The organism is Peptacetobacter hominis, assembly GCF_006861675.1.
GTDB lineage: Bacteria > Bacillota > Clostridia > Peptostreptococcales > Peptostreptococcaceae > Peptacetobacter > Peptacetobacter hominis.
The window spans coordinates 57,672-100,885 of sequence record NZ_SGJB01000009.1 but is presented as its reverse complement, the minus strand read 5'-3'; the positions used below and the strand labels follow the sequence as shown (position 1 = coordinate 100,885).

47 protein-coding genes, 6 tRNA genes and 1 rRNA gene (1 of these 54 only partly in view) are annotated in these 43,214 nt (G+C 33.7%); 31 read left to right on the top strand and 23 right to left on the bottom strand.

Going from position 1 to position 43,214, the window contains the following annotated elements; translation table 11 throughout:
• Positions 1 to 88: 88 nt before the first annotated feature.
• The 12 genes from EXD82_RS06320 to EXD82_RS06265 form a co-directional block, all read right to left on the bottom strand.
• Positions 89 to 165, bottom strand: a tRNA-Ile gene (locus EXD82_RS06320).
• 7 nt (positions 166 to 172) lie between these two features.
• Positions 173 to 262, bottom strand: a tRNA-Leu gene (locus tag EXD82_RS06315).
• A 5-nt stretch (positions 263 to 267) separates the two neighbouring features.
• Positions 268 to 384, bottom strand: a 5S ribosomal RNA gene (gene rrf / locus EXD82_RS06310).
• A gap of 166 nt (positions 385 to 550) precedes the next feature.
• On the bottom strand, positions 551 to 901 hold the full coding sequence (locus EXD82_RS06305) for a carboxymuconolactone decarboxylase family protein (RefSeq protein WP_246082018.1): 351 nt from the start codon (positions 899 to 901) through the stop codon (positions 551 to 553).
• Positions 902 to 1,126: 225 nt separating this feature from the next.
• A complete protein-coding gene (locus tag EXD82_RS06300; protein ID WP_142536072.1) occupies positions 1,127 to 1,900 on the bottom strand; it encodes a SigB/SigF/SigG family RNA polymerase sigma factor in 774 nt (257 codons plus the stop codon).
• On the bottom strand, positions 1,900 to 2,307 hold the full coding sequence (locus EXD82_RS06295; protein ID WP_142536071.1) for an ATP-binding protein: 408 nt from the start codon (positions 2,305 to 2,307) through the stop codon (positions 1,900 to 1,902). The genes EXD82_RS06300 and EXD82_RS06295 overlap by 1 nt, the downstream gene beginning before the upstream one ends.
• Positions 2,308 to 2,310: 3 nt before the next feature.
• A complete protein-coding gene (locus EXD82_RS06290; RefSeq protein WP_142536070.1) occupies positions 2,311 to 2,628 on the bottom strand; it encodes an STAS domain-containing protein in 318 nt (105 codons plus the stop codon).
• 15 nt (positions 2,629 to 2,643) lie between these two features.
• Entirely contained in the window at positions 2,644 to 2,943 is a 300-nt protein-coding gene (locus EXD82_RS06285; protein WP_142536069.1) for a DUF948 domain-containing protein, read from the bottom strand.
• Positions 2,943 to 3,215 carry a YtxH domain-containing protein gene (locus EXD82_RS06280; RefSeq protein WP_142536068.1) on the bottom strand — a complete coding sequence of 91 codons (273 nt, stop codon included), beginning with the start codon at positions 3,213 to 3,215 and terminating at the stop codon, positions 2,943 to 2,945. Before EXD82_RS06280 ends, EXD82_RS06285 begins: the two co-directional genes overlap by 1 nt.
• A 134-nt stretch (positions 3,216 to 3,349) precedes the next feature.
• Positions 3,350 to 3,610, bottom strand: coding sequence for a DUF3343 domain-containing protein (locus EXD82_RS06275; RefSeq protein WP_142536067.1), 261 nt, complete (start codon positions 3,608 to 3,610; stop codon positions 3,350 to 3,352).
• Between the two features lie 23 nt (positions 3,611 to 3,633).
• Complete coding sequence (locus tag EXD82_RS06270) at positions 3,634 to 4,911, bottom strand: double-cubane-cluster-containing anaerobic reductase (RefSeq protein ID WP_142536066.1); 1,278 nt, start codon at positions 4,909 to 4,911, stop codon at positions 3,634 to 3,636.
• Positions 4,912 to 5,133: 222 nt separating this feature from the next.
• Positions 5,134 to 6,279 carry an aminotransferase class V-fold PLP-dependent enzyme gene (locus tag EXD82_RS06265; RefSeq protein WP_142536065.1) on the bottom strand — a complete coding sequence of 382 codons (1,146 nt, stop codon included), beginning with the start codon at positions 6,277 to 6,279 and terminating at the stop codon, positions 5,134 to 5,136.
• Between the two features lie 342 nt (positions 6,280 to 6,621).
• Here EXD82_RS06265 and EXD82_RS06260 point away from each other — a divergent pair, with 342 nt between their 5' ends.
• On the top strand, positions 6,622 to 8,742 hold the full coding sequence (locus EXD82_RS06260; RefSeq protein WP_142536064.1) for a CocE/NonD family hydrolase: 2,121 nt from the start codon (positions 6,622 to 6,624) through the stop codon (positions 8,740 to 8,742).
• Positions 8,743 to 8,827: 85 nt separating this feature from the next.
• Here EXD82_RS06260 and EXD82_RS06255 read toward each other — a convergent pair whose 3' ends face one another.
• From EXD82_RS06255 to dnaA, 8 genes are all read right to left on the bottom strand, one after another.
• On the bottom strand, positions 8,828 to 9,028 hold the full coding sequence (locus tag EXD82_RS06255; protein WP_142536063.1) for a hypothetical protein: 201 nt from the start codon (positions 9,026 to 9,028) through the stop codon (positions 8,828 to 8,830).
• 97 nt (positions 9,029 to 9,125) lie between these two features.
• Entirely contained in the window at positions 9,126 to 9,323 is a 198-nt protein-coding gene (locus EXD82_RS06250; protein ID WP_142536062.1) for a hypothetical protein, read from the bottom strand.
• A 332-nt stretch (positions 9,324 to 9,655) separates the two neighbouring features.
• Positions 9,656 to 12,106: a DNA gyrase subunit A gene (gene gyrA, locus EXD82_RS06245; RefSeq protein ID WP_142536061.1), complete on the bottom strand. Its 2,451-nt coding sequence runs from the start codon at positions 12,104 to 12,106 to the stop codon at positions 9,656 to 9,658.
• Between the two features lie 15 nt (positions 12,107 to 12,121).
• On the bottom strand, positions 12,122 to 14,023 hold the full coding sequence (gyrB, locus tag EXD82_RS06240) for a DNA topoisomerase (ATP-hydrolyzing) subunit B (RefSeq protein ID WP_142536060.1): 1,902 nt from the start codon (positions 14,021 to 14,023) through the stop codon (positions 12,122 to 12,124).
• Positions 14,024 to 15,139, bottom strand: coding sequence for a DNA replication/repair protein RecF (gene recF / locus EXD82_RS06235; RefSeq protein WP_142536059.1), 1,116 nt, complete (start codon positions 15,137 to 15,139; stop codon positions 14,024 to 14,026). It abuts the gene before it with no gap.
• 20 nt (positions 15,140 to 15,159) lie between these two features.
• Positions 15,160 to 15,363 carry a S4 domain-containing protein YaaA gene (yaaA, locus tag EXD82_RS06230; RefSeq protein WP_142536058.1) on the bottom strand — a complete coding sequence of 68 codons (204 nt, stop codon included), beginning with the start codon at positions 15,361 to 15,363 and terminating at the stop codon, positions 15,160 to 15,162.
• Positions 15,364 to 15,517: 154 nt separating this feature from the next.
• Positions 15,518 to 16,624 carry a DNA polymerase III subunit beta gene (dnaN, locus tag EXD82_RS06225; RefSeq protein WP_142536057.1) on the bottom strand — a complete coding sequence of 369 codons (1,107 nt, stop codon included), beginning with the start codon at positions 16,622 to 16,624 and terminating at the stop codon, positions 15,518 to 15,520.
• Positions 16,625 to 16,894: 270 nt separating this feature from the next.
• Positions 16,895 to 18,220 (bottom strand): chromosomal replication initiator protein DnaA, encoded by a 1,326-nt coding sequence (gene dnaA / locus EXD82_RS06220; protein WP_213084656.1) that lies wholly within the window; start codon positions 18,218 to 18,220, stop codon positions 16,895 to 16,897.
• A gap of 485 nt (positions 18,221 to 18,705) precedes the next feature.
• Between dnaA and EXD82_RS06215 the strand changes: the two genes are divergently transcribed.
• The 11 genes from EXD82_RS06215 to EXD82_RS06165 all read left to right on the top strand — a co-directional run bounded on the left by EXD82_RS06215 (position 18,706) and on the right by EXD82_RS06165 (position 27,236).
• The gene (locus EXD82_RS06215) at positions 18,706 to 19,065 is read left to right on the top strand and encodes a CoA-binding protein (RefSeq protein WP_142536055.1); all 360 of its coding nucleotides are present in this window, start codon (positions 18,706 to 18,708) and stop codon (positions 19,063 to 19,065) included.
• Between the two features lie 181 nt (positions 19,066 to 19,246).
• Positions 19,247 to 19,381, top strand: coding sequence for a 50S ribosomal protein L34 (rpmH, locus tag EXD82_RS06210; protein WP_142536054.1), 135 nt, complete (start codon positions 19,247 to 19,249; stop codon positions 19,379 to 19,381).
• Positions 19,382 to 19,456: 75 nt separating this feature from the next.
• Entirely contained in the window at positions 19,457 to 19,801 is a 345-nt protein-coding gene (gene rnpA, locus EXD82_RS06205; protein WP_142536053.1) for a ribonuclease P protein component, read from the top strand.
• Between the two features lie 31 nt (positions 19,802 to 19,832).
• Positions 19,833 to 20,084, top strand: coding sequence for a membrane protein insertion efficiency factor YidD (gene yidD / locus EXD82_RS06200; RefSeq protein WP_142536052.1), 252 nt, complete (start codon positions 19,833 to 19,835; stop codon positions 20,082 to 20,084).
• Positions 20,085 to 20,106: 22 nt separating this feature from the next.
• The gene (locus tag EXD82_RS06195; RefSeq protein ID WP_142536051.1) at positions 20,107 to 20,814 is read left to right on the top strand and encodes a YidC/Oxa1 family membrane protein insertase; all 708 of its coding nucleotides are present in this window, start codon (positions 20,107 to 20,109) and stop codon (positions 20,812 to 20,814) included.
• Positions 20,786 to 21,412: an RNA-binding cell elongation regulator Jag/EloR gene (gene jag / locus EXD82_RS06190; RefSeq protein WP_142536050.1), complete on the top strand. Its 627-nt coding sequence runs from the start codon at positions 20,786 to 20,788 to the stop codon at positions 21,410 to 21,412. The genes EXD82_RS06195 and jag overlap by 29 nt, the downstream gene beginning before the upstream one ends.
• A 104-nt stretch (positions 21,413 to 21,516) precedes the next feature.
• Entirely contained in the window at positions 21,517 to 22,896 is a 1,380-nt protein-coding gene (gene mnmE, locus EXD82_RS06185) for a tRNA uridine-5-carboxymethylaminomethyl(34) synthesis GTPase MnmE (RefSeq protein ID WP_142536049.1), read from the top strand.
• Between the two features lie 57 nt (positions 22,897 to 22,953).
• On the top strand, positions 22,954 to 24,843 hold the full coding sequence (gene mnmG / locus EXD82_RS06180; RefSeq protein WP_142536048.1) for a tRNA uridine-5-carboxymethylaminomethyl(34) synthesis enzyme MnmG: 1,890 nt from the start codon (positions 22,954 to 22,956) through the stop codon (positions 24,841 to 24,843).
• Positions 24,836 to 25,555 carry a 16S rRNA (guanine(527)-N(7))-methyltransferase RsmG gene (rsmG, locus tag EXD82_RS06175; protein ID WP_142536047.1) on the top strand — a complete coding sequence of 240 codons (720 nt, stop codon included), beginning with the start codon at positions 24,836 to 24,838 and terminating at the stop codon, positions 25,553 to 25,555. Before mnmG ends, rsmG begins: the two co-directional genes overlap by 8 nt.
• Before the next feature lie 33 nt (positions 25,556 to 25,588).
• Positions 25,589 to 26,380, top strand: coding sequence for a nucleoid occlusion protein (gene noc, locus EXD82_RS06170; RefSeq protein WP_142536046.1), 792 nt, complete (start codon positions 25,589 to 25,591; stop codon positions 26,378 to 26,380).
• A 55-nt stretch (positions 26,381 to 26,435) separates the two neighbouring features.
• Positions 26,436 to 27,236 (top strand): ParB/RepB/Spo0J family partition protein, encoded by an 801-nt coding sequence (locus tag EXD82_RS06165; protein ID WP_142536045.1) that lies wholly within the window; start codon positions 26,436 to 26,438, stop codon positions 27,234 to 27,236.
• A 55-nt stretch (positions 27,237 to 27,291) separates the two neighbouring features.
• On the opposite strand, the gene EXD82_RS06160 is transcribed toward EXD82_RS06165, so the two are convergent.
• The gene (locus EXD82_RS06160) at positions 27,292 to 27,933 is read right to left on the bottom strand and encodes a GerMN domain-containing protein (RefSeq protein ID WP_174919177.1); all 642 of its coding nucleotides are present in this window, start codon (positions 27,931 to 27,933) and stop codon (positions 27,292 to 27,294) included.
• A 225-nt stretch (positions 27,934 to 28,158) separates the two neighbouring features.
• On the opposite strand from EXD82_RS06160, the gene yedF reads away from it, so the two are divergent.
• From yedF to rpsD, 19 genes are all read left to right on the top strand, one after another.
• Positions 28,159 to 28,752, top strand: a complete 594-nt coding sequence (yedF, locus tag EXD82_RS06155; RefSeq protein WP_142536043.1) for a sulfurtransferase-like selenium metabolism protein YedF — start codon at positions 28,159 to 28,161, stop codon at positions 28,750 to 28,752.
• 241 nt (positions 28,753 to 28,993) lie between these two features.
• Positions 28,994 to 29,248 carry a DUF3343 domain-containing protein gene (locus EXD82_RS06150; protein ID WP_246082019.1) on the top strand — a complete coding sequence of 85 codons (255 nt, stop codon included), beginning with the start codon at positions 28,994 to 28,996 and terminating at the stop codon, positions 29,246 to 29,248.
• Between the two features lie 12 nt (positions 29,249 to 29,260).
• Positions 29,261 to 29,449: a DUF951 domain-containing protein gene (locus tag EXD82_RS06145; protein WP_142536041.1), complete on the top strand. Its 189-nt coding sequence runs from the start codon at positions 29,261 to 29,263 to the stop codon at positions 29,447 to 29,449.
• Positions 29,450 to 29,591: 142 nt separating this feature from the next.
• Positions 29,592 to 30,782, top strand: coding sequence for an aminotransferase-like domain-containing protein (locus EXD82_RS06140; RefSeq protein ID WP_142536040.1), 1,191 nt, complete (start codon positions 29,592 to 29,594; stop codon positions 30,780 to 30,782).
• A gap of 194 nt (positions 30,783 to 30,976) precedes the next feature.
• Positions 30,977 to 31,261 (top strand): 30S ribosomal protein S6, encoded by a 285-nt coding sequence (gene rpsF / locus EXD82_RS06135; protein ID WP_142536039.1) that lies wholly within the window; start codon positions 30,977 to 30,979, stop codon positions 31,259 to 31,261.
• A 30-nt stretch (positions 31,262 to 31,291) separates the two neighbouring features.
• Positions 31,292 to 31,768, top strand: a complete 477-nt coding sequence (locus EXD82_RS06130) for a single-stranded DNA-binding protein (RefSeq protein WP_142536038.1) — start codon at positions 31,292 to 31,294, stop codon at positions 31,766 to 31,768.
• Positions 31,769 to 31,789: 21 nt separating this feature from the next.
• Positions 31,790 to 32,017, top strand: a complete 228-nt coding sequence (gene rpsR / locus EXD82_RS06125; RefSeq protein ID WP_040410706.1) for a 30S ribosomal protein S18 — start codon at positions 31,790 to 31,792, stop codon at positions 32,015 to 32,017.
• A 193-nt stretch (positions 32,018 to 32,210) separates the two neighbouring features.
• Positions 32,211 to 33,194: a DUF2232 domain-containing protein gene (locus tag EXD82_RS06120; RefSeq protein WP_142536037.1), complete on the top strand. Its 984-nt coding sequence runs from the start codon at positions 32,211 to 32,213 to the stop codon at positions 33,192 to 33,194.
• 10 nt (positions 33,195 to 33,204) lie between these two features.
• Positions 33,205 to 35,214, top strand: coding sequence for a DHH family phosphoesterase (locus tag EXD82_RS06115; protein ID WP_142536036.1), 2,010 nt, complete (start codon positions 33,205 to 33,207; stop codon positions 35,212 to 35,214).
• Entirely contained in the window at positions 35,215 to 35,667 is a 453-nt protein-coding gene (gene rplI / locus EXD82_RS06110) for a 50S ribosomal protein L9 (protein WP_142536035.1), read from the top strand.
• A 14-nt stretch (positions 35,668 to 35,681) separates the two neighbouring features.
• Positions 35,682 to 37,010, top strand: a complete 1,329-nt coding sequence (dnaB, locus tag EXD82_RS06105; RefSeq protein WP_142536034.1) for a replicative DNA helicase — start codon at positions 35,682 to 35,684, stop codon at positions 37,008 to 37,010.
• Positions 37,011 to 37,246: 236 nt separating this feature from the next.
• A tRNA-Lys gene (locus EXD82_RS06100) sits at positions 37,247 to 37,322 on the top strand.
• Between the two features lie 5 nt (positions 37,323 to 37,327).
• Positions 37,328 to 37,402: transfer RNA gene (locus EXD82_RS06095), tRNA-Glu, on the top strand.
• An 8-nt stretch (positions 37,403 to 37,410) separates the two neighbouring features.
• Positions 37,411 to 37,486 (top strand) — tRNA-Val (locus EXD82_RS06090).
• Between the two features lie 13 nt (positions 37,487 to 37,499).
• Positions 37,500 to 37,575: transfer RNA gene (locus tag EXD82_RS06085), tRNA-Thr, on the top strand.
• 171 nt (positions 37,576 to 37,746) lie between these two features.
• Entirely contained in the window at positions 37,747 to 39,900 is a 2,154-nt protein-coding gene (locus EXD82_RS06080) for an ABC transporter permease family protein (RefSeq protein WP_142536033.1), read from the top strand.
• 163 nt (positions 39,901 to 40,063) lie between these two features.
• Positions 40,064 to 40,555: an RNA polymerase sigma factor gene (locus EXD82_RS06075; RefSeq protein ID WP_142536032.1), complete on the top strand. Its 492-nt coding sequence runs from the start codon at positions 40,064 to 40,066 to the stop codon at positions 40,553 to 40,555.
• Positions 40,548 to 41,291: a hypothetical protein gene (locus EXD82_RS06070; protein ID WP_142536031.1), complete on the top strand. Its 744-nt coding sequence runs from the start codon at positions 40,548 to 40,550 to the stop codon at positions 41,289 to 41,291. The genes EXD82_RS06075 and EXD82_RS06070 overlap by 8 nt, the downstream gene beginning before the upstream one ends.
• A gap of 337 nt (positions 41,292 to 41,628) precedes the next feature.
• A complete protein-coding gene (rpsD, locus tag EXD82_RS06065; protein ID WP_142536030.1) occupies positions 41,629 to 42,225 on the top strand; it encodes a 30S ribosomal protein S4 in 597 nt (198 codons plus the stop codon).
• Between the two features lie 85 nt (positions 42,226 to 42,310).
• Here the strand turns inward: rpsD and lepB are convergent, their stop codons facing one another.
• Complete coding sequence (gene lepB / locus EXD82_RS06060) at positions 42,311 to 42,796, bottom strand: signal peptidase I (protein WP_142536029.1); 486 nt, start codon at positions 42,794 to 42,796, stop codon at positions 42,311 to 42,313.
• Positions 42,797 to 42,841: 45 nt separating this feature from the next.
• A protein-coding gene (locus tag EXD82_RS06055; RefSeq protein ID WP_142536028.1) for an ABC transporter ATP-binding protein crosses the window boundary here: on the bottom strand, positions 42,842 to 43,214 show its 3' portion. 311 nt of this gene lie beyond the right edge of the window; only the last 373 of its 684 coding nucleotides appear in the window; its start codon lies off the right edge, out of view; it ends in the stop codon at positions 42,842 to 42,844.

Here is a 43,214-nt window from a genome sequence, read left to right as displayed (position 1 = left end):
ATATCTGGCTTAATTATGGTTTGTAAGAGTCCGAACAAATCGTTCGAACAAATTTATCTGCTGTTCAGTTTTCAAAGTTCATTAAAAGTGGTGGACCATCAGGGACTCGAACCCCAGACCTACCGGTTATGAGCCGGGCGCTCTAACCAACTGAGCTAATGGTCCACTTTTGTGGTGCCGAAGACCGGAATCGAACCGGTACGGGAGGATAAGTCCCGCAGGATTTTAAGTCCTGTGCGTCTGCCAGTTCCGCCACTTCGGCACATCACCTGGCTACGACCTACTCTCCCGGGGGCCTTCGCCCCAAGTACCATCAGCGCTAGAGAGCTTAACTTCTGTGTTCGGAATGGGAACAGGTGTATCCTCTCTGCTATAGTAACCAGATTAGTTATTTATTTGTTTCACTCGCTAATGCAAGTATAATAATATCATCATTTTTTATATGAGTCAACACTTTTTTACAAAAAAAAAATAAAAAAATTTAAAAACCGCCTGAATTAGTTCTATCAGACGGTATATATTGGTGAAAATATAGCTCAAAAATATATTATTATTTGTAATCTTTTTCAAATTCATTTACAGCATCCATAAGAGTTGTTGCTATATATGCAGACGCTGGTCCACCGCCAAATGCTATTGCAACAGATGCCGCATCTAGTATTTCCTCTTTTGTACAACCAGCCTTGAATGCATTGTTTACATGTCCAACTATACAATATTCACATCTACTGTATGCTGCTATAGCAACACTTATAAGTTCTTTTGTTTTTAGGTCTATTGCTCCATCTGATAACACTGCTCCTGCAAAATTTCCAAATGCAGCTGCAACCTCTGGTTTTACTGAAGCAAAATCTGCCATCCCCTGACTACAATCTTTAGCCATCTGTCTTACATCTTTCACAACTATCTCTCCTAAATAACGTTTTCTATATTTAGATTAATACTATGATTATATTTTTTCAATATATACACTTAAGTATAGTTTTTTACAATAATCAATTTACTTATTATAGTTATCTATAGATTTATATTTTATAATTATAAATAAAAAAGCCTACAGTACAGAATAATCCGTCCCCGTAGACTTTTGTCAAAATATCTTGCTTAATATAAAGCATTAAAATATTTATATATTCTTTTCGTATTCTTTTCTCAACTTCTCCACTACCTTTTTTTCAAGTCTGGATACAGTCATCTGAGAAATATCAAGTTCAGCTGCTATTGCAGACTGCGTTTTATTAAGGAAAAACCTGTCTTTCAGAATTTTAACTTCAAGTTCGTTCAATTTTTCCATAAATTTTTCAATGAAATCTCTTTGTTCTATATTTCTGAAGTTATCTTCTTCAACTCCGACTCTATCAGACAGAGAAAGATCCTTATCATCAGAATCATCCCCTCCAGAAGCATCAAGCGAAACCGGCTGATAACTGTAGGAAGCCTCCATTGCCTCTAAAACATCTTCTTCTCTGCAGCCAAGATATTCAGCAATATCCTTTGCAGTAGGATTTGATTTTTTCTCCTGTTCAAGTATAACCCTGGCATTGCTTATTTTCTTGCTTAGTTCCTGTATTCTTCTTGGAACTCTCATAGTCCATACTTTATCTCTGAAATATCTTTTTATTTCACCTATTATAGTTGGAGTTGCAAAACTCGAAAACTCAAATCCCTTTCCCGGATCATATCTGTCTATTGCATAAATAAGCGCAAGTGATGCCACCTGATATATATCTTCATAGTCGACACCCTTGTTTATATATTTCTTTGCAAGTATCCTGGCAAGGTATAAATGTCTTTCGATAAGTATATTCCTTATATCTACATCCCTGGTGTCACTGTACAGTCTGAAAAGTTCCTTTGTATCCATATCCAGGTATTCTGAAGAACCTGCCATATTCATCATTAATAATCAGCTCCTAAATATTTAGTCATTTTTATAACTGTACCTTTATTCTCTGTCGATTCTATACATACATCATCCATAAGGGTTTTCATTATAAAAATCCCTAGACCACTTTCCTTTGGATTTTCTAAATCAGGTATTTTTATAGCTGAAACATCACAGCCTTTTCCCTTATCGTGAACTTCTATCTCAATTCCGTTGTCCATTATATTAAAAACTATATTAAATTTATCTTCATCACTATGCTTTATCGCATTTGTGCACGCTTCAGAGATAGCTACTTTTATATCTTCTATTTCATCAATGGTAAAACCTATCTTATTTGCTATGCCTGATGTTGTAAGTCTTATTATTCCTACATATTCAGGATTAGCACTTATCTCCATTTTTATCGTATCACAAGCCAATTCCTATCCCTCCAGATTAAATATTTTATCAAGCCCTGTTATCTCGAATATCTTTTTAACATTGCTTTTAGGGTTATTAAGGTATATACCCTTGTTATTGACTTTTAATCTTTTTAAAACTCCTACCATTACTCCAAGTCCTGTTGAATCTATATAGTCAAGCCCAGAAAGATTAATTCTCATATCAGCCTGTTTTTCTTCTTCCAGTCTATAAAGCTCTGCCTTGAATTTTTCAGCAGTAGATACATCAAGCTCTCCTTCAACTTCTATCATCCATGAATCATTCCGGGAGTCAAATACAGAGTTTAACTTTATTGACATAATATACCTCCTATATTATTTACTTTTTCTTTTCTTCTTTCTTTTAACAAATCCGAAAACATTTACTATACTTCCAATTTTTGTAACTGCTTCTATTATTGTATCAACATTTCCTGTTATAGATGCCGCATTTGATATTATATCCTCTATATCTCTTTCTTTTCTATCAAGTATACGATATGCTTTTTCGACAACTTTATTAGCCTGTTCTATAGTCTGACTTGCACTTGAAAGAAGTTTTGCAATGTATATAGCTGTTATCAGAGCTGATATACCTATAAGGCATGCTCCAATCTGCCAACCTATAGCGTTCATTAAAACTCCTCTCCTTCGTCGTCAAATGTTCTGCTTATGACTATATCATCATCAGAGACTTCAATATCTTCATCATCCTCAGAAAGCTCATTTATTTTATCTTTTACAGTTTCTATTGCACTGTTAAGAACCTCCTGTGGATTTTCTTTTATATCGTCAAACTTTTCTTTTGTTTCCTTTCTAAGTTCAGAACCTTTTTTAGGTGCAAGAAATATTCCTAGAAGGAATCCTATTATCGCACCAAAAATCATAAAACCGCCTTTTTTTGACATATAAATCTCTCCTTCCGATTTGAAATCATATATAGAATTATTATAGCACATTTTCATATTGAGAACTGAGAATTTTAATCTACTGTTAGTTCATATATTAAAAAAACCGTACAAAAACGTACGGTTCTTTTATATTAACAATATCTATCTCTATTTGGATTTCTTTCTATTTCTATCTGCTGTATTTTCAGTATTTCGATTTTTTTATCCTCGATGATACTGTTCACTGCATCTATATCCTTTTCATCTATTATAAGCGATATTCCACAGCATTTGCTGGCCTGTCTCGGAGTAGGAGATATTGTAGATTTTATTCCCGCATCCGATAACTCTTTTTTCAGTTTCATACCACTTTCATGGTTGTTGAAAAGTATATAAGTCTGTATTTCCTTCATAACTATCTCTTTTCCGACAGCTTCTATCTTTCTTCAAGCATTTCTATAAATGCACTTATTCTTGTTCTCATCTGCTGAGCATCGCTGTCTGTATAATCAGTTTCTATTCCTAAAACAGGTATACCTGCTTCCTTAAGGGCTTTTTCAACAAGATATCCCTCTACTGCATAAGTGCTGCAGAATTTTAGGTTTACATCTATTACACCATCTACATTGTACTCTTTTGCGTATTTTATTATATCATCTATTCTTCCTGTATTAGGTGTAAAGCATGCACATTTTATTCCCATATATCTTTCAGCTATGGCTTTTATCTGTGAATCCAGATCTGTCTGAGTTTCGTCTACAAGATTTTCAAAGTATCTTGTACCTGTACACATCTCTTCACATACAACTGCTCCACCGCTAGTTTCTATTATATTGTGTATCTTCCAGTTTGGTATTGCAAGAGGAGTTCCTGTAAGAAGTATTCTCTTAGTTCCTTTTTCAAATACGCTTACTCCTTCTTCAACTCTCTTATCAAGCTCATCACAAAGTTTATTTGTCATTTCAGTAAAACGAGCAGGATCATCATAGAATGCTATCTGAGATATTAATAATACGTCTTTTCCGCTTATTGGAAGATTTTCATTTTTTCTAAGCTCATATAATCTTTTTAATGCTTTTCTCTTTCCATTTATAAGTTTTATGCTTTCAGCAAGTTTTTCAGAAGTAACCTCATTTCCAGTGAAATCTTCCACAACTTTTTTGAAATCCTTTATTTCCTCTTCCCATGCGCGTACATCTTTTTCTCTCTTCATCTGAGGTAAATCCATTACATGTACAGGAACATCTTCAGCAAGTATTTCCCATGCTTTTTTCTTTCCATCACATGTAGTTTCACCTACATACATATCAGCTATACGGAAGAATGGACATGTTCTGTCAAGTCTTGCACCTACTGATGCTTTTATTAGAGGACATGTATCAGATGGAAGTACTTTTTCTCCACCAGGAACCCAGAACTGAGATCCTCCACAAAGTCCTGTAGCTATAGCATCTGCTGCAAATACTATTTCATCTGGAACATACACACAGAATGTACCGAATACTTTCCCACCTTTTTTCTGATGCTCTATAAGTTCTGCCGGTCTTACACCGTGTATTTCAGATACAACAAAGTTGTAGTAATCCATTCCTTCAGGTCTGTTTTCCTGAGATAAATATACATCTCCAAAAGCCTGTGGAAGAACTTCACAAAGCTGATCATGTGTGTCTACGTCCATGCCTAAGTCTTCCCACATTTTACGATAATCTGCCATTTATAAATCCCCCTTTGATAAAAAACATTAAACACATATATTTTTACAATTAAATCCTTTAATTTCACTGTAGCACAGTGAAAAACTGTTTTCAATTAGGTGGGACTCTTTTGAGTTATAGTAAAATAATATATTTGTTATACAGTATATAGATTAAATCTATACATTATATTTATTGAAACAAAAAAACTATACATCGTACTGATGTATAGTTTTTTATTCTTATACTCCTATTTCTTCAAGAGCTTTTATACATTCATCAACTTCTTCTTTTGTATTTGATGCACTGAATGCAAATCTAACTGTTCCCTGAGGGAATGTATGAAGTGACTGATGAGCAAGAGGTGCACAATGCATTCCTACTCTGGTCATTATATGATGTTTATTTTCAAGTTCAAATGCAACCATAGCATTGTCACTTTCTTCAAAATCTACTGAAACAACAGCAACTCTGTTTTCCATAGTTTTTGGTCCTGCTATTCTTGCGTGTTCAAATTTTTCAAGCTGTTTCATAAAATACTCAGCTATTTCCATTTTCTTTTTATGTATATTTTCTATTCCTGTCTCTTCAAGATATACAAGTGCAGCTCTAAGTCCTATGATTCCAGGAAGGTTCATAGTTCCACTTTCATATCTGTCAGGAAGAGTTGTAGGCATTTCAAGGCTGTCTGACTTACTTCCAGTTCCCCCTGTTATTACAGGCTCTATTCTATCTTCCATTCCAGGAGCTATTACAAATCCTCCTATTCCCTGAGGTCCAAGAAGTCCTTTGTGAGCTGTAAAGGCAAGGAAATCTATATTACACTTTTTCATATCTATTGGAAGTGTTCCAGCTGTCTGAGCTGTATCCACTGCAAATACAAGTCCTTTTTCTTTACATATTGCTCCTATTTCTTCTATTGGAAGAACTGTTCCACTTACGTTTGATGCATGAAGCATTACAACAGCTTTTGTTTTTTCATTTATAAGTTCATAAAGGTCATCAGGATTTACCATTCCCTCTACATCTGCCTGAAGCATACTGTAACTGCATCCTATCTCTTCAAGCTGTTTTGCAGTTCTTGATACAGCATTGTGTTCCATTGAAGTTATTATAAAGTGATCTCCCGGTTTTAGAAATCCCTTCATAAAGAAGTTTATTGAATATGTTATTCCCGGTGTAAATATAACGTATTTTGAGTCCTCTCCGTTGAACATTCTGCAAAGTCTTTCTCTACAGTCAAGTACAGAGTATGCAACATCATATGCTCCCCGGTAGTTTCCTCTGTTTATATTGAATGCTCCATTTTCTATAAGAGTAGCTATAGCTTCTCCAACACCAGGTGCTTTTGGAAAAGATGTACTTCCGTTATCAAAATATATTCCCATTAAATTCCCTCCTTTATTTTTTATATAAATACTGCATATTATTCATTATATTTCATATGATATAACACATATAAACATTTGTCCATTTTTCCTGTTTTTCTAATACATCGCAAGGTTTATCTATTTTCTGCAATTAAATATTTTATTAAATTTATACTTTGTAAATTAGCATTATATTTATTTTGAACTTTTTATAAAATATAAACTATAAAATTTTATTATAATTCATATTTTTCAAACATTGACTATTCTTTTCGTAAAATCTATACTATTCTTGTAAACGATTTACAAAACTAAATTAATATTAATATAGCTATAGTTTTATAGCCTGGGAGGTATGTTATGACTAATTATAGTAAAGTTCCAGTATTTGAAAACGGAATTGCACAGCCGGTTTTCCCATTCACTGACGGAAAAACTGGTGAAAATTACGATCCTTCTACATCTGACATAGTAAGATACTGTGTGTATGTAGAATCTGATTACGATATGGACGGAGACGGAAAAAGAGACCTTATAAAAGTTCTTGTTCAGGTTCCAAGAAGTGCAGTTGAAGGAAATTACAAAGCTGCATCTTTATTTGAAGCTCGCCCATACTGTGCAGGTGTAAATGAAGACGGATATCCTCACATGAAGGAAGTTGCTGAAAAAGAATATAGAAAGTTCGATTTTGAAGATCTTAAAAAAGAAGCTGCTCCTAGAGTTCCTTCTGGTTCTATAAGTCCTATGGAGCTTGCTCTTAAATCAAAAGCTTCTGACTGGTACTACAAAGATAAAGGAAACAACGACAGCATGGTTTATGAAAACCTTGAAAACTTCAACTACTACCTTGTTCGTGGTTTCGCTGTAATAATAAGTGCAGGATTTGGTGCTCTTGGTTCTGATGGATTCAACTTTGTCGGTTCTGAATACGAAAGAGATGCATTCAAATTCGTAGTTGAATGGCTTCACGGAGACAGAGTTGCATATGCAGACCGCGAAGGCACAATAGAGACAAAAGCAGAATGGTCAAACGGTAATGTAGCCATGACTGGTAGATCTTATGCTGGTACTATGCCTTTTGCTGTTGCTACAACTGGTGTTGAAGGTCTTAAAACAATAGTTCCTGTAGCCGGTATATCTGACTGGTACAGCCAGCAGAATATGCAGGGTTCTCAGCGTTACTGGCCAAAAGAGGTGCTAAATAGCTTCCTTGCATACTTCTGTTCAAGTAGATACAATGATGAAACTCTATCAGAAAAAGAGTTAGACGATATAGCTGCATTCCACCATGAGCTTAGCCTTCAGCAGTTAAAATGCGGTTCTGACTACAATGAAGAGTTCTGGGGAGCAGGAAACTACAGACTTAACTACGACAAAATAAAATGCAGTGCACTTATAGTTCAGGGACTTAACGATGAGAACGTATCTACAAAACAGTTTGAAATGATGTACAAGGCATACAAAAAATCTGGTCAGACTGTTAAAACAATACTTCATCAGGGACCACATATAACTCCTACTATGCCTAATAAAAACTACGGTATACTTATAGATGGAAAATTCTATGACGATATAGTTAACGAATGGATATCTCACTATCTATATGATGTTGACAATACTGCAGAGAAAATGCCTGAGGTTCTTGTTCAGACTAACTACGATCAGAACAAATGGGAAACTTGTGATTCTTGGGAAACTGCATACTCAATGAAACTTGAAAGCTCAGAAGCTGATACATCAGTTATAGATACTGATTGGGAAGCAGCTGGTGTATGTGCTGAGAATTTCGACGAGGCTATGAGTCTTAAATCTTCAAATATGAATAAGCGTTTTGTAACTGCTCCATTCGATAAAGCTGTTACAATACAGGGAACAGTTCATTTAAATCTTAAGGCTGCATTAAAAGACGGAGATATAGAAAACGACTTCAATCCTGAAAACCCAAATGACGCGGATTCTCTAACTATGAAACTTGGAGATTCTAAGGTTACTGGAAGAATGGACGACGTTAAACTTGTAGCTATGTTATACGATATATGCGATGAAAAATTCGATAATATACAGACTGTAGATCCTGAGAGAAATGTAATACCTGTTGTTACTGTAAAAGAAAACGGAGTAATAAACGGTGGAGATTTACCGGCGTTCAATCTTTGTGAATTTGAAACGGTTCACAAAAATTACCGTCCAATAACTCGTGCATATGCTGACCTTTGCAACCCAGAGGCTGGATATGAACCTGAAACTGCTGCAAACAGCATAGAACTTAAAAAAGGTGAATACCACGAGTACAACATATACCTAAATGCGACAAGATATACTGTTGAACCTGGACACAGCCTTGCTCTTGTAATAACTACAGAAGACCCTGTAAACTGTCTAATACACAAAACTTATTCAGTTGAAATAGACAACGCTTCTATAAATGCGACAGTTCCTGTAACTGAAGAAACAGAAAATCTTGAAATGACTATAAAATAATGTGCTATAATAAAAATTAAATTGTTAAAAGGATTGATTCCTATATCAAATTGGAGTCAATCCTTTTAATTTTACTATGTTTATATTAATTTCCTGTATACCGATTAGTTGCAATATTATATGCAAATAAGCAAAATATGCATATACTCCAAAATATGTTTTGTTTAGTGTCAAAAGCTAAAAGGAATGTATCTTTTTCTAACAACATGTCAAGCACTGCAATAGTACAATATAATTTTGTCGCTTCAATTATAATACCTATTACCTTTATTATTTTTTCTTTCATATACAATCTTCCTTTCATATATAATTTTCACATTTGTTAAAAGGATTGATTCCTATATCAAATTGGAGTCAATCCTTTTAATTTTACTATATTTATATTAATCTTTTATATACAGAGCATATGCAACATATGCACAGAAGCAAAATGCGAATACACTCCAAATTATATGTTGTGTAGTATCAAAAGCTAAAAGGGATTTATCATTTTCTAAAAACATATCAAACACTGCAATAGTACAATATATTTTTATCACTTCAATTATAAGACTTATTACTTTTAATATTTTTTCTTTCATATACAATCTTCCTTTCATGTATATTTTATTTTCCAAAATTATTTATTATACATTTTGCAATACCTTTTTTCAATTTATTCATCCTAATAATCATCTATCTCCATTTAACGTATTTTTTACATTCGAATGTTTGTCTATATAATACAGTATTTCTTCAAATAAGAAAATATAATTTGTTAAATACGACAATACTGTAATTCTTCTTAATCAATTCTTAATATTATTAAAAAAAATTAAGAATTGATTTTTATTTTCAGAATATAACTTAAAATTATAAATATAGGGGATATCGCATTAACAAACTTGTTAGTGCAATATCCCCTTTAAATTTTTTATTCTTCAGTTTCCTCGTCTTCTTCAAGATTCGCTTTTGCTATTGAAACTATAGTTACATCATCGTCCAGATTCATAAGTTTCACACCGCTTGTAACTCTCTTGAATATAGATATATCAGACACTTTTATTCTTATAAGAACTCCATCAGAGTTTATTATCATAAGCTCGTCGTCCTCATTTACCATTTCAGCACCTGCAAGACAACCAGTTTTTTCAGATATATTATAAGTTTTTAGACCTTTTCCGCCTCTTATCTGAGTTCTGTACTCTTCTATATCAGTTCTCTTTCCGTATCCGTTTTCACTTACTACAAGAACGTCCTGTCCTTCACTGCAAAGTCCCATAGAAACAACTATATCATCATCAGAAAGAGTTATTCCCTTGACTCCCATAGCAGTTCTTCCCATAGCACGGACATCTTTTTCAGCAAATCTTACAGACATACCATTTTTCGTTACAAGAAGTACATCTTCATTGCCGTCAGTAAGTTTTACACCTATTACCTCATCGCCTTCTCTAAGTCCGATAGATATAAGTCCTGATTTATTTATGTTCTTGAACTCCTCTACAGCAGTCTTTTTAACTATACCTTTCTTAGTTGCTATCATAAGGTATCCCTGTTTCTCTGATGAGTCCACAGCTATAAGTGTTGCTATCTTCTCACCAGGTCCAAGCTGAAGAAGGTTTACTATTGCAGTACCTTTTGCCTGTCTCTTTCCTTCAGGAATATCGTATGCATTAAGTCTGAATACTCTTCCTCTGTTTGTGAAGAACAGTAGTCTGCTGTGAGTTGTTGTCGTTACTATATGTTTTACGAAATCCTCTTCTCTTGTTGTAAGAGCAGATATTCCTCTTCCACCTCTCTTCTGACTTCTGTATGTATCAGCTGGAAGTCTTTTTATGTATCCGAAGTGAGTAAGAGTAAGTACTATCTCTTCTTCATCTATAAGATCTCTCATGTCTATTTCTCCATCAGCATGAGTTATCTCAGTTCTTCTAGGATCTGCGTATTTATCTTTTATTTCAGTTATTTCATCTTTTATAACTTCAAGAAGTACTGCCTCGCTTGCAAGGATTTCTTTTAGATATGCTATTTTCTTCATAAGTTCAGAGTACTCTTCTTCTATCTTGTCTCTCTCAAGACCTGTAAGTCTCTGAAGTCTCATATCAAGTATAGCCTGAGCCTGAAGTTCAGAAAGTGCAAATCCTTCCATAAGTCTTTCTTTTGCTTCAGCACCTGTTTTTGAAGATCTTATTATTTTTATTACTTCATCTATGTTGTCAAGTGCTATTCTAAGTCCTTCAAGTATATGAGCTCTTGCCTCGGCTTTTTTAAGCTCAAATTTTGTTCTTCTTGTAACTACATCCTTCTGATGTTCTATATAGTGGTGAAGTATTTCCTTTAGATTCAGACATTTAGGCTGTCCATTTACAAGGGCAATCATTATTATACTGAATGTATCTTCAAGCTGAGAATGTTTGTAAAGGTTGTTAAGTATGATGTTTGCATTTACATCTCTCTTAAGCTCTATTACTATTCTCATACCTTTTCTGTTACTCTCATCTCTAAGGTCTGATATTCCCTCTATTTTCTTTTCTTTTACAAGTTCTGCTATTCTTTCTACAAGTCTCGCCTTGTTTACCTGGAAAGGTATCTCTGTAACTACTATCTGCTGTTTTCCTTTTGGAAGTTCCTCTATTTCAGCTCTTGCTCTTACTTTAACCTTTCCTCTTCCTGTTCTGTATGCTTCTTTTATACTTTCAGTTCCCATTATTATTGCACTTGTAGGGAAGTCTGGCCCTTTTACATAGTGCATTAATTCTTCTACATCACATTCTGGATTATCTATAAGGTGAACTGTGGCATCTATTACCTCTCCAAGGTTGTGAGGAGGTATTGATGTCGCCATACCAACAGCTATACCGTTTGATCCATTTACAAGAAGGTTTGGAAATCTTGATGGAAGAACTGCTGGCTCTTTTAATGTTTCGTCGAAGTTAGGTACAAAATCGACTGTTTCCTTTTCTATATCTCTTAAAAGTTCAAGAGAAAGTCTACTCATTCTGGCCTCTGTATAACGCATTGCGGCAGGAGAGTCACCGTCTATTGAACCGAAGTTACCATGTCCATCTACAAGCGGAACTCTTGTAGAGAAATCCTGTGCCATTTTTACCATCGCAAGGTATACTGAACTATCACCGTGTGGATGGTATTTACCAAGAACATCCCCGACTATACGGGCAGATTTTCTGTACTGTTTATCCGGCATAAGATTAAGTTCGTTCATAGAATAAAGTATTCTTCTGTGAACAGGTTTTAATCCGTCCCTTACATCAGGAAGCGCACGTCCTACTATAACACTCATTGAGTATTCTATATATGACTGTTTCATTTCCTTTGCTATTTCTATTGGGAGTATTCTGCTTGTATTTTTTTCGTCCTGCATTTTCTATCTCCTCTCCTATACATCCAGATTTCTTACGTATTTCGCATTTTCCTGGATAAATTCTCTTCTTGGAGCAACCTTGTCTCCCATAAGCATAGAGAATACTTCATCTGCTATTGCAGCATCATCTATTGTAACCTGAAGAAGTGTTCTTGTATCAGGGTTCATAGTAGTATCCCAAAGCTGCTCTGGGTTCATCTCTCCAAGACCTTTGTATCTCTGTATTTCGTATTTATCTCTTCCTATCTCATTAAGAAGTGCATCAAGCTCTCTATCTGAATACACATAATATTCCTTTTTCTGTTTTGTTACCTTGTATAGAGGTGGCTGTGCAGCATATACGTATCCTTCCTCTATAAGTGGTCTCATATATCTGAAGAAGAATGTAAGAAGAAGTGTTCTTATGTGAGCACCGTCGACATCGGCATCGGTCATTATTATTATTTTGTGATATCTAAGTTTTGACATATCAAAATCGTTTCCTATACCACATCCGTATGCTGTTATCATATTCTTTATCTCATCAGAAGAAAGTATCTTATCAAGTCTTGATTTTTCAACGTTAAGTATTTTACCTCTAAGCGGAAGTATCGCCTGTGTATTTCTGTCTCTTCCCTGTTTAGCTGAACCACCGGCTGAATCCCCTTCGACAAGGAATATTTCACTTTTTGCTGGATCCTTTTCAGAGCAGTCTGCAAGTTTTCCTGGAAGAGATGTACTTTCAAGCACACTTTTTCTTCTTGTAAGCTCTCTTGCTCTTTTTGCAGCTTCTCTGGCTCTCTGAGCTCTAAGCGCCTTGTCTACTATAACTTTTGCAGTACTTGGGTTCTCTTCAAGGAATGATCCTAATTCTTCAACTGTTACAGAATCAACTATACCTCTCATGAAAGTATTACCAAGTTTTGTCTTTGTCTGACCTTCAAACTGAGGCTCAGGAAGTTTTACAGAAACAACAGCAGTAAGACCTTCTCTTATATCTTCTCCTGTAAGGTTTCCATCCTTTTCTTTTATTGCTCCATTTCTCTTTGCATAGTCATTTACAGTCTTTGTTATAGCTGACTTAAATCCTGCAAGGTGAGATCCACCCTCATGTGTATTTATATTATTTGCAAATGAATATATATTTTCTGTATATCCATCTGTATACTGCATTGCTATTTCTACTATGCAATCATCAACTTTTTTGTCTATGTATACTATATCCTCATGTATACCTGTTCTTGATTTATTCAGGAATTTAACATATTCAACAAGACCTCCTGTATAGTGGAAATCTCTTTTCTTTTCCTGTCCTTCTCTCTTATCTTCAAACACTATTTTTATTCCCTTGTTAAGGAATGAAAGCTCTCTAAGTCTATATTCCAGTGTTTCAAAGCTGAACTCTATCTCATCAAATACCTCTGCATCAGGCATGAAAGATATTATAGTACCTGTATGAGAAGATTCTCCTACAACTTTTAGTTCATCCTGAGGATTTCCTTTTATATATTCCTGTCTGTAGGCTTTTCCATCTCTATGAACTTCAGCTGTAAGCCATGTTGAAAGGGCATTTACTACAGATACCCCAACCCCGTGAAGACCTCCAGATACCTTATATCCTCCTCCACCGAATTTTCCTCCGGCGTGTAGCACAGTAAGTACAGTCTCTAGAGTTGATTTTCCTGTTTTAGGATGTACTTCAACCGGTATACCCCTTCCGTCATCCTCTACAGTTATACTTCCATCCGCATTTATAGATACGTATATCTCAGAGCAGTTTCCTGCTAGTGCTTCGTCTATACTGTTGTCTACAACTTCATACACAAGATGATGTAGTCCTCTTGGACCTGTCGATCCGATGTACATTCCTGGTCTTTTTCTAACCGCTTCAAGTCCTTCAAGAACCTGAATCTGACTTGCACCGTATTCCTGTTTCATCTAGTTTCCTCCATTCTCTGTTTTAACGACTGCACCGTTTTTTATATGAAATATCGTTGAGTTTTTCATATCAAGAACATTTCTGTGAAGGTGTTCCGCCGTTGTTATAAACATCTGAACGCCATCCAGGTTCCCGACGAGAAGCTTTTGTCTGTTTTCATCGAGTTCACTGAATACATCGTCCAGTATAAGAACAGGATATTCTCCTGTTTCTGATTTTATAAGCTCTATTTCTGAAAGCTTCAGGGATATCGATGCCGTTCTCTGCTGCCCCTGAGAACCGTAAAGTCTTGCATCAAGACCGTTTACAGATATTGTTATATCATCTCTATGTATACCATATCTTCCCGATCTCATCTCTATATCACTTTCTCTTTTTTCCAGAAGAAGATTTCTGAGCTTTTCAGCCAGTGTATGTTCATCATCATTTTCGCATATATCCAGCTGACTTTTATATGCTATTGTCAACTCTTCTTTTTCTCCTGTGAGCTTTTTATGTATATCCTTTGATATTGCAGCAATTTTATTTATAAACTCTCTTCTGTATAGTGATATTTTTCCCCCATAAACTGAAAGACTTTCATCATATACATCAAGAAGGTTTTTATCTATATTGTATCCTTTAAGCATTCTGTTTCTGCTTGCAAGAATTTTATTATAATCAACTAAAAGAGAATAATATCCCGGTATTATCTGGCTTATCTCTCTATCTATAAAACTTCTTCTTTCTTTTGGACCATCTTTTACAAGCTTCAAATCTTCAGGTGAAAATATTACAACGTTCATATTTCCAAGAAGTTCTCCAAGCTTTATTATAGGAATCTTATTAACTTTTATCCCTTTTCTGGATTTTCCTATCATAATTTCTATCATTCCATTTCGGCCGTTTTTCTCATAAACACCGCCGGCATATAAATTATCTGTATTAAATTTTATAATTTCTCTATCTCTGTTTGTTCTAAAAGATTTTCCAAAAGAAAGCATGTAAACCGCTTCTACAATATTTGTTTTTCCCTGTCCATTTTCACCTACCAGAAGGTTTACATTATCATTGAATTCGATATACAGCTTTTCATAGTTTCTGAAATTTACAAGCTGCAGATTTTTTATTCTCATAACTGTCTATCTCCCGAAGACTATACAATTGTTATTATTTCGCCTTCAACCTCTACAGTATCCCCGCTTCTCAGTTTTTTTCCTCTTCTTGTTTCAACTTCGCCATTTACTTTTACAAATCCGTCCTGTATAAGTATTTTTGCATGTCCACCTGTTGATACAACATCGGCATACTTTAAAGCCTGATCCAGTTTTATATAGTCAGAATCTATTTTTATTTCCACTGTAAATCTCCTCCTTTTGTTGTTCTATATATATGCATAAAAAAGCATACTAACTATAATTATACCATAATAAAGCCCTGTAAAGCACAAAAAAATCAGACTATCGAACTGATGGTCTGATTTTTATTTATAATTATTATCTTATTTGCACTGTTTATATGTTTGATGAAATTCTTACCGGAAGAAGAAGATATATATATTCTATATCATCTACCGGTTTCATTATACAAGGATTTACGTTTGTAGTAAATTCCATATAAATTTCTTCGCTATCTATGTTTTTAAGACCTTCCATTATGTATCTTGAGTTGAATGCTATATCAAGATAACTTCCTTCTAATTCTATTGAAACCTCTTCATATACATTTCCTCTATCTGTGTTTGAAGTTATAACCATTACATCATTTTTTATAGATAATTTTATAAGGTTATTTTTCTCAGACTGAGATAGTAAAGCTGCTCTTTCTATACTGTTCAGAAGTGATTTTGTTTTTAATCTAACCCTTGAATTACATTCTTTTGGAAGAAGTCTCTTATAATCTATAAAGTCTCCTTCAAGAAGTCTTGTAACAATAACAGTATCGTCCATTATGAATATTGCATTTTTATCTGTAAATCCAACTTTTATATCTCCTTCTCCAGACATAAGGCTGTTTACATCAACAAGTGTTTTCCCTGGTATTATTACCTTTATATCATCGTTAAGTCCGTCTATAAATGAACTTCTTACCGCAAGTCTATATCCATCGATAGCAACCATTCCGGCATTTCCTGAAGAAACTTCAAACATTTCTCCCATAAGAACAGGTTTTGTCTGATCCTGTGATGTAGCAAATGAAGTCTGTTTTATCATTTCTTTAAGTATTGCCTGAGGTATTGTACTCATATTTTCTACATGTACATCCTGATGTTTTGGATATTCGTCTGCAGAAAGTCCTTTTATTGTAAATCTTGAACTTTCACAAGATATATATATATTTGAATTTGAATCTGTCTCTATCTGAACAAATGAATCAGGAAGTTTTCTTATTATATCTCCAAATAGTCTGGAATCAACAACTATGCTTCCATGTTCTTCTATTTCAGCCTGTAAAGTTGTTTCTATTTTTATTTCAGAGTCAGAACCTGTAAGTCTAAGTTGCCCATTCTCAGTTGATAATAGAATACCCTTTAATAAATCTATAGTTGTTTTACTGTTTATTGCTTTTTGAACTATTCCTATTTTATTTGCAAGAACCTTCTGGTTGCATATAAGTTTCATAGAATTTTCCTCCTGTATGTTTTTATTTGTGGATAACCTATTTTTTCCAAAAAACAACAAAATAAATAAGTAACTTAGTAGTAATAGTAGTAGGTGCTGTTGTTAATGTTGAAAAGATATATCCACATTGAAATATCAATATTTATACCTGTTGAAAAAATGTTGATAACATTAAAAAAATAAATATAATAAAATGTGTATAAATATTAATAAATTGTTATACACATTTTATCAAGATAATATTAACATTGTATTTGTTGATAAAAATTACTATCCTTTAAGGTCATTTGTTATCTTTTCAATTTTCATTCTTATATCGATATTTTCCTGAATATCTTTAGATATTTTATCGCATGCATGAATTACAGTAGTATGGTCTCTTCCACCAAATTCTTCACCTATTTTAGGCAGAGAAAGGTCTGTAAGTTCTCTTGAAAGATACATTGCTATCTGTCTTGGATATGCTATTGCTCTTGTTCTCTTTTTTGAATTGAAGTCTTCCATTTTTATATTGAAAACCTCTGAAACTTTTTCTTTTATTCTTACAACGTTGATTTCTTCGCTTGTGTATGAAGAAAGTATGTCTTTTAAGGCTTCTGTAGCGACTTCAAGAGAAATTTCTTTTTTTGTAAGAGATGAAAAAGCCATAACTCTGGTAAGTGCGCCTTCAAGCTCTCTTATGTTTGATTTTACATTTTTTGCTATGTATTCAGTAACTTCATCAGGAACTGAAACATTGTCCATCTGTGCTTTTTTTCTAAGTATTGCTATTCTTGTTTCAAAATCAGGGGGCTGTATATCTGTTATAAGTCCCATTTCAAATCTTGATCTTAGTCTTTCTTCAAGTGTTGGAATATCCTTTGGAGGCCTGTCACTTGAAATTATAATCTGTTTGTTTGCCTCGTGCAGAGTATTGAAAGTATGGAAAAACTCCTCCTGAGTTCTTTCCTTTCCAGCTATAAACTGTACATCATCTATAAGAAGAACATCTACATTTCTGTACTTGTTTCTAAACTCTTCATTTTTATCGTCCTTGATAGAGTTTACAAGTTCATTTGTAAATTTTTCAGATGACACATAAACAACTCTCTGAGTAGAGTCGTTGTCAAGTATATGATGTCCTATAGCCTGCATAAGATGTGTTTTTCCAAGACCTACACCCCCATAAAGAAACAGAGGGTTATATGATTTTGCCGGAGCTTCAGCAACAGCGACACATGCTGCATGGGCAAAGCTATTACTGTTTCCTATGACAAACGTATCAAATGTGTATTTTGGATTAAGATTGGAGATTGATCTGCTGTTCTCCTTTGATTCTGATTTTGAAGGTCTAACCGATGGCTTTTCTATTTCGCTTTTATCTGTAATTGTTTTTATTTTATATTTTCCAGAAGTTACTTCTGATATTGCATGTTCTATAGAGTTTTTGTATCTTCCGTCGATGAAACCTCTGATATTTTCCTTTGCATATAAGACAAACGTATCGCCTTCTATTCTTACAGGGATAAGAGGCTCTATAAAACTTTTAAAAGCAGGCTTTGCAACCTCTTCTTTTAGTATGAGAATAGATTTTTCCCATATAGAGTTTATATCCATCTTCGTGTCCTCCAATTCTTTAGTAGTCTTTATAAAAATTATCAACATGATTATAAACAACGTACAAGTTAAAAATAAAGTAGTGTTGATAAAATAAAAAATCTGTTGATAAAATATTAATTGTTTAATGGATATTATAATAGGTATAAATTTATAAACAATGATATAATTGCTGTATAAAGATTATAAACATACAATAATTATTGAAAATAGGTCAGAATAAACTAAAAATGATATACTTATTCACAGAGATATCCACAGATTGTGCATAAGTGTTGATAATGTTTATAATTTTATCCATAATATAAACAAGTATAATTATAATATCAGAATAAAAGGTAAACTTCAATAACTTATCCACAATATATTTAAAATGATTTATTTTTTTATCAACATAATCTGAAATAGAGTAATTTAAACGAAAAATCGGATTCATTGTATAAATAATCCACAGGAAATTATTCAAAATAAAGGAGAGTTTGGATATGGAATTAAATGAAATAATGAAACAGAAAAATTTTGCGGTAGTAGGAGATACACTTAATAAAGAAAAATACGCATATAAAATAAAACATGAGCTTATAGAGAAAGGATATAACGTCTACTCTGTTGGTAAAGAATTAAAATCACTTAATGATATAGAAGATGAGATAGATATAATAGATCTTTGTATACATCCGGCAAAAGGAATAAATTTAATAAAAGAATGTAAAAAGAAATTCAAATGTATTCTTATACAGCCAGGTGCAGCTGATGATACTCTTATAAAATATCTGGATGATGAAAAAATACCTTATATAGAAGGATGTGTTCTCGTAGGACTGAGACTTTATTCTCAGAAATAAATATATGGACTTTTATATGCTGTTAATATATCATATATAATAAGAAAAATAGTCCCTCTGATAGGCAAAAATACGTTGACAACAGATACCAAAGTATTTATAATAATATGTGTTATGTTTACTTTGAGGGTAAAAGTATGTTTTTATAAACGGAAATTAATTGTGAAAGGAGTGCTATAGAATGAAAAGAACTTATCAGCCAAAGAAAAGACAGAGAAGTAAAGAACATGGATTCAGAAAAAGAATGAGAACTTCTAATGGAAGAAATGTTTTAAGAAGAAGAAGAGCTAAAGGAAGAAAGAGATTAACTCATTAATTAAAAAAGGCCGCTTTAAAAGAGTGGCTTTTTTTGTAAAAATTAATGCCTTAAGCAGCGTTTATGGAGGCAGTTATGGAATTTAATAATACCACAGGAATCAGGAAAGACTACGAGTTCAGAAGAATATACAAAAATGGTAAGTCATTTGCCAATAGATATATGGTTGTATATGTAATGAAAAATAGAACCGATAATACAAGAATAGGAATTTCTGTTTCTAAAAAAGTAGGAAATGCTGTTACCAGAAACAGAATAAGAAGAATAATAAAAGAGTCATATAGACTCAATGTAGATCCAAAAGTAAAAAAAGGATATGATCTTGTATTTATATCGAGAGTCGCTGCAAAGGATGCAGATTATAAAACAATAGAAAAATCTATTTGCGGTCTTGTAAAAAAGGCCGGGGTATTAATATAGAAATCTTTTTGGATACTGGAGGCGATATTTCGTGAATAAGGAAAATAATGAAGATAAGAAAAAAGTAAATATTCCATCGAGAATATGTATAGCTCTTGTCAGATTTTATCAGATTTATATATCGCCACTCAAAGGACCGACATGCAGGTTTTATCCTACATGTTCTCAGTATTCAATAGAGGCTTTTAAAAAATACGGATTTATAAAGGGGCTATGGCTTACAGTGAAGAGAGTTTCAAAATGCCATCCATTTCATCCTGGAGGCTATGACCCTCTGAAATAAAAATACTTAGGAGGAACACGAAGTGACCCAGTTAATAGGAAAGTTTTTTGGACAGATACTTAGTGCTATATACGGTTTTACAGGAAGCTACGGAATAGCTATAATACTGTTTACATTTTTAGTAAAACTATGTCTGACTCCGCTTACTATCAAGCAGACCAAATCTACTGTAGCAATGCAGGAGATTTCACCTAGAGTAGAGGAGATAAAGGAAAAATATAAAAATAACCCTGAAAAACAGAATCAGGAAATAATGAATCTATACAAGACAGCCAACATAAATCCAATGTCAGGATGTCTACCATTACTTATACAGTTCCCTATACTTATAGGACTGTTCAATCTTCTTAGAGACCCGGTAGGTCTTGGAGCATTTGCAAATCAGGCTGCATTTGAAACTGCAAACGGAGCCTTTTTATGGATGGCAAACCTTACAAGTCCTGACTATATTCTTGCGATATTATCAGGAGCAAGTGCATTTATAATGCAGAAAATAATGACTCCATCTGACCAGCTTAACGGACAGATGAAAATGATGACATATGTAATGGCAGGTATGTCTCTTTACTGGGGATTCATATTCCCTGCAGGGCTTACACTATACTGGACTGTAAGTAATATATTCGCTATATTACAGCAGCTTATAGTGACAAAACCTCTAAAAGCTAAACTTGAAGCTGACATAAAGGGGGCTAGTGGAAATGGCAAAAATACTAAATCTAAGAAGTAAAACAAAAGAAGAAGCAGTAAAAAAAGCAATAGAAGAGCTTAAAGTATCAGAAAATGATATAGAAATAAAGGAAATAGAAGCTCCTAGCAAGGGGTTTTTAGGAATTATAGGATCTAAGGAAGGTCTTTATGAGATAACAGTCATTGAAAGAGAAACTGATGTGGCAAAAAAATTCATAGAGGATATGCTTAGAAATTCAAAGGTAGATGCACAGGTAAAGGTTGAACAGGTTGACAACCTTATAAAAGTTAACATTATAGGTGACGAAGCCGCATGCCTTATAGGAAGAAGAGGAGATACTCTTGATTCTATACAGTTCCTTACAGGTCTTGCTCTTAACAAAATAAATAAGGATTCACACACAAGAGTTCTTGTAGATATAGAAAACTACAGAGAGAAAAGAGAAGAGTCTCTTGTTAGATATGCAAACAAAATGGCGAGAGAAGTTGCCAGAACAAAGAGAACTAAAAAACTTGATTATATGAATCCTTATGAAAGAAGAATAATACACTCTGCTCTTCAGAATGACAGATATGTTATAACATACAGTGAAGGAACAGATCCATACAGAAGACTTGTAATAGAGTATAAGAGATAAAAATCCGGCTGTCGCAGTAATAATTAACAGTTATTGCGACAGCCTATTTGTTTTTTGATATAATATATAGATAGGATATATGAACGGAAAAAGAGGTGATATATTTGTTTATAGATGATACTATAGCAGCAATAGCAACAGCTCCAGGTGAAGGTGGTATAGGAATTATAAGAATAAGCGGACCTGAAGCATGCGATATTGCTGAGGAAATATTTGTTTCTATGTCAGGTAAAAAAATAAAGGAATATCCTGCGAGAACACTTATATATGGATATATAGCAGATGGGGAAAAAAGAATAGATGAGGTTCTAGTGGCCTTTATGAAAGGTCCTAATTCATATACTGCTGAAGATGTAATAGAGATAAACTGTCACGGTGGTTTTCTTTCTGTAAAAAAAATTCTGGAACTTGTATTTAAAAAAGGTGCGAGACCTGCTGAAGCAGGAGAATTTACAAAAAGAGCCTTTCTTAACGGAAGAATAGACTTATCACAGGCAGAAGCAGTAATAGATGTAATCAATGCAAAAACTGACAAGGCACACGAAGTTGCGGAAACACAGCTTGAAGGATCTCTGTCAAAGAAGATAAGAGATTTCAGAGACAAGGTTACAGAGCTTCTTGCACAGGTTGAAGTTGCTATAGACTATCCTGAAGAGGATATAGAATTTATAGCATACAGTACACTTGAAGAAAAAACAGCGGAACTTCTTGAGGAGATAAAAGAACTTTATTCTACAGCAGACAGCGGAAAAATATTCAGAGAAGGTCTGAAAACTGTAATAGTTGGAAAACCAAACGTAGGGAAGTCTTCTCTTCTTAATAGAATTTTAGGTGAAAACAGAGCAATAGTAACAGATATACCTGGTACTACAAGAGACGTAATAGAAGAGTTTGTGAATATAAGAGGTATTCCTCTGAAAATAGTCGATACAGCAGGAATAAGGGAAACTGACGATGTCGTTGAAAAAATAGGGGTTGAAAAGTCAAAAGCTTCTTTTGATTCGGCGGATCTTGTAATAATGATGGCTGACTCATCGAGAGAACTTTCAGATGAGGATATGGAAATACTTGAAATGATACAGGGAAAAGAAGTTATAATGCTTCTTAATAAGATAGATCTTGAGCAGAAATTAGACGAGGAAGTTATAAAAAAATATGTAAATGAAGACAATATAATAAAAATATCTGCACTTCAGAATGAAGGTATAGACAAAATACACGATAAAATAGAGTCAATGGTCTACAAAGGCGATATAAGAAGTACATCTGATGTAGTAATAACGAATACAAGACATAAGGATGCGCTTTACAATGCTATGAAGTCAGCAGAAGATGCATCTTCTGCAATAGCAGATAGAATGCCTCTTGATTTTGTAGAGGTCGATCTTAAAAATATATGGGATTATCTGGGACATATAAACGGAGATACTGTTACAGAGGATCTTCTTGATAATATATTCCATAATTTCTGTATAGGAAAATAATTAAAATACATAAATAAAAAGTTTCACGGGAAACTGTAGTATGAAAGGTGAAAAATTATGATAAAATTCGAAGCTGGAAACTATGATGTCATAGTTGTAGGTGCAGGTCATGCGGGATGTGAAGCAGCTCTTGCATGTTCGAGAATGGGGCATAAAACCGCGATGATTACGATGTCGCTTGACTCGATAGCTGCACTTGCCTGTAACCCGTCAATAGGTGGAACTGGTAAAGGACACCTTGTAAGAGAGATAGATGCTCTTGGCGGAGAGATGGGAATAAACATAGACAAAACATTTATACAGAGCAGAATGCTTAATACTGCAAAAGGTCCTGCTGTTCACTCTCTGAGAACACAGGCAGACAAGTTCAGATATCATGAAGAAATGAAAAAAACTATAGAGAACCAGGAAAATCTGGACCTTATAATGGACGAGGTTGTAGCTATTGACCATGAGGGAAATACTGTAACAGGTGTAATAACAAGAATGGGTGCAGTATATAAATCAAAGGCTACAATACTTGCTACAGGTGTATATCTTAATTCAAAGATATTCATAGGAGAAGCATCATTCAATGAGGGGCCAAATGCGCTTGGATATTCTGCATATCTTACAGACAGCCTTGTAGATCTTGGTCTTAGAATGAGAAGATTCAAAACAGGAACTCCTTGTCGTGTACATATGGACAGTGTTGACTTTTCAAAAATGGAAAGACAGGATGGAGATGAAAAAATAGTTCCTTTCTCTTTTATGAATGAAAAAATAGAAAAAGAACAGGTTCCATGTTATCTTACAAGAACAACAGCGGAAACTAAAAAGATGATAGAAGAAAATATAAAGAGATCTGCAATGTACGGTGGAGAAATAGAGGGTGTAGGACCTAGATACTGTCCTTCAATAGAGGATAAGATAGTAAGATTTTCAGACAAGGAAACACATCAGCTGTTTATAGAACCGGAAGGACTTAATACAAAGGAGATGTATGTACAGGGACTTTCTACATCACTTCCTTTTGAAATACAGAGAGAAATGTACAAGACAGTACAGGGACTTGAAAATGTAAAAATAATGAGACCTGCATATGCTATAGAGTACGATTGTATAGATCCGACACAGCTTAAATTAAATCTTGAGATAAAAGGTGTTGAAAATCTTTTCAGTGCTGGGCAGTTCAACGGAACTTCAGGATATGAAGAAGCAGCTGCACAGGGACTTATAGCGGGTATAAACGCTGTCAGAAAAATAGAAGGAAAAGAGCCGTTTACACTTGATAGATCTGAAGCCTATATAGGTGTTTTACTTGACGACCTTGTTACAAAGGGTACAAATGAACCGTACAGAATGATGACTTCGAGATGTGAATACAGACTTTATCTAAGACAGGACAACGCCGATATGAGACTTACAGAAAAGGGATACGAAGTAGGTCTTGTAACAGAGGAAAGATACAACAGATTCCTTGCAAAGAAAGAAGCTGTAGAAAAAGAATTTGAAAGACTTAAAACTGTAAGAGTAACTCCAAATGAAGCAAATGAAACAATGGAAAAACATGGTTTTTCAAAACTTAATGTAGGATTATCTCTTTATGAATTCCTGAAAAGACCGGAAGTTACATATGCACTTATAGATGAGATAGGAAAAGGAGCAGGAGAAGATGTTCCTGACTATGTAAAAGAGCAGTGTGTTGTAGTAACAAAATACGAAGGATATATAGATAAACAGCTGAAACAGATAGACCAGTTCAAAAAACTTGAAAGCAGAAAACTAAGCGAGAACATAAACTATTCTGAAATAGAAGGACTTAGATTAGAGGGCAGACAGAAACTTGACGCCATAAAACCGGCATCTGTGGGACAGGCATCGAGAATTTCGGGGGTATCTCCTGCAGATATATCTGTTCTTCTTGTATATCTTGAACAGATGAGAAGAGGTAGAAAAAATGACTAATGTTGATATATTAAAAAATGGAATAGAAAGCTTTGGAATTGAAACAGATGAAAGAATGATAGAGAGATTCAAAGACTATAGAGAAATTCTTGTAGAATGGAATCAGAAGATGAACCTTACAGGAATTGAAGATGAAAAGGAAGTATATATAAAACACTTCCTTGATTCGGTATCAGCTGTCAGCAAAGGATATATAAAAGACGGCATGTCAATAATAGATGTCGGTACAGGTGCAGGATTTCCTGGACTGCCATTAAAGATATGCCTTGAGAATATAAAACTTACACTTCTTGACTCTCTGAATAAAAGAATAAACTTTCTTCAGGAGGTGTCATCACAGCTTGAGCTTGAAGGTGTAGAATTTATACATGGAAGAGCGGAGGATTTTGGAAAAAATCCTGATTATAGAGAACAGTACGATATAGCTACAGCAAGAGCTGTTGCAGGTCTTCCTGTTCTTATGGAATTCTGCGTTCCGTTTGTAAAAAATGGTGGGTATTTTATATGCCTTAAGGGTCCTAATGCAGATCTTGAGCTTGAAGAATCTCAGGCTGCAATGAAGGTGCTTGGTGTTGAATTTATAGAAAAAATAGATGTAAGTCTTCCGGAGACAGACTTAAGTCATAATATACTTGTATTCAAAAAAATAGAGAATACACCTGCAAAATACCCAAGAAAAGCCGGTAAACCGGCAAAATCGCCGATAAAATAAAAACTGAAAATAAATTCAGAAAAGAGGAGAAGTATGGAAGATAGAAAAGTCATAGAAGTACCTGTGGAAAAAATAATTCCAAATCCATATCAGCCGAGAATGCATTTTTCTGATGAGCTTTTAAATGAACTTAGTGAATCCATAAAGATGCATGGTGTTATACAGCCGATAATGGTAAGAGAAAAGGGAGATTTATATGAAATAGTAGCAGGGGAAAGAAGATTTAGAGCATCAAAACTTGCTGGGCTTAAAACAGTTCCGGTAATAGTAAACAACAATATAGATGACAATGCTTCTGCGGTTCTTGCACTTCTTGAAAATCTTCAGAGAGAAGATCTTGATTATATGGAAGAGGCAGTAGGATATAGAAATCTTCTGAGGGAACATGGATTTACTCAGCAGCAGCTTGCTGAAAAACTTGGAAAGAGCCAGTCTACAATAGCAAACAAAATAAGACTTCTAAAACTTCCTGAAGAAGTAAGAAAGTCAGCTGTTGAAAAAGGTCTTACAGAAAGACATACAAGAGCTCTTCTGAAACTTCCTAATGAAGAGCTGATGTTTGAGGTAATAGACAAGGTAGCAAAAAATGAACTAACTGTAAAAAGAACAGAAACCCTTATAAAAGAAATAGTGTCTGGTATGGAAAATCCTAAAAAACCGGAGAAAAAAAGAAATATAAAGGCTATGATAGATATGAGAATATATCTGAATACCATCAAACAGGCATATGATATGATTCAAAATACAGGAATAGATGCAAAATATAAAGAAGTTGAAAAAGACGACTATGTAGAAGTAACAGTGAGAATACCAAAAAGAAAATAGATAAAAAGGCATAGAAATATTATTTCTATGCCTTTTCTGAAATGGGGAGAGAAATATGGAAAAATTGTCTTCAGATAAAATAACAGAAATAGATATATTCAGGATATATCCGAATAAAAATCAGCCCAGAAAAAACTTTGATAAGGAAAAAATAGAGGAGCTTGCGGACTCCATAGAAAAATACGGACTTCTTCAACCTATAATCCTAAAAAAAGACAGCAATGATAATTACATGATAGTAGCAGGAGAGAGAAGATATACAGCGTGCAGACTTATAGGAATGAAAAAAATACCGGCTATAGTAAAGGATATAAGTTATGAGGAAGTGGAAAGACTGGCGATAATAGAAAATCTTCAGAGGGAAAATCTGACACCTATTGAAGAGGCAAGAGCATATAAAAGGCTTATAGATGTATATAAAATTACGCAGTCAAAGCTTTCTGAAATGATGGGAAAAAGCAGGCCATATATAACAAATTCAATGAGACTTCTGAATTTAAATGAAGAAGTAATAGAGCTTTTGGACAATGAGAAAATAACGCCGGGACACGGGAAGATTCTTCTCAAGGTAGAAGACCCTGAACTTCAGACAAAACTTGCAAATAAAATTCTAAGAGATAAGTTGTCAGTAAGAGAGCTTGATTCCATTGTTGAAAATATGTCTGAAAAGCCGAAAAAAAAGAAAGAAAAACCGGTATATGAAAAAGACCTGTTCATAATGGAGGCAGAAGAAAACCTCAGAAATATATTAGGAACAAAGGTAAATATAACCAGAGGTAGAAAAAGTGGAAAAATAGAAATAGAGTACTACAGTGAGGAAGATCTTGAGGCAATTATATCGATGATAACAGATTAAAAATCATATAATAAAAAACACCGCTTTAATAAGCGGTGTTTTGGTATTTAATTAACTATTCAACAGTATCTGCTTCATCAGACTGTTCATCAGAAGATGTTGCATCGTCAGAAGAATCGTCTCCATCTTTTACAGTAAGGAAATCTCCTGCTCCAAGATGGATATGTCCACTTTCATAGTCCCCACCATCAACTGTAAGAAGTATCTGTTCTGCATCAGTATTTTCAATCATAGTTTTTACAACTGCATCAAGCATAAGAGATTCAGCTGAACTTCCAAGATTTGAATTTACAAACTCACTGCTTACATCAAGAAAACCTGTTGGAATTCCATCTGCTTCACTTATATCGTAACTATTAAGTTTTGCATCTTTTGAAATTACATCAAGTTTCTGAAGTTCTGCAAAAAGATTTTCTGGTGTTACTTTGTCAAGTTTTACAGTATTTTCAACAAGTTTATCGCTGTCTATATCATATGTGTATATAGACGCTTCCTCCTGTTTTTCTGAGCTGTCGTCAGAATCGGCATCTTCTTTATCAGAAGTTTTATCTTTATCATCATTGGTATTATCTTCTTTAACTGATTCCTTTTGAGAAGTGGCAGAGCTGTTTTCTTCGCTTATAGCTTTCTGGCATCCAGCAAATGAAAGAGATAGCGATAAAGCAGCCAACAGCGCTAAAAGTTTTTTGTTTTTCATATTGATGACCTCCTTTGTAGACATCTATTATATACTAATATTATACCCTTTTAAAGGTAATATTAGTATATCAAAATTGTAATCTTTTTGAAGATGATTTATATAAAAGTTTACAAAAGTATATCGATAATAATTATATTACAATAGAAAAAAACTATAATCGTCAAATATGGCGTATGATAAAATGAATATGGAAAGTAAAAATGAATATGGAGATGATTATCTATGATAAAAGTTGATGCAAGAGGACTTGCTTGTCCAAAACCAGTAATAAACACAAAAAAAGAACTTGAAAAAATATCAGAAGGTGTTGTTGTTACAACAGTTGATAACACAACAGCAAAAGAGAATCTTCTTAAACTTGCAAAATCACTTCACTGTGATGCTGAAGTTATAAGAGAAGAAGACGGAGAAATAGATGTAAAAATAATAAAAGGTGAAGCATCAGATGATGACTGCACAAATGAAAACAGCGATATATCAGATCAGGTTGTATTTATATCATCAGATAGAATGGGATCTGGAAACGATGAACTTGGAAAAGTTCTTATAAAAGGATTTGTTTATACACTTACAGAAACAAAACCATATCCGAAGGCTGTTATACTTGTAAATGGAGGAGTTACTCTATCTACAGAAAATGAAGCTACAGTAGAAAATCTTAAAAAACTGGAAGAGGCAGGAGTAGAAATACTTTCTTGTGGAACATGCCTTGACTACTACGGACTTAAAGACCAGCTTAAAGCAGGTACAGTAAGTAATATGTACGATATAGTTGAAACACTTAAAGGTGCGTCAAATACTATAACAATAGGATAGTCTATACGGATGCATTCATATCTGATTCTGATATGAATGCATTTTATTTTATATTGAAAATAAGAAAAAATTATCATATACTTAGTTTAAAATATTTTCAATCAGGTAAAAAAGTTGTATAATACTGAATATAGATACTTTTCTGATAATTATTCTGGCGACAAAGGAAAAGTTTATTTGAGAAATTATTATACAAAAGTTATAAGCCTGATGTTTGAAAGGGGTTATAAATTTGGAAAATATGTATATTGTTTCATTCAATTCAACTCATCATGCGATAAAGTCAGAAAAACTGATAATAGAGGATGGGTTAAAGGCGACAACACTTCCAACGCCGAGGGAAGTTACAGCTAGCTGTGGTATATCTATAAGATTTGAAAAAGACGATATGGATAAAATAAAAACAATATTGGCCGAAAATAAAATAGAATACAGAGGTATATTCTGTATATCAAAGCATGAGGACGGAACAAAGGTCGCTCATGAGATAAACTAGGAGGTGTTTTGTATGCCGATGCAGCTTCAAGTAGGAGACAGAGTCGAGCTGAAAAAACAGCATGCCTGTGGATGCAAGGAATTTGAAATTATAAGGACAGGTATGGATATAAAGATAAAATGCGTCGGATGCGGAAGAATAATAATGCTCGATAGAGAAACCTTTGAAAAAAGAGTCAGAAAACATATTTCAGCTAAGTAAATTGTATACAATATTTGTGATTTTGTGATACAAAAATAACATTCAAAAATCCTAAATAGCATGTATTATTTAAGGAAATTCTGATATAATATAATTGCAAGTCAAATAATTGAAATAAACATTTTCATGGGGGTGCTTTATTATGGCAGTAAAATTTGCAAAAAGATTAGACAACTTAGAGGGATCAGCAATACGTGAATTATTAAAATTAACAGCTAGACCGGAAGTAATATCATTTGCCGGCGGTATGCCAGCTCCGGAATTATTCCCAGTTGAAGAAATGAAAAAAGTTTCTGTTGCAGTTCTTGAAGAACAGGGTAAAATAGCTTTACAGTATACAACAACTGAAGGATATAAACCATTAAGAGAAAAAATAGCAGAAAGAATGAACAGAAAACTTAAAACTAATGTAACTGCAGACGATATACTTATAACAAGTGGATCTCAGCAGGGACTTGATTTCTCAGGAAAAGTTTTCTTAGATGAAGGCGATATAGTATTATGTGAAAGCCCATCATACATGGGAGCTTTAAACGCATTCAAATCATATCAGCCAAAATTCATAGAAATACCAACTGATGAAAATGGTATGATAATGGAAGAACTTGAAAAAGTTTTAGAGGAAAACGACAGAGTTAAAATGATATATGTTATACCAGATTTCCAGAACCCATCAGGAAGAACTTGGCCTATGGAAAGAAGACAGAAATTCATGGAAATCATAAATAAATATGAAATACCTGTAATAGAGGATAACCCATATGGAGAATTAAGATTCGAAGGTGAATTCCTTCCATCATTAAAATCTCTTGACACTAAGGGACTTGTTATATTCCTTGGAACATTCTCTAAAATATTCTGCCCAGGATACAGATTAGGATGGACTTGTGCAGCTCCTGAAATATTAACTAAATACAATATATGTAAACAGGGAGCAGACTTACAGGCATCTACAATATCTCAGATGGAAGTAAACAAATTCATAGAAATGTATGACCTAGATGCTCACGTTGAAAACATAAAAGCTTGCTATGTTAAACGTAGAGACTTAATGTTAAAAACTATGGAAGAAGAATTCCCAGATTGTGTTAAATTCACTCATCCACAGGGTGGTCTATTCACTTGGGTAATACTTCCAGAAAACGTAAATGCTTCTGAAATGGCTCAGAAATGTCTTGAAAAGAACGTTGCATACGTTCCAGGAGATTCTTTCTTCCCTAATGGTGGAGTTTACAACTGCTGTAGATTAAACTACTCTAACATGCCAGAAGACAAGATAGTTGAAGGTATCAAGAGAATGGGTGAAGTTTTAAGAGCTGAACTTGAAAAATAATAAATATAAGAAATCATAGGGGATGCGTAATGCATCCCCTTTTTTAATCAATCACAAAGATCAGCTTTTATGAAATAAAATATTGACCTTATAAGTTATCTATGGTAATATATACAAGTATGAGAATTTAAGTTCTCATTTCTCTGCTCTGATACAATATCAGAGCCGTTAAGTCCAAAGGGAGGTGAATTGTAGTGAGAGATTACGAATTAGTTTACGTTGTTAAACCTGTACTAGATGAGGAGTCTAGAGAGGCTGTACAGAACAGAATAAAGGAAATAATAGAAGCTAATGGTGGAGAAGTATCTAAAGTAGATGCTTGGGGTAACAGAAAACTAGCTTACCCAATAGCTAAATTTACTGAAGGTTACTATACATTAGTTAACTTCAAAGCTTCTGTTGAACTTCCAAAAGAGTTAGACAGAAACTTAAAAATAAACGAAAACGTAATAAGACACATAATAGTTGCTTGTGCATAATAAAGTCTTATTTTAATAGGTGGTGTTTTAATGAATCAGGTAGCATTAGTCGGAAGACTTACTAAAGATCCGGAATTAAGATATATTCCAGGAACAGGAACACCAGTTGCCACATTCACTCTTGCTGTAAACAGAGATTTTACAAAAAGAGACGGCACAAGAGAAGCTGACTTTATTCCGATAGAAGTGATGGGAAAAGCTGCAGAATTCTGCGCTAATTACCTTTCAAAAGGAAGACTTGTAGCATGTCAGGGACAGATAAGAGTCGACAACTATCAGACACAGTCAGGCGAATGGAAAAACTTTACAAAAGTAAGCTGTAGACAGGTTGATGCTCTTGAAAGCAGAAAATCAGTTGAAACTTCTGGAATGGGAGGATTCGACGGAGGATACAGCAACAATAATTTCAATAATCAGAATGAACCAGCCTTTGAACCTGGTGGTCCGTCTCCAGATTTGGACCCAAATGGTTTCGGAGCTGTGGACGATGACGATATACCATTTTAATAAAAAGGAGGGAAATTGGTCATGATGAACAAAAGAAGACGTAAGAAAAAAAGAGTTTGTCAGTTCTGCGCTGATAAAAACGCTAAAATAGATTACAAAGATACTCAGAGATTACAGAGATATGTAACTGAAAGAGGTAAAATATTACCAAGAAGAATATCAGGAACATGTGCTAAACATCAGAGAGAATTAACTAAAGCAATAAAAAGAGCTAGAAATATAGCACTTTTACCTTACACATTAGACTAGTAAATAATAACGGATTAAATCCTATCAGCTTTGCTGATAGGATTTTTTTCATATGTTATAAAGCTTGCAGTATACATGCAATTATATAAGACTTTAATATATATTCTTTTGTGATATAATATTAATATTAGGTATGTTATAACTGAAACAGTAAATATATTAATCTTATATGTAAAATGACAGGAGTGAAAAGATGATAAAATCTGAAAAAGATAACAAAAGAAATATATCAGCTCTTCCTGTTTTTGCGATAATTCTATCACTGCTACCTTTTTATATTCCTATAGTTGGAATGATATCATTTGCAGTAATATGTGTACCATTTGCTATGGCATCTATGGAATCGAAAAAAAGAAATCCATGGTCGCTTTTAATATTGTCATTTATAGCACTGATGCTGTTTACGGATAATACATATGCAATAAGGTCGTATATAATATATATACTGCCGTCGGTAATATTCGGGAGAATTGTGGCGGAAACGTCGGAAGAAAAATCAAAGAGTATTGGAAATCCTGTATTCTTTGGGATAACACTTTATATGGTTGGAGTAATAGCGTACGGGATAATATCAAAGTATATGCTCAACGTAGATGTGCTATGGGATTTTATAAATTCTGTACAGAAGAATATAACAGCTCAATACAGTAATATACCACAGGAAAATATGAAACAGCTGAACTCCATTATACCTGGAAATATAGAAAATATAGTCAGAAATATGATTGTAACACTTATATTTGTACAGGGAATATTCTATTCCATGACAACCTACTATATAAGTACGTCTATTATGAAAAGAAAGGGTTCAGACAATATAAATGGAAGTAAAATAAGAGAATTCTATTTACCGGGAAATCCTATAATCTATGTGGGAATATCGTTTATACTTGTATTTATAGCAGGTGAAATAAGCAGCAATATAATGGGAAATGTAATACTTTTCAATATGCAGATGATATTTGATATGCTGTTTATAATACAGGGAATATCTGTATGTATATTTTTTATAATGAAATCAGCTGAACAGAAGGGAAAATCATCTGTAATACTACCGATAGGAATACTTGCGTTTCTGACAGCAATAGGAGGAATGGTTCTTATGGCAATAATAGGTATTCTGGATAGCTTTATGGACTTCAGAATGCTAAAGTCAGATACGAGAAAGTTTATATAGGAGGATAGCGATGGAGATAAAACCTAAAATGAAAAAAAATGTCCAGGAATACGGGCTATATACACTTTTAGTCATCGTTCAGGGTGTAGTTTTATCGACATATAATCCTGTAGCTGCAATAATATTTATGTGCCTTCTTGGAGTTGTACTTTATAGAGCTTTAAGAGTAAATGAAGCCAGAACGTACGAGTGGAATGAATATATAGAAAGCCTGTCTATAAAAATGGACGAAACATCAAAGAAAACTATAGAAAGCCGGCCCATACCAATATGTGTAATAAAATTCAACGGAAAGATATTCATGTATAATGAATTGTTCTCAGAAATAGCCGGTAAAAGAAGTCTTCTAAATGAGGATATAGATGAAATTTTTGAAGATATAGAACTGGACAAGGATCTTAATGAAGGTAAGGAAATGTATACTGATATAGTACACAATGGAAGACAGTATACAGTAATATACAAGGTTATAAAAAATGGAGAAGATTCGAGCTCAGATTATATGATGATACTCTATATGATAGATAGAACAGAGTATAGAAAGATGAGAAAGCAGTATCTCGACAATAAAAATGTAATAGGAATTATAGAAGTAGATGGATATGATGAAGTTTTAAAAAGTGCACGGGAGGAAAACAGATCACTTCTGACAATGGACATAGAAAGGACTCTGTCAGAGCTGGAAACTACGTCAAAAGCAGCACTTAAAAGAATATCTGGCGGTAGATTCTTTATCGTTATGACGAGAAAAGAACTAAAAAAACTTGAATCAGAAAAGTTTGAAATACTGGATAGAATAAGAAATATAAACAGAGGAAACAGCCTTCCTGTAACTATAAGTTTCGGTATAGGTGTAGAAGGAGAAACTGTAGCTGATAATTTTAAAATGGCTACAGGTGCGCTTGATCTTGCCCTTGGAAGAGGTGGAGATCAGGTTGTAGTAAAAACAAATGACAACTTCGCATTCTATGGAGGAAAGTCAAAGGCAATAGAAAAGAAAACAAAGGTAAAATCAAGGCTGATAGGTCATGCACTTAGAGAAATAATAATGCAGAGTGAACATATACTTATAATGGGGCATAGATACCCGGATATGGATGCAATGGGGGCAGCTGTCGGAATTTATGATATATGTAAATCATGTGACAAGAAAGCAAATATAGTTCTTAGCAGTATAAATGAAGCGATAGATATATTTGGAAATAAGGTCAGAAAAAATGAATACTATAAAGGAATATTTATAAATCATTCAGATGCAATAGAACTGTGTAAAAAAGATACTCTTGTAGTTGTTCTGGATACACATAGACCAAGCTTTACTGAGTGTCCGGAACTTCTGGATATATCAGAAAAAATAGTTGTAATAGACCACCATCGAAGAGGTGTTGAATTTATAAGCGATACAGTTTTATTATTCCACGAAATATATGTATCATCTACCAGTGAAATGGTAACAGAACTTATACAATATATGGATCAGGATATAAAAATAAACAAACTGACAGCAGATGGACTTCTTGCGGGAATATGTCTTGATACAAAGAACTTTGCATTCAAGACAGGAGTAAGAACATTTGAGGCAGCATCATTCCTTAGAAGAATTGGTGCAGATACAATAGAGGTCAAAAAACTGTTTAATTCAGATATAAGTGACTTTATAGTAAAAGCGGAAATAATACAGAATACAAAGATAATAAACAACAGAATATGTATAGGATATACTACATCTGAGATAGATAATGTAAATATAATAATAGCGAAAGCCGCTGACGAACTTCTAAGTATAAGAGATGTGGATGCGTCTTTTGTACTTGGACAGAAAGAAGGAAAAATATTTATAAGTGCCAGATCCCTTGGGGATATAAATGTTCATGTAATGATGGAAAAACTTGGAGGCGGAGGTCATATAGACATAGCCGGTGCACAGCTTAAAAATGTATCATTACAGAAGGCTTATAAAATGGTACATGAAATAATAGAAAAGTATCTTGAAGAAGAGAATCAGAAGGAGGAAAAATAGATGAAAGTAATACTATTAAAAGACGTAAAAGGAACAGGTAAAAAAGGAGAAATGAAAGAAGTAAGTGATGGATACGCAAGAAACTTCCTTTTCCCTAAAAAAATGGCTATACAGGCAGATACAAATGCTGTAAAAGAACTTAATGAAAAGAAAAAATCACAGGAATTCCATGCAAAGAAAGAATATGATGAAGCAGTTCTTCTTGGAAAACAGATGGAGGAAATAAATATAGAAATATACACTAAAGCCGGTGAAGGCGGAAGAGTATTTGGTTCTATAACATCAAAAGATATAGCAGAACAGCTTAAAAAACAGAAAGGTATAGAAGTTGACAAAAGAAAAATACTTCTTGATGAGCCTATAAGAACTCTTGGATCAAGAAGAGTCGAAATAAAAATACATCCTAAAGTAACTACAAATATAAGAGTGGATGTAAAAGAAAAAAATAAATAATATCAGGTGATGATATGTCAGAAATAAGAAGGGTGCCACCTCATAGTGTCGAATCTGAACAGTCTATACTTGGATCTGTACTTCTTGATAAGGATGCTATGATAACAGTGGCAGAAACAATAAGACCGGGAGATTTCTACAAAGATGCTCATAGAATAATATACGAAAGTATGCTTACTCTGAGCAATAAAAACGAGCCGATAGATATGGTTACTCTTACAGACGAACTGAGAAGCAGAGGATATCTTGACGACATAGGTGGAATAAGCTACCTTACAAGTCTTTCAACAATAGTTCCTACAACATCGAATGTAAAATATTATGCTGACATTGTAAAGGAAAAATCAGTACTTAGACAGCTTATAAAAGCGTCAAACGATATAATAAATATGGGATATGAAAGTGGAGGAAAAGCCCGGAATGTTCTTGAACAGGCCGAGAAGAAAATATTCGATATATCCCAGGAAAGAACAAGCGATGATTTCAAAAGAATAGATCGGGTTCTTATGGATACCTATGAAAGTATAGAATCTCTTTATACAAATAGAAGCGATTTTACAGGTGTTACAACAGGATTTAAGGATCTGAACAAGAAGATAAACGGACTTCAGAAAACAGACCTTATACTTATAGCGGCGAGACCTGCGATGGGAAAAACAGCATTTGCTCTTAACCTTGTTCAGAATGCCGCACTTAAGGGAAATGCATCTGTGGCTGTATTCAGTTTGGAAATGTCAAAGGAGCAGCTTGCACAGCGTATGATATCAGCTCAGTCGAATGTAGAGCTTAAAAAAATGAAAACAGGAACTCTTGGAGATGCCGATTGGCCTAGAATTATAAATGCAATGGCTGTTATGTCAGATGCTAAAATATTCATAGATGATACTCCAGGCATAAATATAAGTGAACTCAGATCAAAGTGTAGAAAACTGAAAATAGAAAATGGACTGGATCTGGTACTTATAGACTATCTTCAGCTTATGGAATCAGAAGGCAGAAGTGAGAGTAGACAGCAGGAAATATCAAAAATTTCAAGATCACTAAAGATACTTGCAAAAGAACTTGACTGCCCTGTAGTTGCACTTTCTCAGCTTTCAAGAAGTCCGGAGCAGAGAGCAGATCACAGACCTGTACTTTCGGATTTGAGAGACTCTGGGGCGATAGAGCAGGATGCCGACATAGTAATGTTTCTATATAGGGATGAGTACTATCATTCAGACTCGGAAAAAAAGGATATAGCAGAAATAATAATTGCAAAAAACAGACATGGAGAAACCGGATCTGTGGAACTTGTATGGATGGGAGCTGTACAGAGATTCGGTGATAAAATTAAAGAAATATAAATTTAATCCACAGAACATAGGTTCAAAACACCTTATTCTGTGGATTTTTTTGCACAAATATAAAAGAATGTTGAAAAATAAACAAAAACTTATCAACAGTATACACAGAATTAATGTGGATAAATATTGATAAGTTTGAATAAAAAAATTGAATAAATTTATGCAAAAAAGTGTTGACGAGGAATAGCATTCTGTATATAATATTACTTGTGGCTGAGAGAGCCACAGCAGAAGATGGTCTATTAGCTCAGTCGGTAGAGCACTTGACTTTTAATCAAGGTGTCCCGCGTTCGAGCCGCGGATAGATCACCATCTCTGGCCCGTTGGTCAAGCGGTTAAGACACCACCCTTTCACGGTGGTAACAGGGGTTCGATTCCCCTACGGGTCACCATTTACAGTGGGGTTATAGCTCAGCTGGGAGAGCATCTGCCTTACAAGCAGGGGGTCACAGGTTCGAGCCCTGTTAACCCCACCATAAAACAGAACTCGCTGGTGTGGCTCAATTGGTAGAGCAGCTGACTTGTAATCAGCAGGTTGTAGGTTCGAGTCCTATCACCAGCTCCAGTATATAGAGATTATCGAAAGATAGTCTCTTTTTTTATGTAAAAATTAATATATATGTTATTCATACCGTTTTAGGTGTCGTTCAGGCAATATCTATTGCTTTATACTTTTATATTGATATTATAAAAGCATAAACACAGTTAATTACATTGTCTGAAAGGAGACATCGACATGAAAAATATAAATAAAAAAGACAGCATAAAAAACAAAAGTTTTCTTATAATGCTTATAGTTGTTGTTATTGCATCAGGATTTCTATTTTCTGTAAACACTATACAAATTTCGCATCTTGCAGGAAGAGCTGATGTGTATAACAATATATTTGGAGATTACGATACAGAATACGTAGATATAGAAAAAGAAAAAATGACATCCGTAAAAAACGACGCTAATATATATAGCTCGGATAATGTCCAGAATCTTGGAAAGCTTATAAACACAAGAACTGGTATGAGCAGTGAACTCAAATCTATAAATGGATATGATGATAAAGAAAAGAAATCCTATTTTGAGGAGAAAGGTAGAGTTTTAGAGGGTAGGCTTCCAAAAAATAATAATGAGATAGTAGTTGATTATGACACAATAATAAATCTTGGACTTGGAGAGAATCCAATAGGAAAAACTGTAAACTTTGAACTCAGAAAAAATTATATGTCTGAGAATGGGGAACAAAAGGTGTATTCCGATATGAAAAAATTTGAGATTGTAGGTCTTGTAAAGAGAAAATACTACGATAAAGATATAATAAATCAGGTGGATGTAGGTCGGAATAATATCAGACGGACGAGTTATATATATGGAAACTTTGATGGAAATACAATTATTCCAGATGAAGCCGTAAGTTATGATTTACTTGTTAAATTCAAAGGCGGAGAAAAATTTACATCAAAAGAGTTGATAGACAATATATACAATACAGCAAAAAAATACAACATAGGGCAGGATTCTATATATCCTGAAAAATACAGTATAAATCGGATGAAAACTACTGAAAATGCAGTAGGAAACGTATTGCGTACAGAAAATGTTATACTTGCAGCTGCAGTAATATTTGTAATATGCAATATTATAAGTTCTGCATGGAGAAAAGTTGTAGAAAAAGAAGAAATAAACGATATAAAATCATATATAATAAAAAAATCGGCTATGATAGGTATATATGGAACTGTTCTGGGAATTATTTTTGGGGCAGCAGTCTCAAAACTTTCTCTTATTGTATTGAGGGATGAACGGATTAAAAATATAGCAAATGATACTCTATATATACATATAAATACTATTATGTATGTTGTGCTTGTATCTGTAGTATCTGTTGCAGCTGGAACTTCATTGGCGATAAAAATGACATCAGAAAAGTCGAGGGTTTATTCAAAGGTGATGAATATTATATCTGTTATTATGAGTATATATATAGTTACATATACAGTAATAGGAATACCTCAAAAGATGGACTATAGTTCTTCTGATATAGAGTATATCCATGATCTTGAAATAAATACTCCGCTTAATAGCGATATAGACAGATTTAAAACAGAGATAATAGATGTAGATACATTGAATAAATACAAAAATGTAGGGACAGTGGATAAGCAGTATCTAAAAACAGCGGGTATAACTGTTGATAGTGAATCTACTAGCGAAGATTTTAAACGTATTATGGGAATAGATAGAAAAGGAATGACAGAGTATATAAATCATATTAGATTCATAGATAATGTAGCTATTTCGGAAAAAATAAGTTCTTCTGTTGAAGATGGAAATCCAGATGAACTGAAAGATATAGGAAAATATGTAAATGTAGCTTTATACAACTATGTTTATGATAAATATACAAATAAATACAGTAAAGCATATAATCAGATTAAAGTAGGAGATATTATAAATATATCTGTAAATCACCTGAGTGGAAATAAGATTGAAAAGAGAACTATACCTGTAAGAGTATGTGCAGTTTTGAACGAAACTTGGGGGAAAGAAGGCAATCGGATAAGGGATTCAAAGCCGGAAATAATTGTTTCTGACAGGAATGTAGATACAATGATTGGCGATAGTACATATAATAATATATATGTTGATTATGATAAAGATATAAGTAAGAATAGTATAGATAATATAGAGTTTTACGCGGAACATTTTATATCTAGATCTATTCTAAGCAGAAGTATTTCTGAAAATAAACAGGTTATATCTAAACATACAGCATATGAAAGAAATTATGTAAATACATTGTATGCAGTAGGATTGGCTATTATAAATACCGTGTATCTACTGAAATCTGATTTTATACGATTAGATAAATCGAGAAGAAAATCAGCAACCAAGTAAAACCACCTTAAATTTATAAAAGGGAATTTTTGTGAGCATTTAGCTTATGAAAATTCCCTTTAAATTTTTTGAGAAAATATTTTATTTTAAGTGAACCTTTCAGACAGTTAAATCATCTAATAGATGAAAAGAAAATATAGTACTATATAGACATGAAAGGATGATGTATGAATTGAACACAGAAGTATTTAAACAAAAGGTAATCCGGTCAGAAGATACATTATACAGAGTGTCAAAATCCATACTTATCAATGACCGGGACTGTGAAGATGCCGTATCATCTGCAATATTAAAAGCTTTCAGAAAGAAAAATACACTTAGGGAAGATAAATATTTTAAAACATGGCTTATAAGAATTCTTATAAATGAATGTTACAGTATAAAGAAAAAGCAGAAAAAAGAGGTGTCTTATGATGAGTATTTTGAAAATACCGCATCAGAGAAAAAAGAAGATTACTCAGACCTTTATCTTGCAGTTTCAAAACTCCCAGATAAGATAAGAATAACACTTCTTCTTCATTATATAGAAGGATATTCAGTTGATGAAACAGCAGATATTCTTAAAATACCATCAGGAACAGTTAAAAGCAGATTATCAAAAGGAAGAAATCTTCTAAAGATTGAGCTTGGAAGTATGGAGGTGTGTTATGAATAAAAAATATTCAAAGGATATATTTCCTGAAACTCCAGAGAGTTTCAAGGATACAGTTAGAATGACTCTTGATAGTTTACCTGAAGAGGAGGAGCATAGTATGAAATTCAGATTCAGAAAAAGAGGAATATTAATAGCAGCAGCAATTATGGTAGTTGGGACAACAGTTTTTGCAGCACAGAATATAACAAGTATAGTTGGAAATTCAAGTAATATAGCTTTTTATGAAGAACTTCCAACAGAAGATCAGATAATGAAAGATTTTAGTTTTAAACCTGTACTTCTTGAAAGTTTCAGCAATGGTTTTAAATTTGATAAAGCCTACAAGGAGGACACAGAAGGACTTGATGATAATGGAAACTCAGTAGATAAAGCAAAGAATGTAATATTTGATTATAAAAAAGGAAATGAAGTAGTAACGCTTGAATCATCTGCAAAGAAAATAGGAACAGATCAGATATCAAACCCTGTTGATTCATATAAGGGAACAGATATATTCTATTCAGAGGATATGTATAAATTTGTACCAGCAGACTATGAGATGACAGAACAGGATAAGAAAGATGAAAAATCTGGTAAATATATATTCAGTTATGGAACAAGTGAAGTTGAAATACAGAAGTTTAAACATATTTCTTGGGAAAAAGGGGGAGTATATTACTCATTATACGGAATGGATTTATCCATCTCAGAGGATGATATGATACAGATGGTACATGAGGCCATAGATGCAAAATAGCAGAAGTGAGAAATATAATCAATAAAATAATAATGAAAATCATTTACAGTTAATCGAGAATGTGTTATATTTAATTCAGGTCAGACAAATACCCCCTTGTCTGCAGGGGATAAAATAAAAATGCCTTTAGTATTTGCGCCGATTAAAATTACACACTTCTTGATCCGAGAACCGCTACGCGGTTCTCTTTTTTTATATTATTTAATATGTAAATTAATGAGAAATAAAATCAACAAAAGAAAGTGAAAATCATTTACAATTAATCGAGCGTATGCTATATTATATTCAGGCTTAAAAATTATCGCGGCAAATTTAATTTTTAAGGAGAATAGATAAAATGGCAAAGATGATGGGACCAAGATTCAAACAGTGCAGAAGACTTGGACTGAATGTATGTGGACATCCAAAGGCGATGGACAGAGCAGGTAGAGGAACTTCAAGAGCTGATAAAAAACTTTCACCGTATGGGTTACAGCTTCTTGAAAAACAGAGACTAAAAGCATATTATGGTGTACTTGAAAAGCAGTTTGCAAACTATGTGCACAGGGCTGAAAAATCAAAGGATTCTACAGGGACAGTACTTGTACAGCTTCTTGAATGCAGATTAGATAATATAGTGTACAGACTTGGGATAGCTTCGTCGATAAGACAGGCAAGACAGATGGTTGTGCATGGGCACATACTTGTAAACGGAAAGAAAGTTGATAGACCTTCATATGGTGTATCTATAGGAGATGTTGTTTCTCTTAGAGAAAAATCACAGTCCAATGAAATGTTCAGAAAGAATTTTGAAAACGGATCACTCGATGTATATCCATATCTTGAAAAAAATATGGAAAACTTCTCTGGAACGCTTATTAGAAAGCCTGAAAGAAATGAAATACCAATAGAGATAAATGAAATCCTAGTGGTAGAATATTACTCAAAATTATAGTATCACACCACAGAGCCTTGTATATACAGGGCTCTTTTTATATTGATTGAAAAACCCCCGATTAAACGGGGGTCAGGAGGAAAAATTATTTTAAAGGATAAATTCTGAATGAAACTTTTCCTATGATATTTTCTGAAGAGATGAAGTAGTCTGTTTCTACATCGTCTATAGGGCGATTATCGCCAAATATGAAGAATTTTCCATCTGGGACTGTATTATCCAGATCTCCGTTTGTATCGTATATCAGATAATCTTCATTCCGTTTTTTGCCATTTATATAAATATGTCCATTTTCTATTTTCAGATGTTCTCCAGGAAGTCCTACAATTCTTCTTATATCGTATCTATTGGAATTGGGAAGTTTTACATATACTATATCTCCCCTTTTGATATCGGAAAATTTATAGGAAAATCTGTTGACTGCCAAAATGTCATCTTCCTCAAATTGTGGGTACATGAACATATTATCTAGTTTAACAGGTTTAAATATTATACAGGTCGCTAAAAATACTAATAATACAATCGACAAAACTATTTTCTTTGGAGTTAATATCTTCTTGTCTTTGAACATAATATGTTCACCTCTCTATATGCAAATAAAAATCGTTTATTTTGATTAATTGTTTTTATCAGTATCGTTTATGATTTTACCATCGCTTATAGTTATTATTCTATCTGCAGTTTCGGCTATTTCCTGGTTGTGAGTTATCATTACAAGTGTCCGGCCGAAGTCTTTTACTGTATTTTTCAGTATTTCCATAACTTCTTCAGTAGTTTTTGAGTCAAGGTTTCCTGTTGGCTCATCGGCAAATATTACAGATGGTCTGTTTGCAAGTGCTCTTGCTATTGCAACCCTCTGCTGCTGTCCACCGGAAAGCTCATTTGGGAACTTTTTCACCTGTTCTTCAAGACCGATTGCCTTTACTATACTGTCGATGTATATTTTATCCGGCTTCTTACCGTCAAGAAGTATAGGTAAAGCGATGTTG

What these genes read in the sequence shown, in the direction of transcription:
- gyrA (WP_142536061.1), bottom strand. Translation starts at nt 12,106, where the DNA reads ATGCAGGACGAAAAAAATACAAGCAGAATACTCCCAATAGAAATAGCA.
- EXD82_RS06265 (WP_142536065.1), bottom strand. Translation starts at nt 6,279, where the DNA reads ATGGGAATATATTTTGATAACGGAAGTACATCTTTTCCAAAAGCACCT.
- EXD82_RS06145 (WP_142536041.1), top strand. Translation starts at nt 29,261, where the DNA reads ATGCCGATGCAGCTTCAAGTAGGAGACAGAGTCGAGCTGAAAAAACAG.
- lepB (WP_142536029.1), bottom strand. Translation starts at nt 42,796, where the DNA reads ATGTTCAAAGACAAGAAGATATTAACTCCAAAGAAAATAGTTTTGTCG.
- dnaN (WP_142536057.1), bottom strand. Translation starts at nt 16,624, where the DNA reads ATGAAACTTATATGCAACCAGAAGGTTCTTGCAAATAAAATAGGAATA.
- mnmG (WP_142536048.1), top strand. Translation starts at nt 22,954, where the DNA reads ATGATAAAATTCGAAGCTGGAAACTATGATGTCATAGTTGTAGGTGCA.
- noc (WP_142536046.1), top strand. Translation starts at nt 25,589, where the DNA reads ATGGAAGATAGAAAAGTCATAGAAGTACCTGTGGAAAAAATAATTCCA.
- EXD82_RS06275 (WP_142536067.1), bottom strand. Translation starts at nt 3,610, where the DNA reads ATGAAGGAAATACAGACTTATATACTTTTCAACAACCATGAAAGTGGT.
- EXD82_RS06270 (WP_142536066.1), bottom strand. Translation starts at nt 4,911, where the DNA reads ATGGCAGATTATCGTAAAATGTGGGAAGACTTAGGCATGGACGTAGAC.
- jag (WP_142536050.1), top strand. Translation starts at nt 20,786, where the DNA reads ATGGCAAAAATACTAAATCTAAGAAGTAAAACAAAAGAAGAAGCAGTA.
- rsmG (WP_142536047.1), top strand. Translation starts at nt 24,836, where the DNA reads ATGACTAATGTTGATATATTAAAAAATGGAATAGAAAGCTTTGGAATT.
- EXD82_RS06120 (WP_142536037.1), top strand. Translation starts at nt 32,211, where the DNA reads ATGATAAAATCTGAAAAAGATAACAAAAGAAATATATCAGCTCTTCCT.
- EXD82_RS06160 (WP_174919177.1), bottom strand. Translation starts at nt 27,933, where the DNA reads ATGAAAAACAAAAAACTTTTAGCGCTGTTGGCTGCTTTATCGCTATCT.
- EXD82_RS06130 (WP_142536038.1), top strand. Translation starts at nt 31,292, where the DNA reads ATGAATCAGGTAGCATTAGTCGGAAGACTTACTAAAGATCCGGAATTA.
- rpsR (WP_040410706.1), top strand. Translation starts at nt 31,790, where the DNA reads ATGATGAACAAAAGAAGACGTAAGAAAAAAAGAGTTTGTCAGTTCTGC.
- dnaB (WP_142536034.1), top strand. Translation starts at nt 35,682, where the DNA reads ATGTCAGAAATAAGAAGGGTGCCACCTCATAGTGTCGAATCTGAACAG.
- EXD82_RS06290 (WP_142536070.1), bottom strand. Translation starts at nt 2,628, where the DNA reads ATGTCAATAAAGTTAAACTCTGTATTTGACTCCCGGAATGATTCATGG.
- EXD82_RS06215 (WP_142536055.1), top strand. Translation starts at nt 18,706, where the DNA reads ATGGAATTAAATGAAATAATGAAACAGAAAAATTTTGCGGTAGTAGGA.
- EXD82_RS06250 (WP_142536062.1), bottom strand. Translation starts at nt 9,323, where the DNA reads ATGAAAGAAAAAATATTAAAAGTAATAAGTCTTATAATTGAAGTGATA.
- rpmH (WP_142536054.1), top strand. Translation starts at nt 19,247, where the DNA reads ATGAAAAGAACTTATCAGCCAAAGAAAAGACAGAGAAGTAAAGAACAT.
- EXD82_RS06300 (WP_142536072.1), bottom strand. Translation starts at nt 1,900, where the DNA reads ATGATGAATATGGCAGGTTCTTCAGAATACCTGGATATGGATACAAAG.
- rnpA (WP_142536053.1), top strand. Translation starts at nt 19,457, where the DNA reads ATGGAATTTAATAATACCACAGGAATCAGGAAAGACTACGAGTTCAGA.
- recF (WP_142536059.1), bottom strand. Translation starts at nt 15,139, where the DNA reads ATGAGAATAAAAAATCTGCAGCTTGTAAATTTCAGAAACTATGAAAAG.
- EXD82_RS06280 (WP_142536068.1), bottom strand. Translation starts at nt 3,215, where the DNA reads ATGTCAAAAAAAGGCGGTTTTATGATTTTTGGTGCGATAATAGGATTC.
- gyrB (WP_142536060.1), bottom strand. Translation starts at nt 14,023, where the DNA reads ATGAAACAGGAATACGGTGCAAGTCAGATTCAGGTTCTTGAAGGACTT.
- EXD82_RS06080 (WP_142536033.1), top strand. Translation starts at nt 37,747, where the DNA reads ATGAAAAATATAAATAAAAAAGACAGCATAAAAAACAAAAGTTTTCTT.
- EXD82_RS06115 (WP_142536036.1), top strand. Translation starts at nt 33,205, where the DNA reads ATGGAGATAAAACCTAAAATGAAAAAAAATGTCCAGGAATACGGGCTA.
- dnaA (WP_213084656.1), bottom strand. Translation starts at nt 18,220, where the DNA reads ATGGATATAAACTCTATATGGGAAAAATCTATTCTCATACTAAAAGAA.
- EXD82_RS06150 (WP_246082019.1), top strand. Translation starts at nt 28,994, where the DNA reads ATGTATATTGTTTCATTCAATTCAACTCATCATGCGATAAAGTCAGAA.
- EXD82_RS06255 (WP_142536063.1), bottom strand. Translation starts at nt 9,028, where the DNA reads ATGAAAGAAAAAATAATAAAGGTAATAGGTATTATAATTGAAGCGACA.
- EXD82_RS06070 (WP_142536031.1), top strand. Translation starts at nt 40,548, where the DNA reads ATGAATAAAAAATATTCAAAGGATATATTTCCTGAAACTCCAGAGAGT.
- yedF (WP_142536043.1), top strand. Translation starts at nt 28,159, where the DNA reads ATGATAAAAGTTGATGCAAGAGGACTTGCTTGTCCAAAACCAGTAATA.
- rpsD (WP_142536030.1), top strand. Translation starts at nt 41,629, where the DNA reads ATGGCAAAGATGATGGGACCAAGATTCAAACAGTGCAGAAGACTTGGA.
- EXD82_RS06285 (WP_142536069.1), bottom strand. Translation starts at nt 2,943, where the DNA reads ATGAACGCTATAGGTTGGCAGATTGGAGCATGCCTTATAGGTATATCA.
- EXD82_RS06140 (WP_142536040.1), top strand. Translation starts at nt 29,592, where the DNA reads ATGGCAGTAAAATTTGCAAAAAGATTAGACAACTTAGAGGGATCAGCA.
- EXD82_RS06075 (WP_142536032.1), top strand. Translation starts at nt 40,064, where the DNA reads ATGTATGAATTGAACACAGAAGTATTTAAACAAAAGGTAATCCGGTCA.
- EXD82_RS06260 (WP_142536064.1), top strand. Translation starts at nt 6,622, where the DNA reads ATGACTAATTATAGTAAAGTTCCAGTATTTGAAAACGGAATTGCACAG.
- rplI (WP_142536035.1), top strand. Translation starts at nt 35,215, where the DNA reads ATGAAAGTAATACTATTAAAAGACGTAAAAGGAACAGGTAAAAAAGGA.
- EXD82_RS06165 (WP_142536045.1), top strand. Translation starts at nt 26,436, where the DNA reads ATGGAAAAATTGTCTTCAGATAAAATAACAGAAATAGATATATTCAGG.